Below are 57,671 nucleotides of genomic sequence, written 5' to 3'. Positions count from 1 at the left end.
AAGGTGTTCCGTTGAGTCGCTGGCGGGCCAGTAAGATAATGAAAGAGCTGAATATTATTAGTTGCCAGCAACCGGAGCATCGCTACAAAAAAGCCACAAAAGAGCATGTGGATATCCCTAATCATCTGGATCGCCAGTTTGCAGTAACGGAACCTAATCAGACCTGGTGCGGCGACGTGACCTACATCTGGACGGGCAAACGCTGGGCTTATCTGGCGGTTGTTCTGGATTTATTTTCTCGCAAGCCAATAGGCTGGGCGATGTCGTTTTCTCCGGACTCAGTTCTGACAGGAAAAGCATTAACGATGGCCTGGGAAACCAGGGGAAAACCGGCTGACGTTATGTATCATTCTGACCATGGGAAGTCACTATACCAGCAGGGAATTCAGACGGTTATTGTGGCGTTATCGTATAAAGCAAAGCATGAGTCGACGAGGGAACTGCTGGGACAACAGCCCAATGGAACGATTTTTCCGCAGCCTGAAATCAGAATGGGTCCCGAACTGTGGATACGCTAATTTTAGCGAAGCAAATAGATCAATAACGAATTACATCATTGGTTATTACAGCCAGCTCAGACCCCACCAATATAACGGTGGCTTAACACCCAATGAATCAGAGCGATTGTTCTGGAAAAACTCTAAAACTGTGGCCAGTTTTTGTTGACCACTTCAAAGCAGCTCTCTGATGGGGCGTATAACTCTTGATGAGCTTCAACACCTACTTCTAAAAGAAGAGACAGATATTGCTCCTGAGCATGCAGGTATCGCTTTTCTTCTTAACAGTACATACAAGTCCGGTATGAGTGCATTGGAATTATACGAGGCTACGCGTGGCATCTGGTCGAGAATTCCTAAAGACGAAAGTCTTAAATTTGCTTACGCAACTTATGGCGGTCTTATTATGGAAGTCTACGAAATACAGTGCTGGTTGAAAGCGGGTTCTCAGCAGTATTTTACTCGTGATTTAACTATCAACAGTGATACTAATCGCTCTGAGTTTGTAGGAAGGATCGCAGCTAAAGAAATAAGAGATAAATATGTTGGCAAACTAATTAAAAAGCCTCGTAGCCATGGAAATCCGTTTGTTAAAGTTGGGGGTGTTTAAAGTTCTTAATAAAGCGAGGAGCTCCACCATTTTGCTACAAGTACAATGCCCGCCATTTGCTTGTAGCTCCGTAAAAAACACTCATCTTCCAAATCTTACTTTTAATCACGGCTCTGCTAGCATATTGGCTCCGGGCCGCAAAAGATCCGGCCGTTAAACCCCACCAAAAATAATTTGTCACCCCACCTAATCTCGGCTAACAAACATATGCTTTAACGAATGTATCATTGATTTTATCAACCTGAAGAGTATCCTGCTTTCAAATATTCAGGAGGAACGATGCCGCTAGCTAGCCTACAACTCTTCAAAAATTTATCTGATGAAACTCGTCTGGGTATCGTGCTATTGCTGCGAGAGATGGGAGAACTGTGCGTGTGCGATCTGTGTACCGCGCTAGAACAGTCACAGCCAAAAATCTCTCGTCATCTGGCGATGTTACGAGAAAGTGGGCTGTTACTGGATCGCAAGCAGGGGAAGTGGGTTTACTATCGTCTATCTCCACATATGCCTTCTTGGGCGGCTCAGGTTATTGAGCAGGCTTGGCTAAGCCAACAGGACGATATTAAAGCTCTTGCTCGTAAGTTGTCCGAGGCTAACTGTTCAAGCAGCGGCAAAGCTGTCTGTATCTAAAAAATTTATCTAAACATATATGTTTTAATGAATGTAAATTCTGGGGGGATATTTTATGTTACTGGCAGGCGCTATTTTTGTCCTGACCATCGTTTTGGTTATCTGGCAGCCGAAGGGATTAGGGATCGGTTGGAGCGCTACGCTGGGCGCGGTACTGGCATTGATTTCTGGCGTGGTGCATTTAGGTGATATTCCTGTGGTGTGGAATATCGTCTGGAACGCTACGGCAACGTTTATTGCCGTTATCATCATTAGCTTGCTCTTAGATGAATCCGGCTTTTTCGAATGGGCGGCGCTGCACGTTTCTCGCTGGGGCAACGGTCGTGGCCGTTTGCTGTTTACCTATATTGTTTTGCTGGGCGCTGCCGTCGCGGCGCTGTTCGCCAACGATGGCGCAGCGCTTATTTTAACGCCGATTGTGATCGCCATGCTGTTGGCGCTTGGCTTCAGTAAAAGTACCACGCTGGCATTCGTGATGGCCGCGGGGTTTATTGCCGACACCGCCAGCCTGCCGCTTATTGTGTCGAACCTAGTGAATATCGTTTCGGCGGATTTCTTCCATCTGGGATTCACTGAATATGCGTCGGTAATGGTGCCGGTGGATATTGCCGCGATTACGGCCACGCTGGTGATGCTGCATTGGTTCTTCCGCAAAGATATCCCACCAACCTATGATCTAAAGCGCCTTAACGAACCCAACAAAGCAATTAAAGATCCGGCAACGTTCAGAACTGGCTGGGTAGTTTTAATCTTGCTGCTGGTCGGCTTTTTTGTGCTTGAACCGCTCGGGATCCCAGTTAGCGCCATTGCGGCGGTTGGCGCCGTTGTTTTGTTTGCGGTGGCGAAACGTGGCCGAGCCATTAACACGGGCAAAGTTCTGCGCGGTGCGCCTTGGCAGATTGTGATTTTTTCGCTCGGGATGTATCTGGTGGTTTACGGCTTGCGCAACGCTGGATTAACGGAATACCTCTCCGGTGTGTTGAATGTGCTGGCTGATAAAGGCCTTTGGGCCGCGACGTTTGGCACAGGATTCCTGACGGCTTTCCTCTCTTCCATCATGAACAACATGCCGACGGTGCTGGTTGGTGCTCTCTCTATTGATGGCAGCACTGCGTCCGGTGTGATCAAAGAGGCGATGATTTATGCCAACGTGATTGGTTGCGATTTAGGGCCTAAAATCACCCCGATTGGCAGCCTAGCAACGCTGCTGTGGCTACACGTACTTTCACAGAAGAACATGACCATCACATGGGGATACTATTTCCGCACCGGGATTATCATGACTCTACCTGTGTTGTTTGTAACGCTGGCCGCGCTGGCGCTACGCCTCTCTTTGACTTTGTGATGAGATACTGACATGAGCAATATTACGATTTATCACAATCCGGCCTGTGGCACGTCGCGTAACACGCTGGAGATGATCCGTAACAGCGGTGCTGAGCCGACTATTATTCACTATCTTGAGAACCCACCTTCACGCGATGAGCTGGCTAAACTTATTGCAGATATGGGCATTTCAGTGCGAGCTTTGCTACGTAAAAACGTTGAGCCCTATGACACATTAGGTCTTGCCGAAGAGCGTTTTACCGACGATCAGTTATTCGACTTTATGCTGCAGCATCCGATTCTAATTAATCGTCCAATTGTGGTAACGCCGTTGGGTACTCGGCTGTGTCGTCCTTCAGAAGTGGTTCTGGATATTCTTCCTGAGGTACAGAAAGGCACTTTTATCAAAGAGGACGGGGAGAAGGTTGTGGATGACACAGGTAAACGTATCGGATAAACATTAAAGTAAAAAGAATCCATATCACGTGGATTCTTTTTATGGGAATTTAATTTAAGAACAAAAAAAAAGCACCTCCAGTGGAGATGCTTTATTAATTTGAATTTATACAAAGTATCAGCTAATTGCGAGATACTTATTATAATATTCCTTGGCCATTTCACGCAGCATCCGGCCTATCTGAGCATATTGATATTCATTCAGATTCGCCAGAGATGCCCTAGCGGATGGGTGCTGGCTACCAAATCCTTTACCTGGCAGCAAAATGATCCCCGTTTCTGTCGCGATGCGGAAAAGAAGTTCATTATGCGAGAAGTTTTTACGAAGCCACTGGGCAAAATCAGCGTTATAAAGCTGAGTGGCAATCGACTCTAAATCCAGCAGCGTATAATAATCAACAGACTGACCATCCTGAGGAACTTCAACGCCTAGCTCGCGGTAAAGTGCACATTGGCGCTGGCGGATCACTTTCTTGAGGATCTGTTTGTATTGATCGTTCTCATCCATTAGAGCAAATAGGCTAAACATAACCATCTGAATCTGCTGTGGCAACGACAAGCCTGCAGTATGATTTAACGCTACAGCACGACTATCAGCAACAAGGCGATCGATGAAATGCAGATCTTCTACATTGGTAATAATTGATGAGTAACGCTTATGTAGCTCCTCTTTAATGTCTTTAGGCATAGCGGAGAGCTTATCATCAAGGACATTATTTTTATGTGTCGCGATAGCTCCTAAGCGCCATCCTGTTGCACCAAAGTATTTCGAGAATGAGTAAACCAGAATGGTGTTATAAGGGCATACCGCAAATAATGACTTGAAATCATCTGCAAATGTACCGTAAACATCGTCGGTTAAAATAATCAGATCTTTTCGCTCATTGCTGACAATAGAGCTAATCTTCTGTAGGCAACGGTCATCTAATTTAACCGAAGCAGGGTTACTTGGGTTAATACAGAAGAAGATTTTAATATCTGGATCTTTCAGTTTATCAAGTTCTTCATCACTGTACTGCCAGTTGTTTTCTGGCTCAGCATTAATTGGCACGATCTCCAGTCCATACTCTTCTAACTGTGGGATCTCGATGTAAGGTGTAAACACCGGCATGCCGATTGCTACTTTATTACCCTTTGAAAGCAAGTGGTTTTCTTTCAACGTATCAAAGATATATGCCATCGCCGCAGTCCCGCCTTCAACAGCGAAAACTTCAATGTCATCGGTAGACGCATCGCTGCCGGACATTTCGCGCAATAAATAATGGCGAACAATTTGCTCACTGATAGTCAGCATGCGAGAAGGAACCGGATAATTACATCCAAGAATACCTTCAACCATTTCTTGGATGAAATCTTTTCCAGAAAGACCTAGCTGATCTTTTACATAGCTAAATGAATTGCGCAGGAAGGAAATTTCAGGCAGTTGTGAATTATCACTGATGAAGCGCTCGAAGCGTTCCAGCATACCTTCATTATCAGGAATACCACCGATATCTTGCTTCATATATGAATACGATAATTCAGATTCACTACAAGCAAACAGCCCTAATTGGAAGAACGCGAGGCGTGGTAGTGTAGCCAAAAAGTTTGGATTGCCACGCCCTGCATTCAACATTGTTTTATTTTTATTACCTGAGGCATGTTTAATCAGTTCATCTTTTAATTCAAATGGACTAAGTTGAGCAAGTTCTTTAAAGTCAGTCATAATTATCTCTATTAATGGTTAAACAAAAGCAACAACTAATGGCCCAAGCAATGTAAGGAATACATTTGCAAGCGCGTATGTGATAGCAAAAGAAACGGTTGGTACAGAATTACCTGATTTTTCTAACACCTCGCCAAAAGCAGGATTGGCACTTCTTGTTCCAGATAGAGCTCCTGCAAATATCGCGGTATTGTCATAATGTAAAATATATCGGCCAACAAGCATGGTAATTAATAGTGGGATGATGGTGACTGCGACACCGATCATAAATATGGATATTCCACTTTGGGCAATAGTGCTAATAGCTTGCTGCCCTGACTGAAGCCCTACTACAGCAACAAATCCAGCAAGTCCTAAGTCTTTTAACAACGTTGATGCTGGTGTAGGCATATTTCCCATCACCATATGGCGTGATCGGTACCAACCAAAAATAAGCCCAGAAAATAGTGCGCCACCACCTGCTCCTAATGTGAGAGGGATAGAGCCAATATGAACAACGGCAAGGCCAATCAGCAGGCCAGCTGCAATCCCAATTCCATGGAATAGAAGATCTGATTTTTCACTAACGCTGATTACTGGGCCAACTTCTTTTGCAAAGCGCTGGATATCTTCATTAACGCCGTAAACGGTGACAACATCACCAGACTTGATGAGTGTTTCACCAACTAAAGGAAGTGATCCTTCTCCGCGTTTGAGGTGCAAGAAATAAATACCATGGCGCAGCTCCTGAGTGGCTGTGCTGGAAATGTATGCAATCTTTTTGTTCGTATACGCTTTATTGGTAATAATGATGTCTCGGGTGGAAATAACGACTTCCATCCCATCATTATCTTTAGTTTCAGGGCCGACTATTTCATCCAGCTGCACTACGCTACTGCGGCGACCAACAACGAGAATAATATCGCCCTGCTCTAGAATCGTTTCACCGCTTAAGCCAATGATAACGCCTGAGCGCTTAAGTCTTTCAACGGTAATCTTTCCTTCAGTAGCGGATTTCTCTAGTTGAGAAATTGACATCCCTACCGCTGATGTAACTTTGAAGACTCGGCCTACAATATTAGGAAGTGCAGGTGCTTCGCCAAATCCATAATTTCTAGCGCCATTTAATAGCGTTGCCTCTGCCTTAATGGCATCCTCACGTAAACCTCGACGCATAAACCATGGAAGAATGTTTACGCATATAATAATTGCGCCCAACGAGCCAAATATGTAGGTGACAGCATATCCGATAGCAACATTGGCCTGTAAATGCTGGGATAATTCAGGTGAAAGGCCTAGCTTTTCGATGGCCGAGCTAGCCGTCCCGATAATAGCTGATTGAGTCAGCGCCCCGGCTGCAATACCTGCTGCTGTTCCCTTATCCAGATCATACATTCTTGCAAGAATGATAACGGTGAGGAGTCCGCTCACGGCCATGACAATAGCAAGTATGATTTCTCTTATCGACTTCAAACCTAGAGATTTAAAGAACTGAGGCCCACTTTCAAAGCCAACTGCATAAATAAATAGAGCAAAAAGAACAGCTTTAATGCCGTCATCAATGGTTACACCGAATTGACTTAAAGCAACAGAGATAACAAGTGCTCCGGCAACACCACCAAGCTGAAATTTACCGAATTTGAATTTCCCTATCCATGTACCAATAGCTAGAGAAAGAAATAACGCTATCTCCGGAGACATTTGAAAAATTGAATGAATTAAAGACACACGACAACCCTCTTTAAAAGAGAACGCAGTTATAAATAAAAAATTATCATCTCTACGAATAATTTTTATAAAGACACATTGAAGAATCAGTTCACTACTCTTCAATGGCGCTGAGTATATCTAGTGATATTTGTTTTTCCTTGTGATCTAAATCAATTTTACTTCGGGTTATTTAATATTAGTTGCTATATTAAAATAACTTCTCCGGTAATCCGAAATAATGCTTTTTATTGTTTCCGAATATTCGAATTGTTTGATTATTTATTTTTTTAAATGATATTTGTTTTTTTAACTTATCTACGCTGAAAATGCACATACTTGCTTGAGATGAAATTACCAAAGATCCGTTAATATTTCGTTTACCCTTTGTGTGGTATTATCGTAAAAGTCGTTTTTTGTTTTAAATTCATGCTATTAAGCATGTATGACCCTATGAGATAAATAAAATGCCACAGCAGCACCGACGGATTTTGCCTGATCCTAAGCGACAGCAATTTATTTTAATAATTATTATATTTTCCGCGGTGTTGATATCTGGCTGCTATATCATAATAAATGAAGTAAAAAACCAGAAAAAGCTTTTGCGACAACAACTTAATGATATGGGGTTGGCGCTAAATCTTAGTATAAAGCGTTACGAATTTATGCCATATTCATTATCTCATGATGACAATATCGTCAGTTTTCTAAGACAAAAAAACGACTGCAAGCAAGCTAAGGAAATGAATCAGTATTTAATGTCTATTCAAGCACGTACAAGTGCTCTCTCGATCTATATTATGGATAATGACGGGGTTATTGTTTCCTCAAGTGATTTTAGTCGATGTGATAGTGCTATTGGCTTTAATGTGTCACATAGACCTTATTTTGTAAATTCTGATTCAAAAAAGACAATTGGATACTTTGGCGTTGGAGTTTCAAACTCGATCCCTGGCTATTTCTTGGTAAATTCAGTTATTTGGAATGGTGTAAAGATAGGCGCAATTTCGGTTAAGGTAAATCTTGATGCGCTTATCAATGCGAGAAATGGAAGCGGAGAGACAATTCTCTTAGATCAGCATAATGTTATTGCGAGCTCTAGCAATTCGAGCTGGTTTTATCACTCACTAGAACCTTTAAATTATTCACAGCGCCAACAAATATCAGAAGAAAATAAATATCGTGTCGATTTTATTCCAAAGCTCGATTATCGGACAATCATAAAAAATGCGGGTGGCTTAGGCATTGTTAATGTTTCTGGTTCCTATTATATAAAAAGTGAAATTTATATTAAAGGCATTAATATGATACTAGTGCGACTTTTACCAATAGGCACTATTTTTCATACACTGTGGCCTATGATTGGAATGATTATCGCTTTATTTGCCCTTTGCACAATATCCTTGCGGATGATTACTCAACGGAATCAAATTCTTTGGCTTAAACTAGAGAATCAACAAGCTTTACAAAAGGCAAATAGAACGCTTGAGAATCTTGTAATGGTTAGAACCTATGAACTTGACAAAAAAACAAGAAATTTAGAAGTTGAAATAAAAGAAAGAATTAACAGTGAAAATATACTCCGAAGCATGCAAAAAGAGTTGCTTCATAACGAAAAGCTTGCGGCTATTGGTCAACTTTCTGCTGGGCTTGCCCATGAAATTAATCAGCCATTAGCGGCAATTAGTATGATATCGGCGAATGCTATGCGTTTTATCGAGGTAGGGGACTGGGATGAGGCGAAAGCGAATTTAGAGCGAATTGGTCGATTAGTTGATTTTATAGGTCAGTTAAGTAACCAGTTGCGCACTTTCTCAAGGGTTGGCGATGACTCTGTAAACTCAGTGTCTTTAAAAATCAGCATAGACAACGCGATGTTATTACTAAGCCACCGATTTAAAACAAACAATTTCACTTTTACTCGCATTCCTCCACCAAGTGAAGTCTATTGCTTATGTAATAATATTAGGCTTGAGCAGGTGCTGGTCAATTTAATCAGTAATGCGCTTGATGTTGTGTCGAACGGAAATGCGTTAGGACGTATAACAGCAAAGTGGTATCAAGATGATGATTTTGCTGTAGTTGAAATAGAGGATAATGGCCCAGGCATCGCACTAGATGTGATCGAACATATATTCGATCCTTTTTTTACAACAAAAACCTCACATGGTTTAGGGCTAGGTCTTGCTATTTCTGCTGATATTATTAAATCATTTAGAGGCTCATTATCAGCAGTTAATGTCGAAAATGGCGCACGTTTTGTGCTTCGCCTACCATTAGATAAAAATTGTAAATTGGAGAACATTGATGACTGATATTGACGTTTTAGTTATTGAGGATGACAAAGATATTCAACTTGCCTGTGTTCAGGCGCTTAAATTAGATAATAAACGGGCAATTGGAGTTGGTTCTGTCGAAGAGGCCCGTTTCTTACTGCCAGCGCTAAAGCAACACGGTATTATTGTAACGGACATGAAACTACCCGGAATGAGTGGTTTTGAATTCCAGAAAGAGTTTAATGCTACAGCTCCAGAGGTTCCTATCATCATTATTACTGGTCATGGTGATGTGGAAACTGCGGTAGAGGCTATGCACAATGGGGCTTATGATTTTTTGCAGAAGCCTTTCAGTCCTCGGCAATTACTCAATATAGTACATCGTGCTCTTGATAAACGTCGTCTTATACATGAAAACTATCAATTGCGCCGAAAGCTTGCTGATGCAAGTGCGCTTGAGACACGTCTTATTGGGAATTCATCGGCTATATCTGAGGTTCGAGAGACGATTAAAGATATTGCCATGACGCCAACAAATATTTTGATTTATGGTGAAACAGGATCTGGTAAGGAGCTTGCCGCGCGTTGTATCCACGATCTTAGTGGGAGGTCAGGCCCTTTCGTCGCACTTAATTGTGGTGGACTACCTGAATCATTGTTTGATAGTGAGATTTTTGGCCATGAGTCAGGTGCCTTTCTTGGTGCAACGGAGAGGCGGATTGGAAAGCTAGAATACGCAGATCAAGGGACGTTGTTTCTTGATGAAGTGGAGAGCATGCCTTTCAGTATGCAGGTTAAGTTTTTACGAGTTTTACAGGAGCGACGTTTTGAGAGACTAGGATCAAATAAAACTATCCCCGTCGATATTCGTATTATAAGTGCAAGCAAAACTAACTTAGTCGAACTTAGCAAAAATAATCTTTTTCGCCCCGACCTTCATTTTCGACTCAGCGTTATCAACCTCAATTTACCAGCATTACGAGAGCGTATTGAGGATATCCCACTACTTTTCGATCTTTTTGTTACTCAAGCATCAACATGTTTTGGTCGACCAGCACCTGAAATTAAGGCCGCATTGCTCCATGAGCTAATGGCTGGTCAGTGGCCTGGAAATATTCGTGAGCTGCGAAATTATGCAGAGCGGTTTGTTCTTGGCATCAGGGACGAAAATAGCATGGTGCTGGGCAATAACGCTACATCTCTCATTCATATGGTAGAGCATTTTGAGAGAAGCTTAATTATTCTTGAAATAAGCCGTCAAGGCGGAAGTTTAACTAAAACAGCGGAAGCATTGAAAATACCTAAAAGCACACTTTCCGATAAGATTAAGAAGTATTCTTTAAAATAACGGTGATTATAGCGTTTTTGTTAGGATAGTCCTTGTTAGTTGTATTTGCTTTTTTTGTGTAATGTGATTTTTTAGGTAACAAGTATTATGCTAATTTGCTATGTAACAGACTGGTTTGCATAATCAGTCTGTTATGTTTATTTATTATGATGTTTTTATGACGCGACGTTTTTTCCGAATTGATTCTTCAATATAGAATGTTCTCTCCAAACCTTAAACGTTAAAAATAGCAATGCAAAGAAAACAAGATATAAACTGTCGAATTGATAATATTCACTTAATTTTATTGTGATATAGGCCCCTGCAAAAAAATGAATGAGAACCATAACATAGTGAGTACCTTCGCTTAATGAGGCTCGTCGCTCTAGCGCGGTTTTATTGCGATTAAATGAACCGGCAAGGCGCGTTATCATGAGTACATAAACGGTAGTGACAACGGATGTTGTTGTTGGATAAGCCGTTCCACCATTCCTAATGATAAAATTTTGTATATACATAAAAAGCAATCCAATAGTAACGAGTGGCATCACTGATAGTGTCGGGCTATCAGCAAGAAGGTCATGCCTAAACATGTATTGCCCAATCAATATAAACAAAAGAAGAATGAACGTGCTTGTCGTCATTGCTATCGCATATCCATGCATAGCGCTTTTTGCATGGAAGTTGTATTTGTTAGCGATTATTTGATGGCCTGCGCCGAGCAACATCCATATGACAATAATGAGAATGTGGTAGAAGGAAGAAAAGTTGAAATCGCCTTCAGCCAGCGAGTTAATTCCGAAGATCATATTCGATGTCATATAGCCAATAAGCGCTTTGTACAGATATTTAAAGCTAATTATTTCCATTCCTCCACCAATAAAACTCATTGCATAATGAATCTCATGGTTAATAGATTTGTATATGGATGGCTTTAGTGCTGTAAAATTCATGTCTGATGATTTCATGTGCTAGTGTTTTGTGGTCAAGGTATCACTGTGCTTTTTTATGTCAATAATTTATTCGTACGTAACTATAAATTATTGCTCTAATGATATATCTATTATCTTGAGTGATTCGACTTTTCGAAATTTAAGTTAATTAATGTTCGGATAATCGAATTATTATATTTATTTCTGGTTTTTAGATATTATTGATATGGATCAAGTAAATTTGATTGTTTTGATGAGCATAATTTATTACGCAAAATAAATGAATTTTTCTTTATTTTGTTTTTTTATTTAAACCAGCGCGAATTTTAAATTCACCTATCCTGAGCCTTGTTGAATGATAGGTTTGCTAGTTTTTTATTTCACAGTTGAATAATTTAATTGTCTTGGGGGAAGCTGTGCACTCTAAAAATGAACTTATAGAAGGCGTACTACGCTGGATTGATGATAATATTGAAAAACGACTTAAAACTAAAGATGTTGCGAAGAAGTCTGGCTACTCTTCACGGTATTTTCAGCGATTATTTCTTGAAAACACAGGTCAAACTATTGCTGTACATGTACGAGAGAAAAAAATTGAATTGGCAGCAATGGAGCTTAAAGATGCCAACAACTCGATATGTGATATCGCGATCAAATATGGCTATGACTCCCAGCAAACATTTAATCGGGCATTTATAAGACGGTTTCATATAACGCCAGGAAAATGGCGTAAAAAAGTTATTAGCAGTAAAAATTAGTCCTTATGAGTAACGTTTTTAAAAACGCTGACAACGGCTTGATGGGATAATCACAAGATTCCTCTTGATATTATTGACTATTTCACTGTTTTAGCCTGTGCCTAACTTCAGTATCTATCATGCCTTGGTCGTATATTGCAGCGCAGCTATCGGTTTTTTACTAGGTGGCGTACTCTGTAGTCGGTACTTTCTCAGAGGTCATCAACATGTCAAAAATCAAAAGCTATGCTGCACTGAAACCTGGGGCAGATCTGGAACTTTATGAGTATGACGCTGGTGCACTACAGCCAGACGACGTTGAGGTTAAAGTCGAATACTGCGGTATCTGTCATTCGGATCTGTCGATGATAGACAACGAGTGGGGATTCTCTGACTATCCTCTGATTGCGGGCCATGAAGTGGTGGGGCATATCCATGCGCTGGGTGATGCCGCAAAAAATAAAGGTCTGAAGATCGGCCAGCGAGTAGGCGTGGGCTGGACGGCAAATAGTTGCCAGCATTGCGATGCGTGTATTAGCGGCAACCAAATTAACTGCCAGAATGGTAGCGTGCCTACTATCATGAACAAAGGTGGTTTTGCCGATAAGCTGCGCTGCAACTGGCAGTGGGCTATTCCGCTGCCGGATGATATCGATATGGCAACGGCTGGGCCGATGCTGTGCGGTGGCATTACGGTGTTTAAACCGTTACTGATGCATCATATTACTGCAACCAGTAGGGTTGGTGTAATTGGCATTGGCGGCTTAGGCCATATTGCGATTAAATTGCTCCATGCAATGGGTTGTGAAGTGACCGCATTCAGTTCTAACCCGGCGAAAGAGCAGGAAGTTTTAGCCATGGGGGCCAATCGTGTGGTCAATAGTCGCGATCCTCAGGCGCTAACCGCGTTGGCAAAACAGTTTGATTTGATCATCAATACCGTCAATGTGTCGTTAGACTGGCTGCCGTACTTTGAAGCGTTAACCTATGGTGGACATTTCCATACGGTGGGTGCCGTAATGAAGCCACTAGAAGTGCCTGCGTTCACGCTTATCGGCGGCGATCGGAGCATTTCGGGTTCGGCTACGGGTTCACCAAATGAGCTGCGTAAACTCATGAAGTTTGCTGCGCGAACTAAAGTCGCGCCAACGACCGAGCTATACCCAATGTCGCAAATTAACCAAGCGCTGAAACATGTGCGAGAAGGTAAAGCTCGCTACCGTGTAGTGCTTAAAGCTGATTTCTGATAGCTATTATTTTAGCCACAGGTTTTGTCCTGTGGCTAAAATCCATTTCTACTATTTATTCTAAAACAGAAGTAGGCGATGCAACTGGTTTGAGATGCTTGCTTCCCCAGCATGCCAGTAATATATAAAGTGCTAATGGCAGCAAAAAACTGAAACGTAATGTCAGGATATTAATCATCAGCGCTTGAATATAAGGAATAATCGCGCCTCCAATCCCTGCCATAATTAATACGCCGGCCGCCAAATTTGCCATGTGAGGCACCGTTGCCATGCTTTGACTAAAAATAATAGGGTACATAATCGAGTTAGCAAAACCTATCAGCAGCAATAAGTAGCCGCCGACAGCGTTGTTTAATAAAATAGACAACAATATGAGGACCGCAGAAATCAGAGTAACAGACAAAAATGCTATCTTTACGTTAATTCGATGAGCAAATAGTCCGAAGATAAAACGACCTATTAATGCTCCGCCCCAGTACAGGGAAATTAATGATATCGCGGTTTCTGTGTTCCATTTGCCAATGGTCGATAAGTAATTGATAGTGTTAGTTCCTAATGATACCTCCACGCCAACATAGGTGAATATCGCAGCTGCGGAATAAATAAACTTAGTATTACTCCATAGTGATGATGGGCATTTTGTTGTTTTTTTATGCTGGGTGATGCCAGGCAGTTTGATTAAGATAGTTATTGTAAATAGCCCTGCAGAAAAGAGGGCTAAGACAAGCCAAATCCATTTAATCGGCTCGTTATGATTAACATAATCAATAGGCGATGCTTGTAATGCTAAGGCAATCAGAAGTGGTGCTAGCGTTGTACCTAATGAGTTTACCGCAGAGGCTAAGGTGAGATTACCCACGCGTTTATGTTCCTGACTGAGCAATGTGAGATAAGGATTAGCAACAACCTGCATGGCGGCCACACCCGTTGCAATCACGAATACAGCAAATAGGGCACTGATAATCGAATAATAGCCAAGCGCTAAGCTTAATAGCCCACAGCCGCACATCGTGAGAAGCAAGGCGCTGCGTAAGATCGTGCGGTAACCGAAGAGCGCGATAAGCTTAGAGCAGGGTAGGCAAGTCAAAAATGGAGCAATATAAAATAGAACATTCACCAGCATCGCCTGCGGCCATGAAAGTTGGAAGTAATGATAAAAAAATAAAATTAATGTGCTGTTGAACGCGGTTATTAATCCCCATAAAAAAAACGTTGCTCCTACAGCCGTAAGATGTGTTTTCATATCCCTATTTTCCATTGCTAAGTAAAATAATTTTGACTGATTACTCAGTTATTAATAAATGCCTGTGCTAATCTCAAGTTTGCTTAACAGGGGTTTATCATGGATATTCAAAATCTATTTCGTAATATTAAACTGAATAATACTGAAGTTGGTGTTCTGCAATATATACAGGCCAATCCTGAATTATGTATTCAGCAAGGAATACGCAGCGTAGCTGAGAAGTGCTGTAGTAATCCTTCATCTTTGGTTCGCTTAGCCAAAAAGCTTGAGTTTAGTGGCTGGCTGGAGATGGTCTACTTTATTAAGTTTAACATTACGCTACCAAAGCTGGATGTTACTAATGATGTTGATTTCATGAATATTCAACCACCAGAAAAAGTGGATGTTTTATTAGAAAGGCTGCAAAACGAGCGGATTCTGATCCACGGCAGCGGTTTTTCGCAGCTTATTGCCCAGTATATTTATAACAAGTTTTTAGTAACCGGTGTCAACGCTAGCTTAGCGCTATGGCCAGACTATGAAATACTGGAACAAAAAAATGCTAATAAGTTTGATTCGATATGGCTGATATCTAAATCGGGCCGGAGTTCATCGGCATTAAGCTGGGTAAAGGCATTAGAGAATAAAAATATCAACCTTGTTTGCTTTACCGGCGATCATCAGAGCCCGTTAGCACAGGCCGCGGACCTGTCATTTATTATTCACGATCCACAAAAATATGATGATGATATTTATTGGTCTAATCCGTTCTTTGGCTACTGCATTCTCGGGTTCGAACATCTTCTGAAACTGTGGTTTATGCAGAAGAAATAATCAAAGGGCGTCCTGCGACGATAATACGGATTACTAAAGCTCGATTTTAGGGAGCACACCGATGGGGTCGTAGCGGCGTAAGCCGCCGGAGTGCCCCGCGGTGTGGTAGACCCGTGTATCTCTATTTTTTAAATAAACAGTATTAGCCTGCGACGCCCCAGAATTTCAATGCTGGGATCTAGTGCCAGTTTCTAAACTGTGAGCCCTGCAAATAAGCAGAAACCAGCTTTTCAGCCAATGACCACGATCCGACTAACGGATGTGCCATCAATGCCTTAACCGCGAGGGTTCTGTCCTGAGCTAAAATCGCCTGCACAGCGAGACGCTCATACTCTTTCACGCAGGAAATCATATTTTTCTGCGCTTCGGGTACATGGATCGGCTTAACCGGTTTTAATCCCTCTTTGCTCAGGTCGCAGCTGATTTCAATGACATCGTCGGGATGCAGAAAATCCAGCGTATCGTTGTTGGAAAGTGATACCACAATACGCTTAGTGGTATTGCTGTTTACGGCTTCTAGAATATCTAAAGCAACGCCCGCGTAGCCGCCGCTGTCGGGCTCTTCGATGAATTGCTGCAGCGTTAAAAGTTCCCTGGTGTGGAATTTTTCCTGCTGAGATTCATTTTGCATGTAGCTATTTTCACGACGCAGATAGTGCTTCATCCAAATATCAAATGCCGTTGCCGGATTTTCTTTAACGTTGATACGGCTAAGCTCCTCACGCATATCATGGTTAATACGGGCGATTTGTTCGCCTCGTGTTTCACCTGAATCTTGAATTGCTTTCAGCGCTTCTTCTTTATAGTAGTAATAATATAAGTATTCATTGAGCAATTGGTTGTCGCACAGACGGACTAATTCTGGCGAGAAATATTGCATGGCCGTTTTCTTATATAGCTCAGGTGAATTAACTAACTGTTCGGTCACATCCTCTCCGCGCACGGTAAAATGGGTGAACCAAGAGAAGTGATTAAGTCCATAGCACTCAACCTGCAATTCACTTTCATCGCAGTTAAGAATCTCAGGCAGTTCACGAATCAACTCTGAGGGCGCATCACAGATGCCGTAAACGCGGCGTTTAAAACCAGATTTGATAATCGCTTCGGTGACTAAACCTGATGGATTGGTAAAGTTAAATAAGATGGCGTCGGGTGCCGCATGTTCTTCGATTAATTTACAGTAGTCCAAAATGGCTGGAATAGAGCGCATGGCCATGGCAAAACCACCTGCACCGGTGGTTTCTTGCCCCAAGGTATTATGGTCCAGCGCAATACGTTCGTCATGAATGCGGCTTTCATCGCCGCCGACGCGCAGGGTGGTAATCACATAGTTGGCATCTTGTAAGGCCGATACGGGCTCGGTGGTTAAGCTAAATTCAATATCAGGGCGAATCGTGTTAAATATATAACGCGCAATTTCGCCAAAGATGGTCAGGTTCTGAGCGGAGTTATCTAGAAAAACCACCTTCTTTAATCCGATGCGGTGAGCATTGTAAGCCAGAGATTTCGCTAGAAATGCGGAACGTACGCCGCCGCCACCTAATACTGTTAGTTTCATATGTACTCCCAATTTAATTATTAGCCAGCCAGGTATCAACTTTTGAACGTACTTGTCCAACCTTGACACCGTAAATAACTTGCACTTCATTGCTATTACGCACCACGCCGTTAGCACCGGTTGCTTTTAAAGCAGCGTCATCGACGATAGTTAAATCATGAATAGCGACGCGTAAACGGGTAAAGCAATTATCGACAGAAATAATGTTATGTTTTCCACCGAGCCCTTTAATGATTTCATCAACCTGTGAGCCGGTGTTATTCTTTTCTTGCTGCACCTTTTCCTGATAATCTTTTTTGTTATATAGCTTTACTTCATCATCATCTTCGCGGCCTGGTGTTTTAAGCCTTAATTTGACTACCACGGTGCGGAATATTACGTAATAAGCAATAAACTGTCCGATGCCAATCACGATATAAAGTGGCCAGCGTGTCAATGAAACGGGGAGCGGTAGGTTATAGGCTAAAAATTCAATTAAGCCGGATGCTCCCCATGGTCTCACCTGTAGCAGATCGCAAATAGCCTGTGATGCTGCGGTCAATGTGGCGTGAATAACCCACAGAAGCGGTGAGATAAACAGGAATGTAAATTCAATAGGTTCAGTAATTCCGGTCAGAATTGAGGTAATAATGGCCGGTAATAAAACGGCTTTCGCGAGCATTTTCTTTTCTGGCTTGGCGGTGTGATAAAACGCCAGCGCAGCGCCAGACAGGCCGAAAATAGTCGTCATACCTTGCTGAGAGAAACGCAGAGCATCGTTCATCACCGGTGTTAAATCGGGATGGCGCATATAGGCGAGGAAGATAGCCTGAGTGCCTGAAACCGTCTGCCCATCAACCGTCAGTGAACCGCCGATTTGTGTAAGTTGGAATGGCGACCAGACGAAATGGTGTAGGCCGGTAGGAATTAAGAATTTCTCGAAGAAACCATAAACAAATACGCCAGCAACGCCTGCGTTTTTCATAAAGCCAGTTAACGCCGCAATACCGTGGGTCATAAATGGCCAGAACCAGGTGAAGGCTATGGCGTAGACAATAACGACCGGCGTCATGGCGATAAGCGTTAGCTTTGCGCCCCCGTACATAGATAACGCGTCAGGGAGTTCTATTTGCGAGACTTTATTGTGTACCCATGCAATGGTGCAACCGAGAATAATACCGAGGAATATCCCCATATCGACAACCACAAACCCTAATATTTGAGTTTGTCCTGTTCCGTAATATTCACCGTTTATTTTATTGGCAATGCCGTGGGTATATTCCAACCAAGAGTGATTGGCACCTAAAAACATAATGAAGCACATAACGGAAACTAAGGCGACTTCCGTTTTTTTGTCCTTGGCTAACCCATAGCTAATACCGACGCAAAAGAGTAAGCCTAAATTACCAAATAGCGGCCAGAAGGTGTCTCCTAATAGCTGACCAAGTTGATGAAGAAAGCTGGTTTCAGAAATAAGCGTTGGGTTAGTTAAAATTGAACTTAATGCCAGAATTAAACCTATTACTGGCAAAAACAGCACTGCACCGATCATCGCCCTAGAGAATTTTTGCATACTCTCCAGAGTACGTTGCCGTATTCTAGACATAGCTGTTCCTTTATTATTAATAGGGGGTATTTGTTATAATAAATTCACTTCCAGTGATGACGTTATAGCAATGGCCTTGGCGAAAAGAAACACGTTGCGAAAAATAGGTACAAATAGCCACAAAATGCATACCTGTTTCGAATTGACGTTTTAAAGGCCTTTGTAATAGTGAGGCTAATCAGTTGGGATAAATAGATGAGACGTGGATCGAATATATTTTTCAAGGCAAAATGGGTTAATTGCCATGCGTATCATGACTTTTAGGTAAAAAAAACCTGATGTTAATTGTTAAAACATTCTTATTATTTAGCCTGACAGCAATCGCTGAGATCGTTGGGTGTTATCTGCCTTATTTGGTTTTGAAGCAACATAAACCGCTATGGTTCTTGCTGCCGGCTGCGTTGAGTTTGGTTATTTTTGCTTGGTTACTGACATTACATCCCGCAGCTGCGGGCCGAACCTATGCGGCCTACGGTGGGGTATACATTGGCGTTGCGTTGCTTTGGCTGCGCTTTGTTGACGGCGTTGAATTAACCCGCTGGGATATGGTTGGTGCCTGCGTTGCGTTGATAGGTATGGCGGTAATTGTGCTGCAGCCTTCGTAATGGCTGAGAGAGTTGTAGGGTGAAATTAATGCCGTCATGCCGAAATATTCAACATGACGGCGTGGTGATCAGAAGCGAATTTCCCCACCAAAAATATAAGTTCTTCCACGTGCCGTATTGGCCGCGGTGCTGTCATCACCCTGCATTGGCATCATATTCAGTTTGTTCAATGCCTCAGAATAGTTTTTATTCATCAGGTTTTGCACGCTGAGTTTGAGCATCACGTTGCGGTTGATCTCATAGGTGCTATAGAGATCGATGATGGTTGGGATCTGTGGGAGATCTTCCTTCACCACCGCACCGGTTTTCTCGTCAAAATCAAAGTTAGGCGATAGGCGACGTGATTTTCCGGTGTATTTAATAATGCTACCCACGGTTAATGAATTGTCTAGGAACCTGACCCCGGTATCGAGCGTCATATATTTTTTTGGCAGCTCGGTAATATCCCCTGCGCCAAAATAGGTGCTGGCAATTGACGTTGGTTGGTCGGTGTGTTGCTGACTATAAGCCAAACGCGCAAATGCGTAGCCCGCGTCGTAATCCATTTCTAATTCAAAACCGTGAGCACGCACCAATGAGTTGGAGTTCACGTAGATATACATATTGTCGGTGTAGTCGCTAACGTCAGCCCAGTCATTGCCGTTAACTTCGGTCATATTACATTTACGTCCGTTGGTGCAGACCAGATATGACTCACTGAATATGTAGTTTTTAATCTTGCTACGATAGACCAAGGCTTTTAAGCGCAGCAAATCTTCATCAATCAATAGGCTGTGCGCTTTAATATTAAAACCGGCCTGATAGGTTTCGGCACTTTCTGGTTTTAAGAATGGGTTCATTGACGCGCCGCCGGAGTTAGAGAAAAACATCTCCTGAATATTGGGTGCACGCATCGATTTGCTGTAGCTGACGAACGGCTGGAGCCACGGCGTTACCTGCGCAGAGAGCTCTACGGAAGGATTATAACCACTCTCTTTTTGATCAACGTTGTATTCCCCCTGTGGAACGCAGATCACTCGTGGATCGCAGGCGGGTTTAAAACCACTGATCTTATTCTGGGTGTAGTTAAGATTAAAATTAGCCTGATAGATCCCACGTTTTACTTCAAGCCCGGTATACAGCGCTGAAATATCCTGATCGCCCGATGGGGCAAAAGGATTGTTTTCAATTGATTCTTGTGAAGACTGTGGATCGCCCGCGTTGGACTGGATCAGTTTGTCATAGCGGGTACGCATCAGTTTGCTACCGATGGTAAAAGCTAGATCGTTATTACCGAGCGTGAAGCGGCTGGTGTTATTCACATCCAGCGCATTAGAACGGTTACGCGCTGACGTGCTATAAAACGTGTACAACGATCCGTCTTGATATTTTTGGTCGCTGCGGCTGGTACTGGCCGTGACGTTGAAATCAATTAATTCAGAAAACGGCGTGTAGTGATATTTGATGTAATAGTCGTCGCTGGTGATATCACGGCGTGAAAACTTATTTTGATAAGTTCGTGCGGAGAGTTCAAAGCTATTAAACTCATTCGGTTTGATATCCATTTTATACAGCTGTGACTTTGGATTCTGCTTCATGAATTCGTCATAGCCGAACTCTTCGCTATTAATCCCATCGCCGTTGTTAAAGTTGGAATAGACCGAGCTGCCGCTGATTGCGGCCATGACACCAAAACTGCCGGTGTCTGTGAATGCATCGGTTTTACCCGCGGCGGCAATCATTCCGCTGCGCCCAATGCCGTTGCTACCGACGGAAAAGCGTGAGCGCACGCCAAAAGGATTGCCAGCAAACACCACGTCATCAACGCCAATCGTGCGCAGATTGGCACTGCCCGCTAGGGCGTTTACCCCTGAAGAACCGCTGCTGTCGCCGCGAGTCACGTCAACGCCAACGAGGAAGTTGGGGTCGATAAGCACGCCTGCCTGACTGTTGGTGGAGCCGTGCACGGCGGTGCCGGAGGTCGAGGTGCCGTAAAAGCTTTGCGTAATGCCATCGACCATGGTGTTTACGCGGCCAAAACCACTCATTCCACGGATATTCACGCTAACCGAGCCTTGGCCGGGATCGATTTGGGTATAGGTTCCGGGCATACTGCGTAACGTCGCGTCGAGAGATTCTAAATTTTTATTAGTATCTCGTGAGCTGACGGCACCGGTTTTTTCCAAGGCTTCTTGCTCGCTGGTTATTTTTCCAGCCGAGACATGGAGTGGAGAAAATACCGCCGAGCCTTTTTTATCTCCGCTGCTTTCTTCACTGGCTTGTTGTGCATAACTGCCTGCACTGAGCAATAGCATGCCCGAGCCGATCACGCCGGCTATTTTATTGAGTTTCATATGTTCCCTTAAAGGTATTATCAGTCTATTTTTATTTTCTTTACTCGGTTGGTTCAGCGTTGATTATCTACGGCCAGAATAAAGTTATATTCCAGCGCAGTATTTTCTACTCGTTTGAGCCGGCCTGATTTACCGCCGTGTCCGGCCTGCATATCGGTGAGTAATAATAGTTTTCCGGTTCCTAATTGATTTTCTCGCAGTTTGGCTACCCATTTTGCCGGCTCCCAATATTGCACCTGCGAATCGTTTAGGCCGGTGGTCACTAATAAGTTGGGATAGCGCATAGGCTTTATATTGTCGTAGGGGCTGTAGGCCTTCATTTGCTGATAATCTGCCAGCCGATGTGGGTTTCCCCACTCGTCATATTCACCGAGCGTGAGGGGGAGGGTGTCATCGAGCATGGTGGTGACGACGTCGACAAAAGGAACCTGCGCAACAATGGCGTTAAACAGCTCCGGCTGTTGGTTCATGACCGCGCCAACCAATAACCCTCCGGCGCTGCCGCCCATGGCATACAGCCGGCCAGACTGACCAAAGCCGCGCTCAACCAAACCGCGTGTTGCATCGATAAAGTCATTGAAACTGTTGGGCTTATTCGCCAGTTTTCCCTGCTGATACCATTGCTGACCGAGCTCGCCGCCGCCGCGGACGTGGATCATGGCGAAGACGAAACCGCGATCCAGTAGGCTAAGGCGATTGGCGCTGAAGGCGGGATCCATGTTCATACCGTAGGCGCCGTAGCCATAAACCAGTAACGGGCTTTGTTTGGCCTTGAACATTTTTTTGTTGTAAACCAACGACACCGGTACTTTCACGCCGTCGCGTGCGGTGATCCAAATTCGTTCGCTGTGATAGTCCTGTGGCTGCGTGTTTTTAACTTCCTGACGCTTAAGCAGCGTGCGTTTGCCGCTGGATAAATCCCATTCGTAGGTGCTGGTTGGCGTCGTCATCGACGAATAACCGTAGCGTAAACGATCGGACTGCGGCTCAGGGTTATAGCCTAACCACGCCATATAGCTGGCATCGTCGAAGGGTAATGTGTCTTCAGCGTGAGATTTCCAGTTGATTTTGCGTATCTGGCTCAGGCCATCACTGCGTTCAGCAACCACCAGCCAGTCTTTGAATAAGGTAAAACCTTCGATCATTTTATTGGGCTGTGGGGCAACTAAAGGCTGCCATGAATGATCAATAGCGTTGGTTTGGTATAAACCAAAATTGGCATTTTCACGGTTGGAGCGCAGATAAAACGTGCCGTTGAAGTGATCCAGATAATATTCAACGTTTGGCTGGCGTGCGGTAAATAATACGGGCGGCGCATCCGCTTGGTCAGCATCTAATAAACGCACTTCAGACGACGTGTTGGCGCTTAGGGTTATCAGTAAATAGCGGTCAGATGCCGTGCGTGACAGGCTAAGATAAAACGCGCCGTCATTTTCTTGATAAACCAGTTGGTCTTGTACCCGCGGTGTGCCAATGCGGTGGCGATAGACCTGATACGGCACCAGCGTTTGTGGATGATTGCGGACATAAAATAGGGTGCGTCCATCGTTTGACCACAACATATTGCCTGATGTGTTTTCGATAACCTCGGTAAGCCACTGTCCGTTGTTTAAATTCCGTAGAGAAATACGGTATTGGCGTCGGCCTTGGGTGTCTTCGGCAACGGCCATCATCTGGTTATCTTGGCTGATCGCCAGACTGCCTAAGCGATAGTAAGCTTGGCCTGTTGCACGTAGATTTCCATCAATCAGCGTTTGCCACACGGTGCTGCCCGCCAGCGATTGGCGCTGAGCCACGGCAAAGTTTTTACCGAGCAGATAGACGTCTTGATAGCGGTAGCCGTTACGTTGGTAAGGCACTGAGCGATCTTCAGGGCTCATGCGCTCAACCATCTCGCGATATAAGGCTTGGTACTGCGCGGAATACGGTTTTAATGCCGCGTTGGCGTAGTGGTTTTCATCTTGCAAATAGCGCAAAACTTTCGGATTGGCACGGCTTTCATCACGCAGCCAAAAATAGTTGTCGATACGCCGATCGCCATGTTCGATGAGCGTTTTGGGGATTTTCTGCGCCCGAGGCGGCTGTAGTTTGGCTGCCAATGGCTCAGGAGAAAATAATTCAGCGGCAGATAGGTGCCAAGAGCACATCGCCGTGAGCGTCATTAATAACAAAAATTTTTGCCACAATTCACGCATGGTGCGTCCTTTTGGTTCTTTGGGCGAATAGCTGGCCCTGCCAGAAAATTCCAGCATGAAGATAAGTGAGATTTTTTCAGCACAAGCTGGGTTAACTTACTGCTGTTTTAATTCTGCTAAATCAAAGTTGATCGGCATTTTTACGCTATAAAGCCCGCCGTTTAATATTTCCGTCGGTGGTTTTGGCAGCGGTTGGGCGCGCTCTAAAACCTCCACCGCCTCGCGATCCAACGAAATGGTGCCGGATGAGGTATAAAGCTGATTACCCTGCACGAAACCTGCCGCATTCACGGTGAACGTCACCACGGCGAGGCCCGTACGGGCGCGTCGACGGGCATCAAGGGGATACTTTTTGTATCGGTTTAGATGACCCTTAACCAAGCTTTCCCACGATACTTTCTCGCTATTACGCTTGGTGGCATCGCTGTTGAACGGTGCCGCAATGTTTGGCGATAGCGTATTAGCCTGAGGTGCTGCATTGCTGGCTATGGCGGCATGGCTGGCATCGCTGGTTTGATCTTTAATCTTATTTACCGGGCGTGGTTTTTTCTTCTCTCCGTCAGCCGACTTCTTCTGCTTCGCCACCTCAATGACGGCTTGTTTGGCTACCACCATCTTTGGCTGCGCTTTATTCTTAACCTGTTGTTTTTCCTCTGCCGCCGCTGACTGCTGTTGAGCAATGCCAATCGGTAACGGCGTGGGTGAAGCAGGCGCTTGGATAGTTTCAGCCCATTGCAGCATCACCGCTGGAGGGGGCTCATAGGGCGGTTTAGCGTCAGACGAACGCCAAACCAGTGCCGCTAGACATGTGCCATGAACCGCCAGCGCGAAGATAAACCAGCGGCCCCATTTGGGCCGTGTGTGATAGAGAATATCCATAGTGTTTTGACTTACAGCTCAGGTTTTGGCTGAGGGACGAACCAAACGTAATCGGCCTGCGCCAAGGTAATATTCATACCCGTCTCAGCCAGCATTAAAACGCTCGGGCGCGATGAAGGAGCGAGATCTTGCATATGCAGTGGAACGCCCATGGTTTTCGCCGCGTGGTAGCCACCGGCGATCAGCATGGCCGGCGCAGGGGCTGCAAGTAGCTGCTGCGCCATAAATCGATCGCGCTGCTGTTGAATGGCGATCATCGCTTTTAACTGTGCCGGCTCGATTTTCCCATCATGCATCGTGACGATGGTTTCACGAATCGCGTTTTGTACCTGCGGCGCGGTGGAGATTTTTCCTGCAGGAAGCCGTGGGTTTTTGTATAAAGACTGCACCTGTTCGCGGGAGAGATTCGCCACCAGCAGAGGGTAGGTGGCACGCAGGGTTTGCATCACTACGCCGTGATACATCTCCCACGGCCAGCCTTGTTGCCAGTTTAGCAATGTCTGAATACGACCTTCGCGCACCATCGGATCGTCTTTTAACCATTTTTTGAGCTGATCGACGCGCGGCTGTTGATCGATGGTCAGCATTTCTAGCAGTACGCTGCCCTGTGGGCGCTGCTGAGGAAGATTTTTGATCAACCACATTTCAATTAGGTGATGCTGCGCGTTATCGTGTTTTTCTCCGACGATTAGCCGTGGCTGCGGCGCGATACGCGTGAGTAACTGCTGGCTGGTTAGGGTTTCACCGTTGTGCAAATCGATGATGGTGCCCAAGGTGTTTACATCGTTTAGCGCGGATGCGCGTGATGGTCGAGTCAATGTTGGTTGGCTGCATGCACTGAGTGCTAATGTGGCTAATATAATCAGAGATTTAAGGCTAAATAGTGTGCTCATGTCTTTGGCCTAAAGGCGGCCGTTTGGCCGCTATATCATAAAATGTTTAATAACGAGTAGGGGTAGCTCAACGCAGGTTAAGGCGCGACCGATTCCATACTGACTAATCCCACCTTGAGATAACCCGCCGTGCGCAACGTATCCATCACCGTCATTAGTGTGGCGTAGTCCACCGCTTTGTCTGCTTGCAGAAAAATGGTGGTGTCTTTGTCTGCTTTGGTTTGCTCATTGAGCTGCTCGCTGAGCCGATCGCGGGTGGTTAGCGCATCACCGAGATAAAGCTGTTTATCTGCTTTAATGGTCAGATAGACCGGCTTATCTGGGCGTGGCTGCGGCTGTGCCGAGGATGCCGGTAAGTTCACGCGAATATCGACGGTAGCCAGTGGGGCTGCGACCATAAAGATAATCAGCAAGACCAGCATAACGTCGATGAAAGGCGTGACGTTGATGTCGTGAAGCTCACGGCTTTCAGCGGATTCGCCAGCGGAATAATCATGAATGTGCAGTGCCATACCGCTATCTCACCTGCTTTTGGGGCGCGTTGAGGTCAAGATCGCGGCTTAGCAGCAACAGAATTTGCGCGGCTGCGTCTCCCACCTGTGCGCGATGTTCGTTAATCATGCGGCTGAACAGGTTGTAAATCACCACGGCGGGGATCGCAGCAATCAGCCCCATGGCGGTAGCCAGTAGCGCTTCGGCGATGCCTGGCGCAACGACGGCCAGATTGGTCGTTTGCGAATGTGCAATGCCAATAAAGCTATTCATGATGCCCCAAACGGTGCCGAATAAGCCGATAAACGGTGCCACTGCACCAATAGTAGCGAGATAGCCGTTGCCTTTGGCAAGCTGGCGACCATAGGCCGCAACGCGCCGATCGAGGCGGAAATTGGTTCGGTCTTTAATACCGTTAAGATCGGCTGCGTGGGTTGAAAGCTGTTTTTCATCTTGAGCATCGCGTAATAGGGCGGCGCTTATGCTGTTCTCGGCGAAGGACTGCGATAATTCACAGGCCGTGGATAAAGAATTAGATGGAAACAGTAAGCGATATTCGCGGCGTAATTGCTGTTTAGCGCGCAGCAGCGCAATGCTTTTGGCAAATAAGATGGTCCATGTGATAACGGATATAACGATTAATCCAATCATCACGCTTTTCACCACAATATCAGCCTGCTGATACATGCCGAAAATAGAAAGATCCAGCGATGAAATTCCACCGGTAGACACGTTTTGAACCGTATTTCCCTGCTCGTTAATGAGTGGTTCAGCACTTGCGTATTGGGCTATACCGAAACTGAGTAATAGTGCCAGAGATGGTTTTAGCATCCTGTTGAACTTGCCGTTCAAAAGGGTGAACTGTGCCAAAAAGTTTTCCGCTAATGCCATGCGGAGCCTCCATTTTATTTTTTTCGTTGGATTGAACTGCATTTGTTGCGGACAGGATGCTAGCAAAGATTTAGATCGAATGATACTCATTATCATTCTCATTTGATTAGGTGAGTAATTATTTTTAGAATTAAGAATAAATTTAGGTTAATTAATGATTCTGGCTATTTTGCCTGTTGTTTTAAATTTAATTAGCTATGTGGATATTGTTTTTCGGTGGTTCGTGGTTAGGTCTAACGCAAATTATTGTATTTAACATATTGTGCTAAATACTTTTTTAGAATGAAGTTAGATGATAAATCATCTGATTTTATGTTTGCCAGCGCAGCGCTGTTTATGGCTATCTGGATAATATCCATGATGATGTTGTTGGATTTATCTATCTGAATACGTGAGAATGCTTAACTTGAGCCGCCCAATCAGCGCTATCTTTTTGGGCCAAATTTTTTTCTCTTTTATTCACTGCGAGGCAGCATGGATAGCAGTAGCAGAACAAAAGCAAATGCCTGTGGTATCTTGGCCATCTTGCTTTGGAGCACTATCGTGGGCCTGATTCGTAACGTTAGCGAAGGTGTTGGCCCAGTGGCAGGTGCCGCGTTAATTTATACTGCGGGTTCTGTATTTCTCTTTATTCTGCTGGGTTCTCCCAAGCTACGGGCTTTTAAGCCGGTTTATTTGTTGGCCGGTGGCGCTTTGTTTGCGAGCTATGAAGTTTGCCTCTCTTTGGCATTGGGTTATGCCACCACGCGAGCCCAGTCGATTGAAGTTTCAGTCATTAACTATTTATGGCCGAGTTTTACCGTGTTGCTCTCTTTTTTGTGTAGCGGTGGTCGGTTAAAAATCAGTTTATTGTTGGGCGTGTTGCTGTCGTTATTAGGCGTCACGGTGGTAATAAGCGGCGGTTCATTAGCCTCACTTTCTGGCATGGCGGAGAATATCGTTGCTCATCCGGTTAGCTATGTCTTGGCGTTTGTTGGCGCTATCCTGTGGGCGGTGTATTGCGTTGTGACCAACAAATATGCCAACGGACAAAATGCAGCAGCGCTGTTCTTCGCACTTACCGCCGTCTGTTTGTGGATTAAATGGTTATTAGGCGGGGCTGAGAGTTTTACTATTTCTTTGCATAGCGCATTTTATATTGCCATGGCCGGTGCTGCGATGGGCTTTGGCTATGCGGCGTGGAATATCGGTATGATTCGAGGGGATATTAATCTGTTGGCCACGCTTTCCTATTTTACGCCTATCCTTTCGGCGTTATTTGCGTCGCTGATTTTATCTTCTTTGCTGCCGCCCACTTTCTGGTTAGGTGTTTGCGCAGTCACCGCCGGAGCGATTATTTGTTGGCTGTCGACCAAGCCGAAGCGGGTAAATAAAGCGCTTAAGTAACTGGATAAAAATGGCCAAGCAAACGCGATGTTGCTTGGCCTGATATACAGCGAGCCTATGGCAATTTTATACTGCGACGGCCTCGAGCATCACCGGATGAAAATGGCGCTTGAAGTAAATCAGCCCATGACCCGCTTCACTCAGCGTGATCTGTTTGATCTGCACCAAATACACCAGATGTGTACCAATAGTTTGTACCTGCTCAATTTCGCCTTCGAGACTGGCTAATGTTCCGCGCAGCATCGGTTGGCCGAGAATGCCTTTGGTCCAGATATCCCAGCTAAAGCGTTCTTCCATGCTGGTGCCCGTCATCCCCGCAAAATGTCGCGCCATCAGTTCTTGCTCATGGCTAAGCACATTGACGCAGAGTTTTCCGTTCTCCTGAAACACGGGGTTCATCGCGCTGTTACTGTTGATGCATACCATCAGCGACGGCGGTGTATCTGTTACTGAGCAGACGGCGGTGGCGGTTATCCCACAGCGACCCGCAGGGCCATCGGTGGTTACGATGTTGACCGCGGCCGACAGACTGGACATGGCATCGCGAAAACGTAGACGGTGTTCATTTTCTAAAGACATACTGGCCTCCCGCTACTGATTATTTCAGCAGCTTGTCTAACATATTAATATCGTTGTTATTGTGCAGGTGTGGAACGGTCCAACCGTGCTGGTCATATTCCGACAGACAGCGATCAACCATGGCCATCATGCGATCCATATTGCCGGAGCTTTGTGCCTGACGCAGACATTGCAGACGGATTTCATCTTGGCTGCCTGAGTAGTTGATTTCATAAAGCTCATGACGACCGCCGAACTCACTGCCGATGGCGTCCCACATCAGTTTTAAAATCTTGATGCGCTCAACGTGATCCATACCGTTTGAGCCGCGTACATAGCGGGCGAGGTATTTATCTATCTCTGGATTGTTGAGATCGCGCGCGCTGGACGGCAGATAAATCAGGCCGCTGGTGACGTTGCGCTCGATAATGTTTTTGATTTTGGCATAGGCCATTGGAGCCATGACGCGGTAGGTTTGTAGCGCGGCGTGATCGGGTAAATAAGCGCCGTTCACCCACGGAGTGGCTTCTGAACACATCGAATCGCTCAGCGCCCAAAACATATTGCGCCACGCGACAACTTCACCGAGATCGGCCTGTACGCCACGGAACTCAGAGGTTCCGGTACATTCCAGACTTTTTTTCAACAATGCGGTGATGAAATCGAGTTTAACCGCCAAACGCACACAGGCTTGAAGGGGATACATGCGGGCAAATCCCCCCTCCATTGTCCAGCGGCGACAGCGGTCGAAATCACGATAGATAAGCACGTTTTCCCATGGGATCAGGACCTTATCCATCACCAGAATCGCGTCATTTTCATCGAAGCGGCTGGAGAGCGGATAGTCGTAAGGGGAGCCGGTGGCACCTGCCACCATTTCGTAAGAGGCGCGTGAAATGAGTTTGACGCCGTCGGCGTCCATAGGTGCGACAAACATCAGCGCGAAATCTGGGTTTTCGCCCATGACCTGAGCAGAACCAAAACCGATCATGTTGTAGTGAGTGAGCGCCGAGTTGGTCGCTACCACTTTGGCACCGCTAACGATAATGCCAGCATCAGTTTCTTTTTCGAGTTTGATGTAAACGTCTTTCACTTCGTCAGCGGGTTTGTGGCGATCGATAGGCGGGTTGACGATGGCATGGTTGAAATAGAGCCCCGTTTCCTGAATGCGTTTGTACCAATGGCGGGCGTTGTCTTCGAACTGTCCATAAAATGCAGGATTTGCGCCTAATGCGCTGCCGAATGCGGCTTTGTAATCGGGTGTCCGTCCCATCCAGCCATAGCTCAAGCGTGACCATTCGGCGATAGCATCGCGCTGCTGGCGTAGATCGTCGCTGCTTTTCGCGAAGCGGAAGAATTTGTGGGTATAGCCGCCGCTGCCGGTATCGGTTCCCCAGCACAGTTTGTCCTGCATCTCGGGCTTGTGTAGGGCGTCATACAGATGACCTACCGATGCCGCGGCGTTGCGAAATGCCGGATGAGTGGTGACATCTTTGACTCGCTCGCCGTAGATGTAGATCTCACGGCCATCTTGCAGGCTTTTTAGGTACTCTTCACCGGTTAACGGGCGTTTGGCGTCGGCACGGAAATCTTCAGGTTTCATGTTTACCTCACAGTAGGGTCAGAATCCAAGAACGACCTTCTGAAAGGCGTTCACTGGCTGTTTGTTAATTTATTGTTTTGTTTTTGTTTCTTAATTGAAGCGTTTAAACAGGGTTTCGGGAAGATACTTTTGAGGTAATCACTGGTACTTTTCAGGCGAGAGTGGCGGTTTGTTGGAAGAATGTGATCCAGCACGAATTTTGTACTGGATCAGTGTGAAACGGCGATCTGTTCGGCACGGTAGGCGCTGGGTGAACAGCCCACTAACCGATTAAAAAAACGGGCAAAATAGGCGGGATCTTTGAATCCAAGCTGATAAGCAATTTCACTTACGGCGCTGTCGCTAAACAGCAGCAGGCGCTTGGCCTCACGTAGCTGGCGGTCGAAAATTAAGCGTTTAGGGGGGCGGTTGGCGAAGCGTCGGCAGATGTCTGTCAGCCTCGACTCCGTAATCCCGAGCTTATTGGCATATTCCGGCACTGACCAATGTAGACGGAAATTCTCGTCGATAAGCTGATTAAGACGCTGGAAAACACGCATTTCTCCGCGCATTCCGCTGGAGGATTGTTCGTCGAGCGGAACATTGCGTAACAGTAGGGTGAACACCGCCTGTGCCAAAAGTACTAGCGTATGCTCGCGTCCTCCCAGCTCGCTGGTGGACTCGCGGGCAATCAGTGCCCAGTAGTGGTCTAACGCCGCTAATTCCTGAGGTTTATCGGCCAGTGATAGGCAAATACCTGGCAGATCGAAAGCATCGCGTTTGCCGGGATAGAGCACCTCCAGCAGCGGCCAAATCAGCTCTTGGCGAACGGTGAGCACATGACCGTCGCTGTCTGGCTCGGTGAAAAATGCGTGTGGCACCGAGGGCGGCGTGAGAACAAACAGCGGTGCCTGCACCGAATAGCGGTGGTCGTCGAGTTGTAGCTCAATTTGGCCAGTATTCAGAAAGTGCATTTGGAAAAAACTGTCATGGCGGTGCGGCTTCATATCTCGCCCAAAGAACGCTGCCATGCGGGCGAATGATTGGTAATGCACATCATCAGATCCCTGCGTTTCGTCGTAGTCTTTGCTGATGTCGATGTTGGTTATTTGGCTCATGGCTATTCCTTGATGGCGGAGCAACAGATTTCTCGCCCCTTTTTAACCTCCTCTTGCCATAGGAAGATAGGGGAAGTGCTGATCGATTAAGTGATCGAGATACTCGGGGCTAGTACACCGCGGGGCGCTCCGGCGGCTTACGCCGCTACGACCCCATCGGTGTCCTTCCCCTAATATCAGGCTTAAATGAACGACATTAGATCTGGGGGATATCTTATGGCGTTGCCCGTGGTCGCGAGCCTTTCATCGGGATCAGCCAGATAATGATCGCGCCCACAATCAGCAGCCCTGCGACAAAGTAGAGTCCCGAGTTGAAGTTTCCGGTTTGATCTTTAAGCCAGCCAATCAGCAGCGGGCTCACCGCTGAGCCAATGTTGCCGGTGGCATTGATCACTGCGATCCCAACGGCTCTGGCGCGCAGGCTGATCGACTGATCGGGCGTTGTCCAGAAGATCGCCATCGCACTAAATGAGCCCGTGGAGGCCATGATGATCCCCAATAGCTGGATCATGTTGTGATCGGTGGCTGAAGCCAGTAGCCAACCGACGGCGGCGAACAAAAACGGCAGCGCGGTATGGTGTTTTCGTTCCTGCATGCGGTCGGAGTGTTTGCTCCACCAAATCATTCCCGCGATGGTGCAAAACTGCGGAATAGCGGCGAGTAAACCAATCGTGATATTGCTGCTCGATTGGTTAAAACTCTGCATGATTTGGGGAGTCCAGATGCTAATGGCACTCAGCGTATTGGTGAGACAGAAGTAGGCCAGCGTGTACATCAGCACGATCGGGGTGAAAATTTCACGCCACATGCTTGGCCGCTGTAGGGCATTGTGGCTAAGCGCTCCTTCAGGCTGAACCAGCTGCAAATTATCACTGTCCATCATCTCTTGCAGGCAGTCTTTATCTTCCTGAGTTAACCATTTGGCTTTCGACGGCTTATCGTCAAGGTAGTACCAAACGATGATGCCTAATAGCACCGAGGGGAAACCCTCCAGCAGGAATAGCCATTGCCAGCCTTTCAGGCTCAGAATGCCGTCGAGCGACAAAATATAGCCGGAAACCAGCGAGCCGAGCGCGGTGGTCACAGGCATAGCTATCATAAACAGCGCATTGGCTCTGGCACGGAAATAGGCAGGGAACCAGTAGGTGAGGTAAACCAAGATCCCAGGCAGGAAGCCCGCTTCGGTAATACCTACGATCATACGCAGCACATATAAACTGTGCGGCCCGGTGGCGAACATGGTTGCCGTTGACGCCAGCCCCCACAGCACCATGATCGTTGCGATCCAACGACGTGCGCCGACGATGCCCAGCATAATGTTGCTGGGAATGCCGAAAATCACATAGGTGGCATAGAACAGCGTGGTCGCGAGCCCAAACATGGTGGCGCTAAGGCCGAGATCTTTTCCCATCGTTAAACCGGCAAAACCGATATTGATACGATCGAGAAATGAAAATACAAACAGTACGAATAAAAATACGATCAGACGGCGGAAGAGTTTGTTGATAACCCGCTGCTGCGGTTCTGTAAGGTTTTTATGCCGATGGGCTGGCTCGGCCTCGTTAGATACCGCTGATGTTGAATCGCTCATTTGCCTTTCCCCTCAGAATGAACTCAGTAAACGCCCGCGGAGGTCGGTGGCTCGTTGCTCTTGCCAAAACGTGCCGCCAGATTTTCAGCCGCGCGGGCTAGCAGGGTAGTATCAACGCCAACGGCAACAAACAACGTGCCGAGCTGGAGATAGCGATCGGCAACCTCTGGCGACGCCATCAAGATCCCCGGCGCTTTGCCTGCGGCTTTAATCTGCAAAATCGCGTTTTCAATCGCGCTTTTGACCTCTGGGTGTTGAGGATTGCCCGCATATCCCATATCGGCGCTTAGATCGGCAGGGCCGATGAATACGCCGTCGATGCCTTCAATATCCAGAATATGTGGCAGGTTGCGTAGGGCTTCGCGCGTTTCGATTTGCACCAAAACGCAGATCTGTTCATTCGCCTGCTGTAGGTAGTCAGGAATACGATTCCAACGTGATGCGCGCGCTAGCGCGCTGCCAACGCCGCGGATCCCCTGCGGCGGATAGCGGGTGGCGCGTACCGCCGCCAGCGCTTCGTCGGCATTTTGTATCATCGGGATCAGCAAGGTTTGTGCGCCAATGTCGAGCAGCTGTTTAATTTGTACCGCGTCATTCCATGAAGGGCGTACCACAGGTTGGCTAGGATAAGGTGCAATAGCCTGTAGTTGGGTAAGCACGGTTTGTATGTTATTAGGCGCGTGCTCTCCGTCGATCAGTAGCCAGTCAAAACCGGCACCGGCTAAAAGTTCTGCGCTGTAGCTGCTGCACAGACCAAGCCATAAGCCAATCTGTGGGCGCCCTTCTTTGAGGGCCTGCTTAAAGCTGTTATGTAGGGTCGAGGACATGAGGTTTTCCTTATACGAAGCGGCAGCTAATGCAGCCCATGTTGCCGTAATCCACGTGGAAGGTGTCGCCGCGTCGGGCAGGCACAGGGCGGGTAAATGAGCCACCGAGAATGATTTGCCCGGCTTCTAGCTGCACATCGTGAGCGGCAAGCTTATTGGCTAACCATGCGACGCCGTTGGCCGGATGATTGAGCACGGCGGCAGCAACGCCCGATTCTTCAATCACGCCGTTGCGATACATCAGCGCGCTGATCCAGCGCAGATCTAATGCATCGGGTTTGATGGGGCGACCACCTAAAATCACGCCCGCGTTGGCGGCGTTATCCGAAATGGTGTCGAACACTTTGCGTGGGCGTTGGCTATCTGGGTCGATGTTGTGGCAGCGGGCGTCAATGAGCTCAAGCGCGGGGATCACGTAATCCGTTGCGTTATACACATCAAACAGCGTGCAGTTTGGCCCACGTAAAGGCTTCGCCAGAACGAAGGCCAGCTCGACCTCAATGCGCGGCACGATAAATTTATCGATGGGAATGTCGCTTCCGTCTTGAAAAAACATGTCATCAAGCAGTGCGCCGTAATCGGGTTCACTGATCTGCGAGCTGGCCTGCATGGCTTTTGACGTTAAACCTATCTTGTGGCCTTTGAGTACGCGGCCTGCGTTGATTTTGAGATCGACCCACTGACGCTGGATCGCGTAGGCGTCATCAATGGTGATCTGCGGGTGATCGAGTGATATCTGGCGGATCTGCTCACGGCTTTGCTCAGCCTGATGCAAGCGGTGGGCGATCTGGCTTATTGTTTCTTTCGTTAACATTGCGTTATTTGCCGTCATAGGCACCTCAGTTGTTCTCAATTCCGCCAAAGCAGAGATATTTCACTTCCAGATAATCTTCGATTCCGTAGCGCGAACCTTCACGCCCCAAACCCGATTGTTTAATCCCGCCAAACGGCGCGACTTCGTTTGAAATCAGCCCTTCATTGATGCCAACCATTCCGCTTTCTAGCGCTTCGGCCACGCGATAAATACGGCCAATATCGCGTGAGTAGAAGTAGGCGGCGAGGCCTGATTCAGTTTGATTCGCCAAGCGAATGGCTTCGGCTTCGTCACGAAAACGAAAGAGGGGAGCCACCGGACCGAAGGTTTCTTCATGCGCAATGCGCATGGATTCAGTGACATGGCTCATGACGGTGGGCTGGAAAAAGAGCCCACCCAGCGCGTGTTTTTCTCCGCCGGTAAGAATGTGTGCACCGAGTGAAACCGCGTCGCTGATGTGTGCCTGTACCTTTTCAATCGCCGCTTGATTAATTAAAGGGCCTTGTTGGGAAGCGGGTTCAATCGCAGGGCCAACGCGCAGTTCGCTAACGGCGCGGGTTAAACGCTGGGCAAATTCATCGTAGATGCCGTCTTGCACTAGAATGCGGTTGGCGCACACGCAGGTTTGCCCGCTGTTGCGAAATTTAGCAGCCAATGCGCCTTGGACAGCCGCATCAAGATCTGCGTCGTCAAAAACGATGAACGGCGCGTTGCCTCCGAGCTCTAGCGAGAGCTTTTTCACCGTGGCGGCGCTTTGCTGCATCAGCAGCTTTCCAATGCGCGTGGAGCCGGTAAATGAGAGCTTCCGTACGATTGAGCTTTGCGTTAATACGTTGCCAATCGCCGCCGCATCGGTGCCGGTGACGATGTTAAACACACCGGCGGGAATCCCTGCTTCGTGTGCCAGAGCGGCAAGGGCCAGCGCCGAGAGCGGCGTTTCCGGCGCGGGTTTTAATACCACGGTGCAACCAGCGGCCAGCGCTGGCGCAACTTTGCGGGTAATCATGGCGTTGGGGAAATTCCACGGCGTAATAGCGGCAACGACGCCGACGGGCTGCTTGATGGTGCTGATGCGCCGACCGGGTAGGGGAGAGGGAATAGTTTCGCCATAAACGCGTTTCCCCTCTTCGGCAAACCATTCGATAAAGCTAGCACCGTAGGCAATTTCGCCCATCGCCTCGGACTGTGGCTTACCCTGCTCTAAGCTGAGTAATTCGGCCAGTTCGGCCTGATTTTGCATAATCAACTGAAACCAGCGTTGCAGCGTTTGGCTGCGTTGTTTTGCCGTTTGCTTGCGCCATGCCGGCAGTGCGTCGGCGGCTGCACGAATGGCTGCTTCAGTTTCATGCGCGGATAGATCGCTGACTTCGGCAATGGTCTCGCCGTTTGCCGGATTGGTGACCGCAAAAGTGCGGCCATCGGTGGCGCTTTGCCAGTGGCCATTAATGTAAGCCTGATGGCGAAGTAGCCCACGCGATGAGTGGGTGGTGAAAGGCGATGTCATGATGGATCCTTGTTATTTTTATGATGTTGGCCGCTGACGCTTTCCCTCTCGTTGCATGCGAGAGGGCGATTTATAGCTAAGACTTGAACAGGGCATGCACGTTGTTTTGTTTGTAATTAAGCTGCGGGTGGAGCTCTTCGATTTCGAAAGAGAGCGCCAGATAGCGGCTTGCCATCAGCGTGGCGAAGTGGGTTTTGATCAGTTCAAACAGCATTTCACCGACCTGTTGGCGGCTTTCTAAACTGCGTCCTGAGCCAATCTTTAGCGTCATGTGCACGAAGGCATAGTCGTGCTTTCCGTCTGCCATTTGCCATGTGTCTAGCCAGATGGCGCGGCTGCGGATCCCGCCGATAGGGAAAATAGCGGTGGCGGCAAGCGCGGCGTTAACCTTGGCAAATAACGCGGGGAGGTCAGCCTGTTCACGGATGTTGTCGGTGCATTCAGCGTAGAAATGTGGCATGGCGTGGCCTCAAGCGTGTTCTGGCAGGGGGAAAACGGCGTTGACCTGCCCGGTTCCCGAACTGGCAAAGAGATCGGTAATAAACTCCACTTTGCCGTCGTATTTGTCCCAACCGAGTATGCCGAGCAGCATAACGGTGTCGTGCATGTTGCCTTCGCCGTAGCAGTAGTCGGCATATTCCGGCAGCATGTCGCAGAACTCTTTGAATTTTCCTTCACGCCATAACTTGACCACGCGTTCATCCATTTGGTGATCGAATTCACGGGTGTAGCTGTTCATGCCTTGTTCGGCGCGCTGATCGTCAATAAAACGATGGGAAAGTGAGCCGCTGGCGAGAACCGCTACGGTGCCATCGTATTGTTCGATCGCTTTTAGAATGGCCTCACCTAGCTTGCGGCTGTCTTCAAAGGCGTGAACGGTGCAAAACGCCGAGATAGAAATTACCTTGAAGTGTTGGTCGCTGTTCATATAACGCATTGGAACCAGCGTGCCGTATTCGAGCGATAGGCTAGGGATATTGTGAGCCTGAGCGCGAACGCCCAGCGCGCAGGCTTCTTTGGCGATAAGCTGCCCGAGTTCAGGATTACCGTTGTATTCATAGGTCATATCACGAATGAAATGCGGCAGTTCATGGCTGGTGTAAGTGCCGGCAAAATGATCTGCGCAGTTAATGTGATAGGCGCTGTTCACGAGCCAGTGGGTGTCGAACACGATAATGGTGTCTACGCCCATTTCCCGACAGCGCTTGCCAATCTCTTTATGTCCATCAATGGCGGCTTGACGACAACCATGGTTTTTGCCCGGTAACTCAGACAGATACATGGATGGAACATGCGTGATTTTGGCCGCTAAGGCTAACTTTCCCATATTTCCTCGCTTCTCGTTTTAATACATTGCGGAGGCCCCAGCGTGAGCGCTGGGGAATTGGTGCTAGACGCCCCATTTAGGGATGGGGTGATCGCCCATCGAGATACAGACGTTTTTCATTTCAGCAAAGACTTCAAAGCTGTATTCTCCGCCTTCGCGTCCGGTCCCAGAGGCTTTGACGCCGCCAAACGGTTGGCGCAGATCGCGTACGTTCTGCGTGTTAACAAACACCATGCCGGCTTCGATGCTGCGCGCCAGTCGCAGCACTTTGCTGACGTCCTGTGTCCAGATGTAGGAGGCCAATCCGTATTCCACGTCGTTGGCCAAACGCAGGCCTTCGGCTTCATCTTTGAAGGGCATCAGGCAGGCCACGGGGCCAAATATTTCTTCCTGTGCCACGCGCATACGGTTATCGACATCAGCCAGTACGGTTGGGCGTAAGAAATTGCCATTTTTAAGCGAGGCGGGTAGATCGCTCGGCTTATCTGGGCCGCCGGCAAGCAGCGTGGCGCCTTCTTCAATGCCTAAGCGGATATAGCCGGAGACTTTTTCCCAATGCTGGCGGCTGATGAGCGCGCCAACCTGAGTATTAGGATCTTGTGGATCGCCAACGCGTAGGCGGTTAGCGCGTTCGGCAAAACGTTTAATAAATTCGGGATAGATGCTTTGCTGAATGAAAATGCGTGAGCCCGCGGTGCAGCGTTCGCCGTTAATGGAGAAGATGGTGAATAAAGCCGCATCCAAGGCGCGTTCGATATCGGCATCTTCAAAAATCAGCACCGGTGATTTGCCGCCGAGCTCCATAGAGTATTTCTTCAAGCCCGCATTTTTCATGATGTTGCGACCGGTCGCGGTACCGCCGGTGAAAGAGATTGCGCGTACGTCGTGATGGCGAACTAATGCATCGCCCGCCGTAGCGCCATACCCTTGAACCACGTTTAGCACGCCTGCAGGAATTCCAGCCTCAAGCGCTAATTCGCCTAGGCGATCGGCGGTTAGGGGAGAAAGCTCGGACATTTTCAACACCGCAGTATTGCCAAGTGCTAAGCAGGGCGCGACTTTCCATGTTGCGGTCATAAACGGGACGTTCCACGGCGAAACGAGCGCGCAAACACCGACGGGTTGTACGAGGGTGTAATTGAGCATTTTGTCGTCGACGGGATAGGTTTTGCCGTTCATCTGCTGACAAATTTCAGAGAAAAACTCAAAGTTATGCGAAGCACGCGGGATCAGCACATTTTTCGTTTGATGAATTGGCAGACCGGTATCCGCGGTTTCCATTGCCGCAATTTCTGGGACATTTTCGTCAATCAACTCACCTAAACGACGCATTAAACGCGCACGTTCTTTCATCGGCAGATTGGCCCATTTAGGGAATGCCTCTTTCGCGGCAGCCACGGCAAGATTGATTTCGTCTTCGCTGCCAGAGGCGACTTCCGCTAATACTTCGCCATTAGCCGGATTAGTGGTTTCAAAATACTGTTTGCTGGCAACGTTTTTACCGTTGATCCAATGATTTATTTTTTTCATCGCAGGCTTTCCTCATATTCGGCTTGGCTAATAATGCGGTTCATCAGGCGCCCAACGCCTTCAACCTCAACGATAACTTCATCGCCCGGCACCACATCTGACAGACCTTTTGGCGTGCCGGTGGCGATCATGTCGCCCGGTTGTAACGTCATAAATTCACTTAAATAAGCGATTAGGAGTGGGATATCGAAAACAAGGTCAGCGGTGGTACCGCGCTGGCGTAGCTCACCGTTTACATAGGTGCTGAGCGTTAAATTATGTGGGTCGGGAATGTCTGTTTTATCAACGATCCAAGGGCCGATCGGCGTTAGCGTGTCGCGGCTTTTTACGCGCAGGTTAGGGCGGTAGTAATTTTCTAAATAATCACGAATAGCGTAATCGTTACACACGGTATAACCGCCAACGTAGTCCATGGCTTCATCCGGCGTGACCTGAAATGTAGGCTTGCCAATGACTACCACAAGTTCGGCTTCGTAGTGCATGTACTCAATGTTATCGGGGCGAACCGATATTTGCTGGTGGCCGGTTAAAGAGTTCGGTGCCTTGATAAAAATAAGGGGCTCTTCTGGGGCTTTAAAGGCCAGCTCGGCGGCGTGATCGGCATAGTTCAGGCCTAACGCGAATAGCGTGCCTTCAACGGGGGGCAACCATTGCACGTCATCAGTCAAAATTTTGCTGCCGTTAGGCAAACAGGCACGGTGCTGCTCGTCGATAGTGACGTTAAAATCTTGCCCTTGATGGCGAATGCGAGCGTGTTTCATACGGTTTCTCCCGTCCTTTTGAGCTGTAGGCGTACGCTGTTTTCAAGTGTTGGCAGGCCTGCCGCTTTAATGGTGATGCTGTCGCCTGGCTGGATATCAACGCGTTGCTGGGGAGTTCCTAATAAAATGACATCCCCCGGTTGTAGAGTGGCGAAGTCGCTCAGGGCACTGAGGAGCTCTGCGGCACTGCGGTTCAGGTCTTTGGTTGTCCAGCGGTTGGCTTCTTTCCCATTGATTTCGGTGATGATATCTACGGCATCGACATGGGCTAGCGGGGCTAATTCGCCTAACGGGCAGAAGCCGTCGCGGCATTTGGCTTTGATGGCTGGGCGATAAAAGGACTCTTCCGGCAAACTCACATCGTTAGCCAGCGCATAGCCCGCAATGTAATTTGCGGCATCGGTGGTGGAGACTTTTCGGGCGGTTTTTCCAACGATCAGCGCAATAGTGGCTCCGCTTTGTACTCTTTCACCCTGAGGAACTGGAATTGTATCGCCGCCGTGGATAACGGTATTGCGAGGTTTGATAAACCAAACTGGGGTTTTGGGCGGTGTTTGATAAGGCGGTTGCTGAAATGCATCAAGCCAAGCTTCTGTCTGGCTACGGTGATTGAGCGCAACGGCAAAGATGGTGCCTTTCATGAACGACTCCTTTGAAAATGGTCGTATCGGTACGAGAAAAGGTTTTTATTAATATGTTAATGATCATGTTTTAATCCTTGTTTAACATTTAGGCAATAAAATCAGCCTGAAGTGTGATTTTAGTAACAATGTTTTTACATTTAAATAAATTATTTTCTTTTAAATCATTTTGTTATGTTTTATATGTGTTTTTAAGCTTGTTTATTTGAAACTTAACTGAAACAAATATTTTCTGAATAAATAATTATTTAGTTATTAATGAGTTTCAATTTGATCTCATGATAAGTCCATGTAGAATGCCTAAAATGTACCAAGCTTTATTCTTGGTTGGCTTTTCTTAAGAGTGTGAATCTATGCATGAATCTTTGACTATTGCCCTTCTACAGGCGCGGGAAACCGCGATGGGTTTTTTCCGCCCCATTTTGAAAAGCCATAACCTTACGGAACAGCAATGGCGCATCATTCGAGTATTAGCCGTTGATAATTCCATTGATTTTCATGAGCTTTCTTGCAAAACCTGCATTGTGCGTCCGAGCTTGACCGGTATTTTGACGCGCATGGAAAGAGATGGTCTTATCCTGCGTTTAAAGCCGATAAGCGATCAGCGTAAGCTGTATGTTTCACTCACTCCTGAAGGTAAAAACCTTTATGAGAAAGCACGCTCGCAGGTTGAAGAGGGATATCAGGCGATTGAACGGGCTTTTTCAACGGAAAAGATGGTTCAGCTAACCAGCTTACTGGATGAATTAATTGCATTAGGTGATGCGGCCTTGTGCCAAGGCGAGAGTGAAAAATAGGCTGACATGCCTATGTTTTTTGCGTTTAAAAACTTATTATATTCTATACATAAAGTGCGTATTTTTATTCCCATGTCTAAAATACCATCTGTATTGGCACAGCTAATTGTTTATTCGATGTATTTTAGATGAGCAATTTGTGCTGAATTCATATTGCGATAAATAATGGTAATGTTTATAGGTTAATATTTACACCTAAGCACAAATTGAAAAATGTCACTGACAAAGCATTGTTAAATTGATAGGACTGCAGAATAAATAGATCTTAAAATGCTATGAATATTCCTATGAATATAAATAAAACACTTTCACCTGCTACGGCAGTTCTCGCTATCATTGCTGTTACATTTCCTTTCCTTGCTGTGTTTAAACTTCCCCTAGCTCATGGTGTGGTGGTGCAGGTTATTGAAGATGTGCAATCAGCGTGGTTACTTTTTGGAGCGTTCTTTACATGGTTTTATATGAAACCTTTAACGCTTGCTCCACGGCAAAAAGCCTTCTGGTGCTGGGCTACGGTGTGGTGGGTAGTGCTGTTTGGCCGAGGCATTAGCTGGGGTAGGGATTTTTTCCCAGAGACACCTAAAATTTATTTTAGAATAATTTCCGTCATTTTAATTGGCACTTTATTGCTGATGCTATTATTACCTGCATTACGAAAAGAAATTGCCGAAAGAATAAAACATCAAAGTATTCCATTATGGACTGTATTGTTGATGGTAGTGTGTTTTCTTATTTCAGATACGATTGAGCATCATAGATTATTAGCACCTCTATTTCTTAGAGATAGCCATTACCAGGATTTACTTGAGGAACTTTACGAACTTCCATTTATGCTGTGTTTGTTTGATATATCTCTGGGCATAATGCGTTCGGATAAGAAAATGCTTAACCAAGAAAATATAGCGATGATTGAATCGTATTATTAAAGTCATTTGTACTCTTAAAATAAGTTCTCCATGAATGCACGTTGAAGATCCCCGCGTGCATATTTGCTTATCATAAACCGCTAATTGTGATTGTTAACGATCTTGCGTACAGGTCGAATTATTTTTTCGATACATACTCACGCCAGAAATTATTTCTATGGGTATGATTATTTTTCAAGGAAAAATGTGGTTTTGTTTCGTTGATTTTATTGTCTTTTTTTTCTTTTGAGAAAATTCTTGTGATAGTGCTTGCGTAAAACTACCAAACATGCGTTAATGCTCTCGGTTTGTAATGCAGAACCAGTATGAAAGACATTTTAGTAAAGCAGTTCTTTGTTTAGCGATGTGTATCACTTCGCTCATGAATTTCCTTCTTTAGTGCTCCCGTACGTCCTCTGATAGAACAGACCTTTTTCGCCCGAGAGCGGCGACTCTACTTTAAATATATTAGGAAATATCATGTCTGATAAAATGACTGGCTTAGTAAAATGGTTTGACGCTGGTAAAGGTTTCGGCTTCATCACTCCAGACAACGGCAGCAAAGACATCTTCGTTCACTTCTCTGCAATCCAGAGCACCGCATTCAAAACTCTGGACGAAGGCCAGCGTGTTGAGTTCACTGTTGAAAATGGCCAGAAAGGTCCTTCAGCAGCTAACGTTGTAGCTCTGTAATATTGCTTTTAAGTGACCACCAGAGTTTGCAAATTTGGGTAACCCTAAGTTGCTAAACCGGTAATCATTTAATTAAAACGGGTCCTGTTTATTCAGGACCCGTTTTATTTTGTCTGGTTGTGTATTCTCAACGTTAATATTTGTAAATCTAGTATCATTCTGAAAATTAAGACAGATAAGATAAATCTGCTGTGCGAATAAAATAAAATTTATTAAGTTTTATTTTTGCTGCAACTTAATCAAATGCAGTGAGTCAAACACTATATGTACCGCTATAGATAAATTATTCTTTATGCGATACGCAAACTGCTATGTATAAAGAAAGAAGGTCTATTGTGAAACACTCTGGTTTTTCAACAAGCTTGCTGCACCCGCGCCATTGGCCGCTGTGGTTTGGGCTAGGTTTGTTATATTTATTAGTTCAACTACCTTACCCTATCATTCGCCGTCTTGGCGGAGCGATGGGGCGTATCTCCAAACGTTTCCTAAAACGCCGTGTTACGATTGCACGACGTAATCTCGAACTGTGCTTCCCTGAACTGTTACCTGAAGAGCTAGACGCTCGCGTGACGGATAATTTTACGTCTTTAGGCATCGGGCTGCTAGAAACCGGAATGGCGTGGTTTTGGTCTGATGCGCGCATCAAGAAGTGGTTTGATGTGAGCGGAATTGAGAACCTTAATGCAGCCTTAGCGGAAAACCGTGGCGTGATGGTGATTGGCGTACACTTTATGTCGCTTGAGTTGGGCGGACGCGTAATGGGGCTTTGTCGCCCTATGATGGCAATGTATCGCAAACACAACAATAAAGTGATGGAGTATGTTCAAACCCGTGGACGTTCTCGTTCGAATAAAGCGATGATTGATCGTCGTAATCTGCGTGGTATGGTGCATGCGCTTAAAGCCGGTGAGGCTGTGTGGTTTGCCCCAGACCAAGATTTTGGGCCGAAGGGAAGTTCGTTTGCTCCATTCTTTGCAGTTAAAAAAGCGGCTACCACAAACGGCACCTTTACTATCGCTAAACTGGCTAAGCCTGTTCTACTGACAACGGTGTTGATCCGTAAGCCAGACGGCAGCGGCTATCACCTTATTATTCAGCCCGGCCTGAAAGATTATCCTTACGATAATGAACAGGCAGCCGCTGAATTTATTAATAGCGTGATTGAGAAAGAAATTTTGCGCGCGCCAGAACAATATTTATGGCTGCATCGCCGATTTAAAACACGGCCTGTTGGAGACACTTCTCTCTACGCCTAATTAGCTCATAAATTATTTTAATTAAATACTAAACCCCGAACCATTTCTTAAGCGAATGTTCGGGGTTTGCGCTATTCTAAGCCCCGAATTTTTAAGTCTGATAATTTCAGTGCTTAGTGAGCGAAAAGAAAAATGACGAGAGAGGCGAGTGCCATGAAGTACAGTTGGGTTCTTTTTGATGCTGATGAGACGTTATTCCGTTTTGATGCTTTTCAAGGTTTAAAGCTGATGTTCTCTCGTTTTAACGTTGATTTTACCGATCAGGATTACGCAGAGTATCAGGCGGTTAACCAGCCACTGTGGGTGGATTATCAAGATGGCCGTATCAACGCACAACAGCTACAGATCACGCGTTTCGAGCTTTGGGCTCAACGCTTAGGCGTGACCGCTTGCCAAATCAATAACGCCTTTCTGCAGGCGATGGCTGATATATGCGATGTGCTACCTGGCGCCAGAGAGTTAGTGAATGCGCTGAGCGGTAAGGCCAATATGGGCATTATTACCAATGGTTTTACTCAGCTGCAAACGGTGCGTTTGGAACGAACAGGGATGAAGGATGCATTTTCTACGTTGGTGATCTCTGAGCAAGTTGGGATTGCTAAACCAGACGTTGGGATCTTTGAATATGCGTTCTCACAGATGAATCATCCGCCCAAAGAGCGCATTTTAATGGTGGGTGATAACCCTCACTCAGATATCTTGGGCGGTATCAATGCAGGTATCGATACCTGCTGGCTAAATACAACTGGAGCGGCTTTGCCAGACGGTATTTCGCCAAGCTATCAAGTGAGCTCGTTAAACGAGTTACAGAAAATATTGTTAGCTTAACGCAGCTAAAAAAATCCCCTCAGTTGGTAACACCATTCACTTAAGCGTGATTTTAGGGGAAGTACACCGATGGGGTCGTAGCAGCTTTAGCTGCCGGAGCGCCCCGCGGTGCGCTAGCCCCGTGTATCTCGATCTCTTAAACGAACGGCGTTATCTCAGTTGGGGATTTTTTTGGCTAAGAGTAAATCTAGGAATTCATTTACCAATACATTTTAGTTAGCAAAACGCAGGCGATAACACCGAGCGCGGCTACGCCCCAGCAAAAGCGTAAAACAAGCGTATCGATAGTTGATTTATTGTCTGAGATATAATTTTTTACAGTCGTAGTCATGAGATTTGCCTTGAAATATGAATCGGTATGGATCCTTTTTATACTTCAAAACGGTGTTTCATTGTGACGCTGTTCACGTTACGTTGGATAAATCATACAAATGATGCATTTATAGACAATGGATGCATCATTTCGCACTTATGGCTAATTGAGTTTCTAGGCTGTTTAAAGATTGATGCCGGCAAATGACATAAACCCAAGTGACATTAAACCTGCCGTGCAAAATACTGCACCTAATCCACGCATTCCTTCGGGTATATTTGAGTACTTCATTTTTTCCCGCAGACCCGCCATCGCGACAATCGCAAGTAGCCAGCCAAGCCCACATCCCGTGCCATATACAAATGACTCGGTGAAGTTATATTCGCGCTGAACCATAAATATGGTTGCACCAAATATTGCGCAGTGAATGGTTAAAAGCGGTAGAAACACACCCAGCGAATGGTGTAGTGCAGGTAAGAAGCGATCCAATATCATTTCTAATATTTGCACCAGTGCGGCAAGAACGCCGATAAAGGTAATAAAGTCGAGGAAGCTTAAATCAAGGCCTTCAATTAAAGCGCCGTCTTTGAGTAGATAGTTATAGATGAGATTATTTAACGGTGTAGCAACGGCTAATAATACGGTAACGGTGAGCCCAAGCCCAAATGCCGTTTCGATTTTTTTTGAGACAGCCAAAAACGTACACATGCCTAAGAAGAAATTTAGGGCCATGTTTTCGACAAAGACAGCGCGAAAAAAAATATTTAGGTATTGCTCAAGCATCATGCTTTTCCATAAGCGTCAATCAATTTAATATCCGAAATAATAGATTAACAATCAGGAAAAACCGAGTATTGAGCACGATCAGTTTTCAATCACAAACCATTCATAGAACAGATGTTTATGATGAATTTGTGATTGAAATAGGGTTTAGTGGGAAATTAGATAAGACTCTCGGCGGTGCAGGTCCACGCGCTTGGGTGTTGATCAAAGCCCAAACGTGGGTAATATTCCTGTGCGAGCGGTGCTGCCAGCAGAATAACTTTGCAGTTGGGTTTCAGCTGGCGACACGTCATCTGTATTAATGCCTTACCTACGCCGCTTTTTTGCACCGACTCTGATACCGCCAGATCGGATAAATAGCAGCAGTAGTTGAAATCTGTCACCGAACGAGCGATGCCAATCAGGCGCTCACCAGCCCATGCAGTGACTAAGATATCTGCATGTTCTAACATTCCAGCCAAACATTCAGGGTTATCTAGCGGGCGTCGAGGGCCTAGCGTTGTTTCAGACAACAATTGTGAAAACTGTGCCACAGTGATCGGTTTATTGACGTGATAACACACTTCGGCTGGCGTTGATGACATCTCTGACCTTCCCGTTAGTTTACTAAAACTGTGACGTTATATTATTGATATTAAAATCAAAAATTAACGTTGGCGCTGTGATTTAGCCCATTGCGCTTTCTGCCAATCTTCACAGCAGTCTTTGTCGCAAAAGTTGCCACTTTCAATTTTTTCGTGGCAGTTATAACACATACCGGTAAATGGCATCTGCGTCTTTTGGCGGTTAGCAAGAGCGAGGTCACGCTCTAATTCTTCCAGTGCACTGGCGTTGTCAAACTCATCAGCCATTTTCTTCCCCTATGTAGTCGTGACAAAATTGAGTAATAACAGAATTTCGTGATTACAGAATAGCGTTATGATGCGGTTCTCGAATCAAGCGCGTGATTATACTCGGTTGAACGATGATCGTCATACACTTGAATTGACCCTCATTCGATTCTCAGACTTGTCTTTAGCCTACCTCGCGAAGGGTATACCTTTCATTGATATAATCGTTGTATAATGTTTTATATAACGATTGCTATTTGCTCAACGATAGCAATTTATTGAGGTTATCTCTCATGGTGAATGAGTCGTGGAGGATGATGTGAAAAATCATTTTGGCGAAGGTGTGATGGACGGCGTAAGGGCTTATGAACCTAAATCGGCCAATGAGATGAGCCAGCACTGCTTCGACTATCGGCGTGGTTTCGTTTGTGGATTTGCACACAGCTTTGGCAAACGGGTTGAAAATCGTTATATGGCTGCCTGCCGAGCGGGGGAGTTGGCGCGCGATTACGGACTAGAACGTGATGCCATTGCTGATTTTTTCCACGGCAGCGAAGATCGTGGTTTGCAGGAATATTATTACTCTGGTTATGAACGTTCACGTCGCGCAGACGAAGTCTTCTTTGGTGCTGAAGTGGCTGGCTGAATAGATCGGGTTGGTCTCTGTTGCTGCGATTAACTTCTGTTAGTATTAAGGGTCGGTCTAGATTCGTGAATTTCAAGCAACATCAATGTGAGTTCGTCTTACTAACCTGAATTATCTCCTTGATGTTACGTGAGTTGTTTAGAGTCTGCATCATTGTGTCCTCAATACAGTTTGTTTAATCAAGGAGAGCAAAATGTCTGTTTCAGCACGTAACCAATTGAGTGGCGTCATTTCAGCTGTCGCGGATGGAGCCGTCAATGACGAGGTTGAATTGACCTTAAACGGCGGCTCGAAAATTGTGGCGGTCGTCACTCACGCGAGCAAACAAGCCATGGGGTTAAGCAAAGGCAAAGACGCTGTCGCGTTAATCAAGGCGCCTTGGGTTATTTTGGCTTCAGAGGATTGTGGTTTAGTATTTTCTGCCCGTAATCAATTCGCCGGTGAAGTGAGTGCCTTTCTTAAGGGGGCTGTGAACTCAACGGTGCATGTGAAAACCGATCAGGGGATTGAACTCACTTCCGTTGTTACCAATGAAAGCGCAGAGGAAATGGCGCTAAGCGCCGGCAGTCGCGTAATTGCATTGATTAAAGCCTCCAGCGTTATGCTGGCTACCAAGGCCTAGTCTTATGCCGCAGATTCAATTTCGCCTGTTTGATCATTCTGATGCGCTTGCTTTGCGGCTAGTGTATGAGTCTGCGGTTTCTCAACTCACCGTGGGTGAATATAATCTCGCTCAGCGAACGGCATGGATTGAGGCTAGTGCGGATCCTAATTATTGGCTGGACGTACTTGAGCGTATTCAACCGACCGTAGCCTTAGTTGACGGAGAGATCGCCGGCTATTTCGATTTGCAGCCTGATGGATTAATCGATCATTTCTACGTATCAGCTTCATTTGCGCATCAGGGCATCGCTCGAGCGATGATGGATGAAATACTGCAACGAGCGCAGCTGCGTAGCCTTCCTGAAATTTATGCTTATGTAAGCCTTACTGCCCAGCCTTTCTTCACGCGTTATGGTTTTGAGATTGTTTATTGCCAAAACGTTGAGGTCGGCGGACAGCAGCTTGAGAATGCGCGCATGTGCAGACGGCTTTAGGCGCGTTTGTCGATTGGCTAATAGATATAAAAAAGCCCGTTCAGTGAACGGGCTTTTTAGTTTATCAGGTTGAGTTTTTACTGAGCGATTTCAGCGTCATACTGCGGAGGCGGTTGACGGAAGCGGCGAGTCAGGAAGGTTAAGTAACCCAGACCGATAGCGCCCCAAATCAGACCTAACGTCATAGAGCTCTCTTCCAAGTTTACCCACAGTACACCAACGGTTGCAGCGCCTAATACCGGCAGCAGCAGATAGTTGATGTTGTCTTTCAGCGTACGATTACGTTTTTCACGAATGTAGAACTGAGAGATAACTGACAGGTTCACGAAAGTAAACGCCACCAGAGCACCAAAGTTAATCAGCGCCGTGGCTGTCACCAGATCAAATGATACCGCTGACAAGGCAATGCAACCGACCAACAGCACGTTGAACGCAGGAGTACGCCATTTCGGGTGGATGTATCCGAACAGGCGCTCAGGGAACACGCCATCACGGCCCATAACGTACATCAGGCGAGAAACACCGGCGTGAGCGGCCATACCTGAAGCCAGTACCGTGACGCAGGAGAACACCAGAATGATGGACTGGAAGAACTTGCCTGCTACAAACAGCATGATTTCTGGCTGTGATGCATCTGGGTTAGCGAAGCGTGAGATATCTGGGAAGTACAACTGTAAGAAGTACGACACCACGATAAAGATCACACCGCCAATCAGCGCTGTCAGGAAAATTGCTTTCGGGATAACGCGCCCTGCATCTGGCGTTTCTTCAGACAATGAACTGATACCATCAAAGCCTAAGAACGAGAAGCAGAGTATCGTCGCCCCGGTTATCATTGGCACCACATGCGCATTCTCAGAGATAAATGGACGGCTGCTGATCAGCGTACCGGCACCTTCACCACCGTAAATACCGTGGATAACCAGACCCAAGAAGATAATCATGATAGCAACCTGAATCACCACAATGATGGAGTTCAAGTTTGCAACGAGGTTAATGCCTCGTAGGTTAAATAGGGTCATCAGCGTGACTAAACCACCCACAAAAATCCAAGACGGTACGCCTGGGAAAATTGCTTCAAGGTAAATTTTAGCCAGCAAAATGTTGATCATCGGCATAAACAGATAATCAAGTAGAGAAGACCAACCCACCATAAAACCAACGTGCGGGCTAATCGCCTTCTGCGCGTAGGTATAGGCTGAGCCAGCTGACGGGAAGCGCTTAACCAGCTTTCCGTAACTAACCGCAGTGAACAACACTGCAATCAGTGCAATAGCATAAGATGTGGCAACGTGGCCATCAGTGAGACCGCTAACGATACCAAAGGTATCAAAAATGGTCATCGGCTGCAGATAGGCCAACCCCATCATGACGACTTGTACAAGCGTCAATGTTTTACGGAGTTCGACACGTTTTTGAGGTGCGGTATTAATCGCCATGACGCAGTCCTCCCATGCTCTCGACTTTTTGGTTCGATGTTGCGCAAAGCGGAGAGATCACAGGAAAACTTCGTGTGAAGAGACTACTAATAATTGAATAATATTCGGACAGGGGAGATGTAAAAGAAGCGCGAGCGGAGAAAGAAGCTCCAGCCCCGTAGTCGCTGCTGCTGCAGCGCATGCCAGTGAATCCCGGCGCGAAAGCGAATGATTGCCCCATCTAAGTTTCCTCAGTAGTAGCGCGGCTAAATGTGCCGCTAAATAGCGATTATCATGTCCGGTTTTAAGCCGGCCTCAGTTATAAAACTCATTACCTGATGCAAAAAAATAACCGATGTCATTTTATACATCGGCCATTTGCAGGGCGCGTATTTTGCCCCAAGGGGGACAATCTGACAAGATGTGTAAGCGTACTTGAGGCCTTTCTTTTTTGCTTTTCGTGCTATTTTTTCGTTTTATTTAGCTCCGGCAAAAAACATGCCCAAAAAGCTAACAAATTCACAACCGATTTTGGCCTTAATCGTTCACTGAAGTACTAAATTTCAATCTTAATTCGTGAGTTGAATCATGTATCGCAAATGAGAATAGATATCTGATTTGCTTTTTTTTATCGACTTTGCCTGGGCATGTTTGACGAATTCGAATGTCGTTGCCAAAGTGGGAGTATCCTGTCATCGGTTTAATTGCCCCACGATGAAAGCTATTGATGTTTGTTGCAGAGAAACTCCATGAATATTAACGATAACTCATTACTACAAAAGCTGCGTGAATCGCGTCGTTTACGTCGAGAAAAGTTCCTGAATCAGAAAAAGGCCACGAATGTTGCCGGCACTTCGGTACCGGCTTTAACGCTAGGTCAGCGGATGGCGGATGGCGTTACCAGCGTGATTGGTTCGTGGCGGTTTATCATCATCCAAAGCATTTTGCTAGCATGCTGGATGGTTGGTAATGCATGGTTTGGCCATAATGCGTGGGATCCCTATCCATTTATCCTGTTGAATTTGCTGCTTTCATTTCAGGCGGCCTATACGGCACCAGCCATTATGATGAGCCAAACGCGGCAAAGTGATATGGATAGAAAAAGGGCGGAAAATGATTTTGAGATTAACGTGAAAGCGGAGCTGGAAATCGAGTTGTTGCACGAAAAAATCGATCTACTGAAAGAAAAAGAGATTCAGGCACTCACAGAAGCAATTCGCAGGCTGACGGAACGTCTTGATGCCGCCGCCCAGCAGACAAAAAACGTGGCACCTACAGATGATGTTCAATAGGTGCCACATTTCATTGGTAAGTTGGCATTTACTTACATTTAGCGATAAATACGCTGCGCCCAGCGTGCCAAACCGGCGGTTACCGAACCAAAGTCGTTGCCACCGACGATTGGGATCCCCGGCAGCTGTCGCGCCAGCGCATCACGAATCAGAGGTGAGCGAGCACTTCCCCCGGTTAGATAGATGACCTCAGGCGTGATGTTGCTGACGGTTAATGCGCTGCTGACCTGCTCTTGAATGCGCTCTAGAGGCTGCATGATGGCTTCGGCTAATTCATGAACGTTGAGGTGCTGAACTAGGCCGTTGGCAATGAAATCCAGCGTTGTGCTGATGCTATCTTGCTGAGAAAGCGCAATTTTGCTCTCTTCTGCGCTACGCACTAAGCGATAGCTTAGGCGCTGCTGATAAACTTTCAGCAGAAGTTCAACCTTGCTAGGTTCAGCGGCATCACGGATTAAATCACGTAACATGCGGCCATTCGCCGTGCTGTAAAAGTCGCTTTGTGCGGGAACGTCGTTGGTGGCGACCGCATTCCAATAAGGTAAGGCAGGTAGCGCGGTGCCTTTTTCGGTGACGCCACCCGCGCCCAACAGCGGCATGAGCTGTTTAAAGGCCAGCATGATATCCAAGTCGTTACCGCCCACGCGGCAGCCGCTGTGGCCCAGCAGGCTTTCATGACGATCGGTGCGATCGCGCCACTGCGGGCCCATCAGCAGGACGGAGCAGTCGGTTGTACCCCCTCCGATATCAACGACCAGCACTTTTTTCTCTTCGTTCAGCGTTGCTTCAAAATCAAGCCCAGCAGCAACGGGCTCAAATTGGAAAGTCACATCCTGAAAACCTGCGCGATGGGCAGCACGGTCAAGAATACCTTGTGCCTGTGCGTTAGCCTCTTCGCCGCCGGTGCCTTGAAAGTTCACCGGACGCCCAATAACCGCTTGGGTAATTGATTGATTCAGCGTGCTCTCCGCCTGACGTTTGATGTGGAACATCATAGCGCACACCAAATCCTCAAACATTGCGATTTGCTGAGGTTTCAAGCCGTTGGCACCCAAGAATGACTTCGGTGATTTGACGAAGTAAACCTCTTCTGGGTCTTCTACATACAGGCTGAGCGCCTTTAGGCCAAACTGTAGGCTATCTGCGGTGACGGGAATATCTTCTTCCCGATTAAAATTTATCGCACGGCGCAATAATTGTTGGTTTTCATCGCTGCCGGTTGGCACTTGCCAATGGCGATGTAAGCATTCGCTTACTGCTTCACGCGTAGGCGCACACAACATTGAGGGCAGATACGGAGAGTCCTGCTCAAGCGGTAGTAATTCAGGTTGGTCACCTTGCATGACTGCGACGGAGCAGTTTGCGGTACCGTAATCAAATCCAATAAACATATGTTCTCCTGCGTTCCCCATGCCATGAAGGGCGGCGACTTTACTCTATTGTGCCGTTTTCATCAATGAACTCCTCCCGTCATTCCTGTTTAGGCATGCGGTGGTGGCGATCTTATGGTGATATCAATGTCCGATTTCCGCGAGTCAGAACGGATAATTAAGGATAAGCTGTGTACAGAATAAGCGGGGGGTAATATGAACGGTAATCATGAAATCTGGTATGCCGCATTAAAAGCACGCGATCCCAAATTTGATGGGCGTATTTTTGTCGGAGTGTCATCAACAAAAATATATTGTCGTACGGTTTGCGGAGCGCGCACGCCAAAAGCAGAGAACTGTCATTTTTATCCTAGCGCAGCGGCGGCTGAGCGCGATGGTTATCGCCCATGCTTAAAGTGCCGCCCAGAGCTCGCTCCCGGCTTATCCATTGTCGATCTCTCTAATCGTTATATACAGGTTGCGGTTCAGCTAATCGAGCAGGGCTATTTAACGCAGAATAGCTGTGAGGCACTGGCGACGCGTTTAGGTATTTCGGATCGCCAGCTACGACGGGTTTTCGCCGAGCATTTTGGTGCTTCACCGATTGAGTATGCGCAATCTTATCGCTTACTGCAGGCCAAACGGCTTTTGATGGATAGCCATCTGCCGTTAGAGGAAGTGGCGTTCAGCGCGGGCTTTGGTAGTTTGCGACGCTTTAATGAGTTATTCAGTGCGAGGTATCGAATGACGCCCAGTTCTTTGCGTGCCAATAAGACGAAGCAAGAAGAAGGACTCATGCTTTCGGTTAGCTATCGTCCTCCCTATGATTGGGGCTGGATGCTAGGGTTCCTGCAGGCGCGCTGCGTGGCCGGTGTGGATAACGTGACGGACGAGGGTGAATATCAGCGCACGTTACGCGTGGGGCAGGATTCGGGATGGATTGCTTTGCGCCCCGATGCTCAGCGATGCCGAGTCAAGGTGCAGATTTCGAGCTCTTTAACGGCGCATGCGCCAGAAGTGCTGCGCCGAGTTCGCCAATTGTTAGATTTAGATGCTGATCCGCAGGCCATCGCTGAAGGCTTAGGTGAGCTCGCCTTGCACAATCCAGGATTACGTTTGCCGGGATGCATGAATGCGTTTGAACAGTCGGTACGGGCTATTTTAGGGCAGGTGGTTAGCGTAAAAATGGCGGCGAAATTTGCCTCGGCGATTGCTGAGCGTTGGGGGGAGTTTGTAGATACACCGTTAGAGGGTTTGAATGCCATATTCCCCGATGCTAATCGGTTGGCTGTACTGTCAGCGGAAGAGCTCAAAATTATCGGAATACCACTTAAACGCGCCGCCAGCATTGTGCGTTTGGCGCAGGAGGTGAGTGAAGGGCGTCTTATCCTAGAAGATGTTCTGGATATTGAAGGGAGTATTGCGGCTATCACCGCTATTCCAGGGATCGGCAGTTGGACCGCTACCTATATTGCGATGCGCGCGTGGAGTTGGCCAGATGCATTCTTACAGGGCGATTATCTGATTAAACAGCGTTTCCCGCAGATGACGCCGAGTAAAATTGTGAAATATGCCGAACGATGGCGGCCATGGCGTGCCTATGCCAATTTGCATCTTTGGCATAACGACGCTTGGACAATGGAGACATTATGATGAATTACAGTCAGTTTAAAACGCCTCAGGGCCAGATGTTTATTTTGTTTGATGATAACAGTGTGCACGGCGTCTATTTTGATGGGCAAAAATATCTGCCTGATTTTAGTCAGCATCGGGAGCTCAATCATCACCCTGTACTTGAGCGTGCACGTCAGCAGCTACAGGCTTATTTCTCCGGCGACAGCGATGGCTTTGACTTCCCGTTGGCGGCGCGTGGCACGCCATTCCAGCAGGCTGTATGGCAAGCATTAAGCGAAATTCCCTGCGGTGAAACCTGTACCTACATGGCCGTGGCGTTGAAAGTCGGTAATCCTAAAGGCGTGCGGGCCGTTGCTCAAGCAATCGGACATAACCCGTGGTCGGTCGTGATCCCGTGTCATCGAGTCATTGGCTCCTCAGGGAAATTAACCGGCTACGCGGGCGGCATCGATAGGAAAGCCTGGCTTTTGAAGCGAGAGGGTGCCGATATTCCGCTCTAGTTAATGCCGAAATATCCGTCCTGTAGAACGGATGAAAGCGGTTTAACTTCTTGAATCATATTGCCAAAGGCTAAATCGATTTTGATGCTGTCGAGAGTCAGCAGGGAAGCCTGTATGTCGGCGGGTCCTGCGATAGTCTGCGCGCCGTGACGCCATGCATTTCCATGGATGATCGAAACCAGCACTTCGTCCATTTGGTTGCAATGTACGTTGGTGATAAGCGTTGGCGTGATCATGACATATTCGATTTTGACTGACTGCAAACGTTCAATCACGCTGAGGTTGCGGCCAAAGTCTTCAACGATCAAACGACAGCCTAGATCTGTGAGTTTATTAAGCACAGGCTGCGCTTGTGCGTAATCTTCGTTAAGAGCGCTTTCAGGCACTCGAAGCATTAATCGTGAAGGCGGAAGCGGCGAGGCTTGAATCATCTCAAACATGTGATCGATAAATGCTGAGTTGCATAGACTACCGGTGGCAATAGGAATAGCGATGCTAATACCTTTGTTTTTCAAAGCATGCGCTTGGTTTTCTAGCACTTCACGTAGCAACCAACGGTCGACCTCTTCACGGCGATGATTTTGGAAGCAAGATTCCTGAAATAGCTCAGGTAAAATATTCACCCCTACGGCGTTATGAGGGATGAGATCGAGGTTATAAAACGCGATAGACTGAGGTGTTTTGGGCGGCGCAATGCCCTGAGCCTGAATGTTGATGCGGTTTTCTGTCAAAATATCATCAATATCTTCAGCGCTAAGTAACCCTTTACCATAGTTTAAGTGCTGCTTGTGTTTGGGCTCATAGCTCATTAATTTGCCACGTCCGCTGTGCTTCGCTGTGTAACACGCTATGTCGGCCTGATTCATCAGATCAACGGCCAGGGCGTTGCCTACGTTGATAAGCGTCATGCCTGCACTGGCGCCAACGCGATGAAGTTTTCCTTCCCATACAAAGAGGTAGTCATTTATCTGATGAATGATATGTGCAATGATTTCTTTAGCTTTGCTTGCTTCGCAATCGATAAGAATGAAAGCAAATTCATCGCCGCCTAGGCGGGCTAACATATCCTGAGTGCGGATATTTGAATGCATAAGTTGGCTGATTTTTTGCAATAGGGCATCGCCAGCGGCATGGCCGGCGCTGTCGTTAACGGCCTTAAATCGGTCTAGATCGAGGAATATCAGCGCGTGGGAGCGTTCTTCCTCTACGGCCTGACGGAGGGCTCGTTTCAGAGCCTGTTCAAAGCTAACTCGGTTCGGTAGCCCGGTCAGTGGATCATGCAATGCGCTATAAGAGAGCTTGCGTAGCAATTCTCGAGATTCGCTGACATCTTGGAATACCAGCACATAGCCCATTACGTTCCCGTTGATCGTGGTGAGCTCGGAAACTCTGCTTTGTACATCGAAATGCGTGCCTTGTAAGTTTTTTAGGATCAAGCGATCTTCGGCTCGTCTGGCATGACTGCTTTCATCAGTACGCAGCGGGTAAACGCTGTCACCATCAATACCGTCATACAAATGCACGATATTGTCGATGGGTAAACCGAGCGCTTCCTGTTGTGTCCAACCGGTCATCTTTTCTGCAACGGGGTTCATAAACGTCACCCGCATCAGGCTATTGGTACTGATCACCGCGTCGCCGATCGACGTCAGCGTGATATGCAGACGCTCTTTTTCTTCATGCAGTTTGTCTAAAAGCTGTTGTTTGTATCTTTCGTTATTCTTTATTTCGCTGATGTCTTTTATTTGCGATACGAAATACAGCGGTTCACCTTGAGGATCACGAATTAAGGAAACGCTGAGCAGGGTCCAAATACTGGTACCCGAACTGTGTAAGTAGCGTTTTTCCATGCTGTAGCTGCTAATCTTTCCTTCCACTAACGCATTTAGTTGATGGAGGTCGGACTCTAAATCGTCGCGGTGCGTGATGTCTTGAAATGTCATGTCGGTTAGCGTGCGCGCAGGATAGCCCAGCATCTGGCAAAGCGCAGGGTTTACCTGAATCCAGCGGCCATCAAGGCCAACCAATGCGGTACCGATAGCTGAAAATTCGATCACGTTGCGAAAACGGGTTTCGCTTTCTTCGATGTGGTCGCGCTCTAGGCGGAATGCGTGCATCAGTACCGCAACCGAGTTAACGGGCAACAGCACCAGCAGAAGCGGGGTATAAACCAGCACATCATTCACGGAAGGGTAGGCTGAACGTATATCTACCACGTGATAGGCCATCATGATCGCCAGCAGGACTATGACACATAAAAAACTGGTAAACGCCTGTAGCAGCGGCAGGCGAATGGCGGCCCAAAGCATAGGAATGATGGCGAAAGTGAAGGGGAAGGGCAGATACTGCATGGCGTAAAAACAAGAAACCATCGCAATCGCAATGATCATGATGCTTTCTGTCAGCGTTCGCTCATTAAGACTCTTACGCCAAAAGCCGCGATAATAGAGAAGTCCAACCGGTGTTAGCGCCATCACACTGATCGATTCTGACATAAACCAGACACCAAAAATTTGGTTGAATGGCGCAAGTCCATGCAGTGAAACAATGGTTGCGGCTAACGTTGCACTAAATAACGGTGCGAGTATAACGCTGCAAATAACAAATCTGAGCCAAGTATAGAGCCCGTTAATTGGCGATTTATGATTTAGGAATCGGCTCAACAGCAAGGTGCATACCACCGCCTGAACTTGATTGATCAAAGCGAGTTGAACCGAGAAGAGGCTGATAGGGAAAAATGTCCAATTAGCTGC

51 protein-coding genes and 2 pseudogenes (2 of these 53 running past the window's edge) are annotated in these 57,671 nt (G+C 46.7%); 23 read left to right on the top strand and 30 right to left on the bottom strand.

What is annotated here, in order from left to right; genetic code table 11:
• The 5 genes and pseudogenes from AB3Y96_RS17345 to arsC form a co-directional block, all read left to right on the top strand.
• Positions 1 to 666 (top strand): annotated as a pseudogene (locus AB3Y96_RS17345) (IS3 family transposase); it begins 514 nt to the left of the window's first position.
• Positions 667 to 675: 9 nt separating this feature from the next.
• Positions 676 to 1,107, top strand: a pseudogene (locus AB3Y96_RS17340) (hypothetical protein); the annotation flags it as partial.
• 279 nt (positions 1,108 to 1,386) lie between these two features.
• The gene (arsR, locus tag AB3Y96_RS17335; protein WP_072308297.1) at positions 1,387 to 1,737 is read left to right on the top strand and encodes an As(III)-sensing metalloregulatory transcriptional repressor ArsR; all 351 of its coding nucleotides are present in this window, start codon (positions 1,387 to 1,389) and stop codon (positions 1,735 to 1,737) included.
• A gap of 55 nt (positions 1,738 to 1,792) precedes the next feature.
• Positions 1,793 to 3,082 carry an arsenic transporter gene (locus AB3Y96_RS17330; protein ID WP_367299812.1) on the top strand — a complete coding sequence of 430 codons (1,290 nt, stop codon included), beginning with the start codon at positions 1,793 to 1,795 and terminating at the stop codon, positions 3,080 to 3,082.
• Between the two features lie 12 nt (positions 3,083 to 3,094).
• A complete protein-coding gene (gene arsC / locus AB3Y96_RS17325; protein WP_072308299.1) occupies positions 3,095 to 3,520 on the top strand; it encodes a glutaredoxin-dependent arsenate reductase in 426 nt (141 codons plus the stop codon).
• Between the two features lie 117 nt (positions 3,521 to 3,637).
• Here arsC and AB3Y96_RS17320 read toward each other — a convergent pair whose 3' ends face one another.
• Entirely contained in the window at positions 3,638 to 5,224 is a 1,587-nt protein-coding gene (locus AB3Y96_RS17320; protein WP_072308300.1) for a bifunctional aspartate transaminase/aspartate 4-decarboxylase, read from the bottom strand.
• A gap of 18 nt (positions 5,225 to 5,242) precedes the next feature.
• A complete protein-coding gene (aspT, locus tag AB3Y96_RS17315; RefSeq protein WP_072308301.1) occupies positions 5,243 to 6,931 on the bottom strand; it encodes an aspartate-alanine antiporter in 1,689 nt (562 codons plus the stop codon).
• A gap of 446 nt (positions 6,932 to 7,377) precedes the next feature.
• Here aspT and AB3Y96_RS17310 point away from each other — a divergent pair, with 446 nt between their 5' ends.
• Positions 7,378 to 9,225, top strand: a complete 1,848-nt coding sequence (locus AB3Y96_RS17310; RefSeq protein ID WP_072308302.1) for an ATP-binding protein — start codon at positions 7,378 to 7,380, stop codon at positions 9,223 to 9,225.
• Positions 9,218 to 10,534 (top strand): sigma-54 dependent transcriptional regulator, encoded by a 1,317-nt coding sequence (locus AB3Y96_RS17305; RefSeq protein ID WP_072308303.1) that lies wholly within the window; start codon positions 9,218 to 9,220, stop codon positions 10,532 to 10,534. The genes AB3Y96_RS17310 and AB3Y96_RS17305 overlap by 8 nt, the downstream gene beginning before the upstream one ends.
• 155 nt (positions 10,535 to 10,689) lie before the next feature.
• Here the strand turns inward: AB3Y96_RS17305 and AB3Y96_RS17300 are convergent, their stop codons facing one another.
• Positions 10,690 to 11,466 carry a DUF1275 family protein gene (locus AB3Y96_RS17300; protein ID WP_367299811.1) on the bottom strand — a complete coding sequence of 259 codons (777 nt, stop codon included), beginning with the start codon at positions 11,464 to 11,466 and terminating at the stop codon, positions 10,690 to 10,692.
• A 395-nt stretch (positions 11,467 to 11,861) separates the two neighbouring features.
• On the opposite strand from AB3Y96_RS17300, the gene AB3Y96_RS17295 reads away from it, so the two are divergent.
• Together AB3Y96_RS17295 and AB3Y96_RS17290 are read left to right on the top strand one after the other, a co-directional pair.
• Positions 11,862 to 12,203, top strand: coding sequence for a helix-turn-helix domain-containing protein (locus AB3Y96_RS17295; protein ID WP_072308305.1), 342 nt, complete (start codon positions 11,862 to 11,864; stop codon positions 12,201 to 12,203).
• Between the two features lie 206 nt (positions 12,204 to 12,409).
• A complete protein-coding gene (locus tag AB3Y96_RS17290; RefSeq protein WP_072308306.1) occupies positions 12,410 to 13,429 on the top strand; it encodes an NAD(P)-dependent alcohol dehydrogenase in 1,020 nt (339 codons plus the stop codon).
• Between the two features lie 55 nt (positions 13,430 to 13,484).
• On the opposite strand, the gene AB3Y96_RS17285 is transcribed toward AB3Y96_RS17290, so the two are convergent.
• On the bottom strand, positions 13,485 to 14,672 hold the full coding sequence (locus AB3Y96_RS17285) for an MFS transporter (RefSeq protein WP_367299810.1): 1,188 nt from the start codon (positions 14,670 to 14,672) through the stop codon (positions 13,485 to 13,487).
• 99 nt (positions 14,673 to 14,771) lie between these two features.
• On the opposite strand from AB3Y96_RS17285, the gene AB3Y96_RS17280 reads away from it, so the two are divergent.
• Positions 14,772 to 15,485 (top strand): MurR/RpiR family transcriptional regulator, encoded by a 714-nt coding sequence (locus AB3Y96_RS17280; RefSeq protein WP_072308308.1) that lies wholly within the window; start codon positions 14,772 to 14,774, stop codon positions 15,483 to 15,485.
• A 178-nt stretch (positions 15,486 to 15,663) separates the two neighbouring features.
• Here AB3Y96_RS17280 and AB3Y96_RS17275 read toward each other — a convergent pair whose 3' ends face one another.
• The gene (locus AB3Y96_RS17275) at positions 15,664 to 17,043 is read right to left on the bottom strand and encodes a glycoside hydrolase (protein WP_367299809.1); all 1,380 of its coding nucleotides are present in this window, start codon (positions 17,041 to 17,043) and stop codon (positions 15,664 to 15,666) included.
• Between the two features lie 13 nt (positions 17,044 to 17,056).
• A complete protein-coding gene (locus tag AB3Y96_RS17270) occupies positions 17,057 to 18,628 on the bottom strand; it encodes a PTS transporter subunit EIIC (RefSeq protein WP_367299808.1) in 1,572 nt (523 codons plus the stop codon).
• A gap of 278 nt (positions 18,629 to 18,906) precedes the next feature.
• Between AB3Y96_RS17270 and AB3Y96_RS17265 the strand changes: the two genes are divergently transcribed.
• Positions 18,907 to 19,233 (top strand): YnfA family protein, encoded by a 327-nt coding sequence (locus tag AB3Y96_RS17265; RefSeq protein ID WP_367299807.1) that lies wholly within the window; start codon positions 18,907 to 18,909, stop codon positions 19,231 to 19,233.
• A gap of 68 nt (positions 19,234 to 19,301) precedes the next feature.
• On the opposite strand, the gene AB3Y96_RS17260 is transcribed toward AB3Y96_RS17265, so the two are convergent.
• The 6 genes from AB3Y96_RS17260 to exbB all read right to left on the bottom strand — a co-directional run bounded on the left by AB3Y96_RS17260 (position 19,302) and on the right by exbB (position 26,916).
• Complete coding sequence (locus AB3Y96_RS17260; RefSeq protein ID WP_367299806.1) at positions 19,302 to 21,566, bottom strand: TonB-dependent receptor domain-containing protein; 2,265 nt, start codon at positions 21,564 to 21,566, stop codon at positions 19,302 to 19,304.
• A gap of 53 nt (positions 21,567 to 21,619) precedes the next feature.
• Entirely contained in the window at positions 21,620 to 23,713 is a 2,094-nt protein-coding gene (locus tag AB3Y96_RS17255) for a S9 family peptidase (RefSeq protein WP_367300338.1), read from the bottom strand.
• A gap of 144 nt (positions 23,714 to 23,857) precedes the next feature.
• Entirely contained in the window at positions 23,858 to 24,640 is a 783-nt protein-coding gene (locus AB3Y96_RS17250; RefSeq protein ID WP_367299805.1) for a TonB family protein, read from the bottom strand.
• Positions 24,641 to 24,651: 11 nt separating this feature from the next.
• On the bottom strand, positions 24,652 to 25,533 hold the full coding sequence (locus tag AB3Y96_RS17245) for a ChaN family lipoprotein (RefSeq protein ID WP_367299804.1): 882 nt from the start codon (positions 25,531 to 25,533) through the stop codon (positions 24,652 to 24,654).
• A gap of 77 nt (positions 25,534 to 25,610) precedes the next feature.
• The gene (gene exbD, locus AB3Y96_RS17240; protein ID WP_367299803.1) at positions 25,611 to 26,045 is read right to left on the bottom strand and encodes a TonB system transport protein ExbD; all 435 of its coding nucleotides are present in this window, start codon (positions 26,043 to 26,045) and stop codon (positions 25,611 to 25,613) included.
• A 4-nt stretch (positions 26,046 to 26,049) separates the two neighbouring features.
• On the bottom strand, positions 26,050 to 26,916 hold the full coding sequence (gene exbB, locus AB3Y96_RS17235; protein WP_367299802.1) for a tonB-system energizer ExbB: 867 nt from the start codon (positions 26,914 to 26,916) through the stop codon (positions 26,050 to 26,052).
• Between the two features lie 474 nt (positions 26,917 to 27,390).
• Here exbB and yddG point away from each other — a divergent pair, with 474 nt between their 5' ends.
• Positions 27,391 to 28,302: an aromatic amino acid DMT transporter YddG gene (gene yddG, locus AB3Y96_RS17230; protein ID WP_367299801.1), complete on the top strand. Its 912-nt coding sequence runs from the start codon at positions 27,391 to 27,393 to the stop codon at positions 28,300 to 28,302.
• Between the two features lie 66 nt (positions 28,303 to 28,368).
• Here the strand turns inward: yddG and AB3Y96_RS17225 are convergent, their stop codons facing one another.
• From AB3Y96_RS17225 to AB3Y96_RS17170, 12 genes are all read right to left on the bottom strand, one after another.
• Entirely contained in the window at positions 28,369 to 28,881 is a 513-nt protein-coding gene (locus tag AB3Y96_RS17225; RefSeq protein ID WP_025800105.1) for a 4-hydroxyphenylacetate 3-monooxygenase reductase subunit, read from the bottom strand.
• A 19-nt stretch (positions 28,882 to 28,900) separates the two neighbouring features.
• Positions 28,901 to 30,463, bottom strand: coding sequence for a 4-hydroxyphenylacetate 3-monooxygenase, oxygenase component (hpaB, locus tag AB3Y96_RS17220; RefSeq protein ID WP_367299800.1), 1,563 nt, complete (start codon positions 30,461 to 30,463; stop codon positions 28,901 to 28,903).
• A gap of 209 nt (positions 30,464 to 30,672) precedes the next feature.
• Positions 30,673 to 31,560, bottom strand: coding sequence for a 4-hydroxyphenylacetate catabolism regulatory protein HpaA (gene hpaA / locus AB3Y96_RS17215; protein WP_046458316.1), 888 nt, complete (start codon positions 31,558 to 31,560; stop codon positions 30,673 to 30,675).
• A gap of 214 nt (positions 31,561 to 31,774) precedes the next feature.
• Positions 31,775 to 33,151 carry a 4-hydroxyphenylacetate permease gene (gene hpaX / locus AB3Y96_RS17210; RefSeq protein WP_072308319.1) on the bottom strand — a complete coding sequence of 459 codons (1,377 nt, stop codon included), beginning with the start codon at positions 33,149 to 33,151 and terminating at the stop codon, positions 31,775 to 31,777.
• Positions 33,152 to 33,174: 23 nt separating this feature from the next.
• Positions 33,175 to 33,978: a 4-hydroxy-2-oxoheptanedioate aldolase gene (gene hpaI / locus AB3Y96_RS17205; RefSeq protein ID WP_367299799.1), complete on the bottom strand. Its 804-nt coding sequence runs from the start codon at positions 33,976 to 33,978 to the stop codon at positions 33,175 to 33,177.
• Between the two features lie 10 nt (positions 33,979 to 33,988).
• Positions 33,989 to 34,792, bottom strand: coding sequence for a 2-oxo-hept-4-ene-1,7-dioate hydratase (gene hpaH / locus AB3Y96_RS17200; protein ID WP_072308360.1), 804 nt, complete (start codon positions 34,790 to 34,792; stop codon positions 33,989 to 33,991).
• A gap of 25 nt (positions 34,793 to 34,817) precedes the next feature.
• Positions 34,818 to 36,296: an NAD-dependent succinate-semialdehyde dehydrogenase gene (locus tag AB3Y96_RS17195; protein WP_367299798.1), complete on the bottom strand. Its 1,479-nt coding sequence runs from the start codon at positions 36,294 to 36,296 to the stop codon at positions 34,818 to 34,820.
• 76 nt (positions 36,297 to 36,372) lie between these two features.
• Positions 36,373 to 36,756, bottom strand: coding sequence for a 5-carboxymethyl-2-hydroxymuconate Delta-isomerase (locus AB3Y96_RS17190; RefSeq protein ID WP_367299797.1), 384 nt, complete (start codon positions 36,754 to 36,756; stop codon positions 36,373 to 36,375).
• A 9-nt stretch (positions 36,757 to 36,765) separates the two neighbouring features.
• Positions 36,766 to 37,623 carry a 3,4-dihydroxyphenylacetate 2,3-dioxygenase gene (hpaD, locus tag AB3Y96_RS17185; RefSeq protein WP_367299796.1) on the bottom strand — a complete coding sequence of 286 codons (858 nt, stop codon included), beginning with the start codon at positions 37,621 to 37,623 and terminating at the stop codon, positions 36,766 to 36,768.
• 63 nt (positions 37,624 to 37,686) lie between these two features.
• On the bottom strand, positions 37,687 to 39,153 hold the full coding sequence (gene hpaE / locus AB3Y96_RS17180) for a 5-carboxymethyl-2-hydroxymuconate semialdehyde dehydrogenase (RefSeq protein WP_072308324.1): 1,467 nt from the start codon (positions 39,151 to 39,153) through the stop codon (positions 37,687 to 37,689).
• Complete coding sequence (locus tag AB3Y96_RS17175; protein ID WP_367299795.1) at positions 39,150 to 39,914, bottom strand: fumarylacetoacetate hydrolase family protein; 765 nt, start codon at positions 39,912 to 39,914, stop codon at positions 39,150 to 39,152. The genes hpaE and AB3Y96_RS17175 overlap by 4 nt, the downstream gene beginning before the upstream one ends.
• Entirely contained in the window at positions 39,911 to 40,555 is a 645-nt protein-coding gene (locus tag AB3Y96_RS17170) for a fumarylacetoacetate hydrolase family protein (RefSeq protein ID WP_367299794.1), read from the bottom strand. Before AB3Y96_RS17170 ends, AB3Y96_RS17175 begins: the two co-directional genes overlap by 4 nt.
• A 353-nt stretch (positions 40,556 to 40,908) precedes the next feature.
• Here AB3Y96_RS17170 and hpaR point away from each other — a divergent pair, with 353 nt between their 5' ends.
• The 5 genes from hpaR to yjjG all read left to right on the top strand — a co-directional run bounded on the left by hpaR (position 40,909) and on the right by yjjG (position 45,034).
• The gene (hpaR, locus tag AB3Y96_RS17165; RefSeq protein ID WP_072308327.1) at positions 40,909 to 41,352 is read left to right on the top strand and encodes a homoprotocatechuate degradation operon regulator HpaR; all 444 of its coding nucleotides are present in this window, start codon (positions 40,909 to 40,911) and stop codon (positions 41,350 to 41,352) included.
• 287 nt (positions 41,353 to 41,639) lie between these two features.
• Positions 41,640 to 42,278, top strand: coding sequence for a hypothetical protein (locus AB3Y96_RS17160; RefSeq protein WP_367299793.1), 639 nt, complete (start codon positions 41,640 to 41,642; stop codon positions 42,276 to 42,278).
• Between the two features lie 459 nt (positions 42,279 to 42,737).
• Entirely contained in the window at positions 42,738 to 42,950 is a 213-nt protein-coding gene (gene cspA / locus AB3Y96_RS17155) for an RNA chaperone/antiterminator CspA (RefSeq protein ID WP_004095506.1), read from the top strand.
• A gap of 311 nt (positions 42,951 to 43,261) precedes the next feature.
• Positions 43,262 to 44,206, top strand: a complete 945-nt coding sequence (gene lpxP / locus AB3Y96_RS17150) for a kdo(2)-lipid IV(A) palmitoleoyltransferase (RefSeq protein WP_072308329.1) — start codon at positions 43,262 to 43,264, stop codon at positions 44,204 to 44,206.
• A gap of 153 nt (positions 44,207 to 44,359) precedes the next feature.
• Complete coding sequence (yjjG, locus tag AB3Y96_RS17145; protein ID WP_072308330.1) at positions 44,360 to 45,034, top strand: pyrimidine 5'-nucleotidase; 675 nt, start codon at positions 44,360 to 44,362, stop codon at positions 45,032 to 45,034.
• Between the two features lie 496 nt (positions 45,035 to 45,530).
• Here yjjG and nqrE read toward each other — a convergent pair whose 3' ends face one another.
• The 3 genes from nqrE to AB3Y96_RS17130 form a co-directional block, all read right to left on the bottom strand.
• The gene (nqrE, locus tag AB3Y96_RS17140) at positions 45,531 to 46,130 is read right to left on the bottom strand and encodes an NADH:ubiquinone reductase (Na(+)-transporting) subunit E (RefSeq protein WP_025800077.1); all 600 of its coding nucleotides are present in this window, start codon (positions 46,128 to 46,130) and stop codon (positions 45,531 to 45,533) included.
• A 158-nt stretch (positions 46,131 to 46,288) separates the two neighbouring features.
• Positions 46,289 to 46,714, bottom strand: coding sequence for a GNAT family N-acetyltransferase (locus tag AB3Y96_RS17135; RefSeq protein WP_072308332.1), 426 nt, complete (start codon positions 46,712 to 46,714; stop codon positions 46,289 to 46,291).
• A gap of 63 nt (positions 46,715 to 46,777) precedes the next feature.
• Positions 46,778 to 46,981: a hypothetical protein gene (locus tag AB3Y96_RS17130; protein WP_004095514.1), complete on the bottom strand. Its 204-nt coding sequence runs from the start codon at positions 46,979 to 46,981 to the stop codon at positions 46,778 to 46,780.
• Between the two features lie 298 nt (positions 46,982 to 47,279).
• Between AB3Y96_RS17130 and AB3Y96_RS17125 the strand changes: the two genes are divergently transcribed.
• The 3 genes from AB3Y96_RS17125 (at position 47,280) to AB3Y96_RS17115 (ending at position 48,703) form a co-directional block, all read left to right on the top strand.
• A complete protein-coding gene (locus AB3Y96_RS17125) occupies positions 47,280 to 47,606 on the top strand; it encodes a DUF2623 family protein (protein WP_072308333.1) in 327 nt (108 codons plus the stop codon).
• Between the two features lie 193 nt (positions 47,607 to 47,799).
• Positions 47,800 to 48,228: a molybdopterin-binding protein gene (locus tag AB3Y96_RS17120; protein WP_367299792.1), complete on the top strand. Its 429-nt coding sequence runs from the start codon at positions 47,800 to 47,802 to the stop codon at positions 48,226 to 48,228.
• A 4-nt stretch (positions 48,229 to 48,232) separates the two neighbouring features.
• The gene (locus AB3Y96_RS17115; protein WP_072308335.1) at positions 48,233 to 48,703 is read left to right on the top strand and encodes a GNAT family N-acetyltransferase; all 471 of its coding nucleotides are present in this window, start codon (positions 48,233 to 48,235) and stop codon (positions 48,701 to 48,703) included.
• Between the two features lie 77 nt (positions 48,704 to 48,780).
• Here AB3Y96_RS17115 and AB3Y96_RS17110 read toward each other — a convergent pair whose 3' ends face one another.
• Positions 48,781 to 50,142, bottom strand: a complete 1,362-nt coding sequence (locus AB3Y96_RS17110; RefSeq protein WP_367299791.1) for an APC family permease — start codon at positions 50,140 to 50,142, stop codon at positions 48,781 to 48,783.
• A gap of 728 nt (positions 50,143 to 50,870) precedes the next feature.
• On the opposite strand from AB3Y96_RS17110, the gene AB3Y96_RS17105 reads away from it, so the two are divergent.
• On the top strand, positions 50,871 to 51,413 hold the full coding sequence (locus AB3Y96_RS17105) for a DUF1003 domain-containing protein (protein WP_367299790.1): 543 nt from the start codon (positions 50,871 to 50,873) through the stop codon (positions 51,411 to 51,413).
• Between the two features lie 38 nt (positions 51,414 to 51,451).
• Here AB3Y96_RS17105 and yegD read toward each other — a convergent pair whose 3' ends face one another.
• Positions 51,452 to 52,804 carry a molecular chaperone gene (yegD, locus tag AB3Y96_RS17100; protein WP_367299789.1) on the bottom strand — a complete coding sequence of 451 codons (1,353 nt, stop codon included), beginning with the start codon at positions 52,802 to 52,804 and terminating at the stop codon, positions 51,452 to 51,454.
• A 195-nt stretch (positions 52,805 to 52,999) separates the two neighbouring features.
• On the opposite strand from yegD, the gene alkA reads away from it, so the two are divergent.
• Together alkA and AB3Y96_RS17090 are read left to right on the top strand one after the other, a co-directional pair.
• On the top strand, positions 53,000 to 54,436 hold the full coding sequence (gene alkA, locus AB3Y96_RS17095) for a DNA-3-methyladenine glycosylase 2 (protein ID WP_367299788.1): 1,437 nt from the start codon (positions 53,000 to 53,002) through the stop codon (positions 54,434 to 54,436).
• Entirely contained in the window at positions 54,433 to 54,918 is a 486-nt protein-coding gene (locus AB3Y96_RS17090; RefSeq protein WP_367299787.1) for a methylated-DNA--[protein]-cysteine S-methyltransferase, read from the top strand. The genes alkA and AB3Y96_RS17090 overlap by 4 nt, the downstream gene beginning before the upstream one ends.
• On the opposite strand, the gene AB3Y96_RS17085 is transcribed toward AB3Y96_RS17090, so the two are convergent.
• Positions 54,915 to 57,671, bottom strand: the 3' portion of a protein-coding gene (locus AB3Y96_RS17085) for a PAS domain S-box protein (protein WP_367299786.1). 231 nt of this gene lie beyond the right edge of the window; the window shows 2,757 of its 2,988 coding nt (coding positions 232–2,988); its start codon lies off the right edge, out of view; it ends in the stop codon at positions 54,915 to 54,917. The genes AB3Y96_RS17090 and AB3Y96_RS17085 overlap by 4 nt on opposite strands.

The sequence above is a fragment of the Hafnia alvei genome, from assembly GCF_964063325.1.
In the GTDB taxonomy this organism is placed as follows: Bacteria; Pseudomonadota; Gammaproteobacteria; order Enterobacterales; family Enterobacteriaceae; genus Hafnia; species Hafnia alvei_B.
The sequence above is the reverse complement of the archived record's forward strand: the minus strand, read 5'-3'. Positions and strand labels throughout refer to the sequence as shown.

Excerpts from the sequence above, each read along its gene's own strand:
- AB3Y96_RS17290 (WP_072308306.1), top strand. The coding sequence starts at position 12,410 with ATGTCAAAAATCAAAAGCTATGCTGCACTGAAACCTGGGGCAGATCTG.
- AB3Y96_RS17225 (WP_025800105.1), bottom strand. The coding sequence starts at position 28,881 with ATGTCTTTAGAAAATGAACACCGTCTACGTTTTCGCGATGCCATGTCC.
- hpaA (WP_046458316.1), bottom strand. The coding sequence starts at position 31,560 with ATGAGCCAAATAACCAACATCGACATCAGCAAAGACTACGACGAAACG.
- AB3Y96_RS17330 (WP_367299812.1), top strand. The coding sequence starts at position 1,793 with ATGTTACTGGCAGGCGCTATTTTTGTCCTGACCATCGTTTTGGTTATC.
- exbD (WP_367299803.1), bottom strand. The coding sequence starts at position 26,045 with ATGGCACTGCACATTCATGATTATTCCGCTGGCGAATCCGCTGAAAGC.
- AB3Y96_RS17280 (WP_072308308.1), top strand. The coding sequence starts at position 14,772 with ATGGATATTCAAAATCTATTTCGTAATATTAAACTGAATAATACTGAA.
- AB3Y96_RS17250 (WP_367299805.1), bottom strand. The coding sequence starts at position 24,640 with ATGGATATTCTCTATCACACACGGCCCAAATGGGGCCGCTGGTTTATC.
- AB3Y96_RS17265 (WP_367299807.1), top strand. The coding sequence starts at position 18,907 with ATGTTAATTGTTAAAACATTCTTATTATTTAGCCTGACAGCAATCGCT.
- AB3Y96_RS17130 (WP_004095514.1), bottom strand. The coding sequence starts at position 46,981 with ATGGCTGATGAGTTTGACAACGCCAGTGCACTGGAAGAATTAGAGCGT.
- AB3Y96_RS17305 (WP_072308303.1), top strand. The coding sequence starts at position 9,218 with ATGACTGATATTGACGTTTTAGTTATTGAGGATGACAAAGATATTCAA.
- AB3Y96_RS17105 (WP_367299790.1), top strand. The coding sequence starts at position 50,871 with ATGAATATTAACGATAACTCATTACTACAAAAGCTGCGTGAATCGCGT.
- arsC (WP_072308299.1), top strand. The coding sequence starts at position 3,095 with ATGAGCAATATTACGATTTATCACAATCCGGCCTGTGGCACGTCGCGT.
- hpaD (WP_367299796.1), bottom strand. The coding sequence starts at position 37,623 with ATGGGAAAGTTAGCCTTAGCGGCCAAAATCACGCATGTTCCATCCATG.
- hpaX (WP_072308319.1), bottom strand. The coding sequence starts at position 33,151 with ATGAGCGATTCAACATCAGCGGTATCTAACGAGGCCGAGCCAGCCCAT.
- hpaE (WP_072308324.1), bottom strand. The coding sequence starts at position 39,153 with ATGAAAAAAATAAATCATTGGATCAACGGTAAAAACGTTGCCAGCAAA.
- AB3Y96_RS17135 (WP_072308332.1), bottom strand. The coding sequence starts at position 46,714 with ATGTCATCAACGCCAGCCGAAGTGTGTTATCACGTCAATAAACCGATC.
- yjjG (WP_072308330.1), top strand. The coding sequence starts at position 44,360 with ATGAAGTACAGTTGGGTTCTTTTTGATGCTGATGAGACGTTATTCCGT.
- AB3Y96_RS17115 (WP_072308335.1), top strand. The coding sequence starts at position 48,233 with ATGCCGCAGATTCAATTTCGCCTGTTTGATCATTCTGATGCGCTTGCT.
- yddG (WP_367299801.1), top strand. The coding sequence starts at position 27,391 with ATGGATAGCAGTAGCAGAACAAAAGCAAATGCCTGTGGTATCTTGGCC.
- arsR (WP_072308297.1), top strand. The coding sequence starts at position 1,387 with ATGCCGCTAGCTAGCCTACAACTCTTCAAAAATTTATCTGATGAAACT.
- hpaI (WP_367299799.1), bottom strand. The coding sequence starts at position 33,978 with ATGTCCTCGACCCTACATAACAGCTTTAAGCAGGCCCTCAAAGAAGGG.
- AB3Y96_RS17195 (WP_367299798.1), bottom strand. The coding sequence starts at position 36,296 with ATGACATCGCCTTTCACCACCCACTCATCGCGTGGGCTACTTCGCCAT.
- AB3Y96_RS17255 (WP_367300338.1), bottom strand. The coding sequence starts at position 23,713 with ATGTGCTCTTGGCACCTATCTGCCGCTGAATTATTTTCTCCTGAGCCA.
- AB3Y96_RS17300 (WP_367299811.1), bottom strand. The coding sequence starts at position 11,466 with ATGAATTTTACAGCACTAAAGCCATCCATATACAAATCTATTAACCAT.
- nqrE (WP_025800077.1), bottom strand. The coding sequence starts at position 46,130 with ATGCTTGAGCAATACCTAAATATTTTTTTTCGCGCTGTCTTTGTCGAA.
- AB3Y96_RS17270 (WP_367299808.1), bottom strand. The coding sequence starts at position 18,628 with ATGTCTAGAATACGGCAACGTACTCTGGAGAGTATGCAAAAATTCTCT.
- AB3Y96_RS17260 (WP_367299806.1), bottom strand. The coding sequence starts at position 21,566 with ATGAAACTCAATAAAATAGCCGGCGTGATCGGCTCGGGCATGCTATTG.
- AB3Y96_RS17110 (WP_367299791.1), bottom strand. The coding sequence starts at position 50,142 with ATGGCGATTAATACCGCACCTCAAAAACGTGTCGAACTCCGTAAAACA.
- AB3Y96_RS17170 (WP_367299794.1), bottom strand. The coding sequence starts at position 40,555 with ATGAAAGGCACCATCTTTGCCGTTGCGCTCAATCACCGTAGCCAGACA.
- AB3Y96_RS17310 (WP_072308302.1), top strand. The coding sequence starts at position 7,378 with ATGCCACAGCAGCACCGACGGATTTTGCCTGATCCTAAGCGACAGCAA.
- exbB (WP_367299802.1), bottom strand. The coding sequence starts at position 26,916 with ATGGCATTAGCGGAAAACTTTTTGGCACAGTTCACCCTTTTGAACGGC.
- AB3Y96_RS17285 (WP_367299810.1), bottom strand. The coding sequence starts at position 14,672 with ATGAAAACACATCTTACGGCTGTAGGAGCAACGTTTTTTTTATGGGGA.
- AB3Y96_RS17175 (WP_367299795.1), bottom strand. The coding sequence starts at position 39,914 with ATGAAACACGCTCGCATTCGCCATCAAGGGCAAGATTTTAACGTCACT.
- AB3Y96_RS17090 (WP_367299787.1), top strand. The coding sequence starts at position 54,433 with ATGATGAATTACAGTCAGTTTAAAACGCCTCAGGGCCAGATGTTTATT.
- AB3Y96_RS17190 (WP_367299797.1), bottom strand. The coding sequence starts at position 36,756 with ATGCCACATTTCTACGCTGAATGCACCGACAACATCCGTGAACAGGCT.
- AB3Y96_RS17245 (WP_367299804.1), bottom strand. The coding sequence starts at position 25,533 with ATGAGCACACTATTTAGCCTTAAATCTCTGATTATATTAGCCACATTA.
- AB3Y96_RS17275 (WP_367299809.1), bottom strand. The coding sequence starts at position 17,043 with ATGAAACTAACAGTATTAGGTGGCGGCGGCGTACGTTCCGCATTTCTA.
- hpaH (WP_072308360.1), bottom strand. The coding sequence starts at position 34,792 with ATGTTAACGAAAGAAACAATAAGCCAGATCGCCCACCGCTTGCATCAG.
- hpaB (WP_367299800.1), bottom strand. The coding sequence starts at position 30,463 with ATGAAACCTGAAGATTTCCGTGCCGACGCCAAACGCCCGTTAACCGGT.
- AB3Y96_RS17160 (WP_367299793.1), top strand. The coding sequence starts at position 41,640 with ATGAATATAAATAAAACACTTTCACCTGCTACGGCAGTTCTCGCTATC.
- yegD (WP_367299789.1), bottom strand. The coding sequence starts at position 52,804 with ATGTTTATTGGATTTGATTACGGTACCGCAAACTGCTCCGTCGCAGTC.
- alkA (WP_367299788.1), top strand. The coding sequence starts at position 53,000 with ATGAACGGTAATCATGAAATCTGGTATGCCGCATTAAAAGCACGCGAT.
- cspA (WP_004095506.1), top strand. The coding sequence starts at position 42,738 with ATGTCTGATAAAATGACTGGCTTAGTAAAATGGTTTGACGCTGGTAAA.
- AB3Y96_RS17120 (WP_367299792.1), top strand. The coding sequence starts at position 47,800 with ATGTCTGTTTCAGCACGTAACCAATTGAGTGGCGTCATTTCAGCTGTC.
- lpxP (WP_072308329.1), top strand. The coding sequence starts at position 43,262 with ATGTATAAAGAAAGAAGGTCTATTGTGAAACACTCTGGTTTTTCAACA.
- AB3Y96_RS17320 (WP_072308300.1), bottom strand. The coding sequence starts at position 5,224 with ATGACTGACTTTAAAGAACTTGCTCAACTTAGTCCATTTGAATTAAAA.
- hpaR (WP_072308327.1), top strand. The coding sequence starts at position 40,909 with ATGCATGAATCTTTGACTATTGCCCTTCTACAGGCGCGGGAAACCGCG.